The organism is Paraburkholderia sp. GAS33, from assembly GCF_050436645.1.
GTDB lineage: Bacteria > Pseudomonadota > Gammaproteobacteria > Burkholderiales > Burkholderiaceae > Paraburkholderia > Paraburkholderia phenazinium_B.
The window spans coordinates 114,114-166,792 of sequence record NZ_JBNDMP010000016.1; the positions used below are offsets into that span (position 1 = coordinate 114,114).

Below are 52,679 nucleotides of genomic sequence, written 5' to 3' on the forward strand. Positions count from 1 at the left end.
GACTGCCGCCACGCGACTGACCTGAACGATGTCGGTGCCGATGCCGTAGATTGCCATGCGTGGAGAGGTCCTCGTTGCTTAGGGTTGCGGCGGGTTTGCTGAGAGGCGCGCCGGCAGGCGTTAAGCGCGTGCGCCGAGACGCGCGGCGACCATGATCGCCTTCATCTCGCGCACCGCGTTCTCCCAGCCCGCAAAAATCGCGTGCGCGACGATCGCGTGGCCGATATTCAGCTCGACAATGCCATCGATCGCCGCGATCTGCTGAACGTTCGTGTAGTGCAGGCCATGTCCGGCATTCACCTTGATGCCGAGCGACAGACCGAATTCGACGCTGCGTACCACGCGCTCGTATTCGCGCTGTTGCTCTGCCGGGTCATGCGCTTCGGCATAGCGGCCGGTATGCAGTTCGATCACCGGCGCACCGGCTTCATGCGCGGCGCGAATCTGCGTTTCGTCCGGGTCGATGAAGAGCGACACGCGTGAACCCGCTTCTGCCAGTTGCTTGCACGCAGAGCGCACAGCCTCGAACTGGCCGGCGACGTCGAGGCCACCTTCGGTGGTCAGCTCTTCGCGCTTTTCCGGCACGAGGCAAACGTCGTGCGGCTGCACCTCACAGGCGATATCGAGCATCTCCTGCGTCACCGCGCATTCGAGGTTCATGCGCGTCTTCAGTAGCGGACGCAGCTTGCGCACGTCGGCGTCGACGATATGCCGGCGATCTTCGCGCAGGTGCAGCGTGATCGCATCTGCGCCCGCCGCTTCGGCGTCGAGCGCCGCGCGAATCGGGTCGGGGTAGGAGGTACCGCGCGCATTGCGCACCGTAGCGACGTGATCGATATTCACGCCCAGGTCGATCACATTAGGCGACGTAAGAAAGAAGCTCATAAGTTCTGCAAGTCGATCAGGATCTGGCGCGTCGCGAGCGGCGTGCCGCCAAGGTAAGTGTTGAGCAGAAAGCGCATCAGCGTCTTGCTTTGCGCCACGGTCTGCGCACGATGGTAATCGTCCGCTTCCATATCGAGCAAGGTCTGGCCGGCAACTACCGGCCACTGCGCGGGCAGATCGTCGGAGGCTTCGCGCACGCCGCGCTCCGGATCGAACACGTAACGCCCCTCCGCCACCACCGCCTTGCGCGCGACCGTACGGTTGAGCGCCATGGCGTAGCCGGTTTCGCGCAGCAATACGCGTTCGAACGAGCGCAGGACCTGCACGGCCGGCTCATCGTGCGCGAGGCGCGCCAGCGTGACGACATAGTGCTGGAACAGTTGCGGATGCGGATCTTCGCGTCCGCAGAATTTGACCAGCAGTTCGTTGACGTAGAAGCCACAGAGCAGCGCGTCACCGGCAAGCGGCAGCATGCCGCCCACCCATTCGGCACCGGTCAGCGTGCGGACTTCGGATTTGCCGGACCACGCCAGCGCGAGCGGCTGGAATGTCTGCAGCACGCCGCGCAACGCGGAGTGCGGGCGCTTTGCGCCCTTTGCGACGAGAGCGAGACGGCCGTGATCGCGCGTCAGTACATCGATGATCAGACTGGTCTCGCGATGCGGATAGCTATGCAGCACGAACGCCGGTTGCTCAGTGACCTTGTAGTCGGAACCGGAACTGCGCGGCGACCGGCGTGCCGGTGTCTTGCGCGCTTCGCCGCTGGCAGACGCGTCTGCGTCCGATGCTTCGCCGGCTGAGCTACGCGGCGTATTGCGCGGCGAGTTGCGGGTGGAAGAACCAGTGGATGCTGAAGATGACTTCTTCGACACACGAGCCTTCGATGGCTCGCGCGCCGGCGCGCCCGGCTCGGTATCGTCCGGTTCAGCGTCGGATTGCAGCGTCATCCACGCGTCATTCGTACCCATAGGCGCGAAGTCCGGCTTCGTTGTCGGCCCAGCCACTCTTCACCTTGATGAAGGTTTCCAGATACACGGGGCCGTCGAACAGCTTTTCCATGTCGAGGCGCGCTTCGGTGCTGATCTGCTTCAGCTTGGCGCCCTTCTGGCCGATGATCATCGCCTTGTGCGTATCGCGTTCCACCATGATGGTCGCGAAAATGCGGCGCAGACGGCCTTCGGTTTCGAACTTGTCGATCAGGACCGTGCTCGTGTACGGGAGCTCGTCGCCGGTCCAACGGAATACCTTCTCGCGCAGGATTTCGGCGGCGAGAAAACGCTCGCTGCGATCGGTCAGGTCGTCTTCGCCGTAGATCGGCGCACCTTCCGGCAGGAACGGCTTGACGGTTGCCATCAGACGCTTGATGTCGTCGGGATTCTTGGCGGACAGCGGCACAATCTCGTTGAACTCGCGCAGTGCGCTCACCTGCTGCATGAACGGAAACAGCGAGTCCTTATCCGAGACACGGTCGAGCTTGTTGGCGATCAGCAGCGTGGGCACCGAAGGCGGGATCAGATCGAGCACCTTCTGGTCGTCCGGACCGAAACGGCCCGCTTCGATCACGAACAGGATGGCGTCGACCGAGGTCAGCGTCGAGGTGACCGCGCGGTTGAGCGAGCGGTTCAGCGCACCGCTGTGCTTGGTCTGGAACCCGGGTGTGTCGACGAAGATGTACTGCGCGTCTTCGAGCGTGTGAATGCCGGTAATGCGATGGCGCGTCGTCTGCGCCTTGCGCGACGTGATACTGACTTTCTGGCCGACCAGCGCGTTCATCAGCGTGGACTTGCCGACGTTCGGGCGGCCGACGATCGCGACCATGCCGCAGCGGAAACCAGTGGGGGTGGAAGCGTTCATATTCAGGCTACAGCAGGTTCATATGGACGCGCGAAGAAATGCGCATCCAGTCAATCAATGGCCCGCATCGGCGACGCGCGTTTGTACCGCGTCGGCAACACCGGGTTCGAGTTCGGCAGGCGCCGCCAGGTCGGGCGCAAGTTCGCGGCTACGGGCGGCGGCGGGTTTGTCGGCGCTGCGTGAAGAGGCGTCGGGTTTGTCGAGCTTTTCGGCGCGCTCGGCCTTTTCGGCTTTTTCCGCCTTGTCTTTCTCGGCCTTGTCTTTTTCCGCCGAGGTCTGGCTGCTGTATTCCACGTGCGCAGCCCGGATTACCGCAAGCGGTGCGACGACCGGCGCGGCGACGGGTGCTGGCCGCTCGGCCACGGCGGCCTCGGTCCCGGCTGCGGCTGCCTTCTGCTCGCCGCGCGCGCTCCGCTCGTTCTTACGGTCCGGCGCACGCAGATCAAGCGCGGTTTGCACACCGGTCACGCCAGGGACAATCTCCGGCTCGGCATGCTTCGCCGCCCGGGCGCCCTTCGAGCGCTTCGGCTTGGCCACCACGGCAGGCGCGGCGGCCATCACCTCGTCCAGTGCCTTCTTGGCTGCGGCCTGCTCGGCCGCGCGCCGGCTGGCGCCCGAACCGGACACCTTGACTTCCAGCTTCGGCACCGTGCATTCGACTTCAAACTGCTGATTGTGCGCCGCACCATGCGTTGCCACGACAGTGTAGGTGGGCAACGCAATCTTGTGCCCCTGCAGATACTCCTGCAGCAGCGTCTTCGAGTCCTTGCCGAGCGTGCGGGGATCGATATGGTCCAGAATCGGCACGTAGAGGCGTTTGATGACCGTCTGAGCGGCTTCGAAGCCACCGTCCAGGAAGATGGCACCCAGGATAGCTTCGAGCGTGTCAGCGAGGATTGACGGGCGGCGGAAGCCGCCACTGCGCAGCTCGCCTTCACCGAGCCGGAGGCCCTCTGAAATATTCAGGGCCTGAGCAATTTCGTACAGCGACTGCTGTTTGACCAGATTGGCGCGGACGCGCGACAGGTCGCCCTCGTCCAGTTTGCTGAAACGTTGGAACAATAGTGCAGCCACCGCGCAATTCAGAACGGAATCGCCGAGAAACTCGAGCCGTTCGTTATGCGTGGCACTGTGACTACGGTGAGTTAAAGCCTGGCGCAACAATTCCGCATTGCGAAATTCGTAACGCAAACGGCTTTCCAACGGAGATAGGGGCATGTGCAGAGTATAACGCGGGCGCCTGCCCCGGCGAAAACGCGGAGCGGCCAACGGAAAAAGCGTTGTGAAGCGACCTTACCGCACGTTCTTAAAGTAGCGTGAGAACACGCCGCGCCCGATGAGTGGCATCTGCGCGACGTGTTGTCTGGTCAGCGTGCGGTCAGTGTGGTGACGATCAGTGGAACGTCCCGATGCGTTTCAAGTTGCTGAAATTCATCCAGATAAAGAACGCGCGGCCGACGATATTCTTGTCCGGCGCGAAGCCCCAGTAGCGGCTGTCTGCGCTGTTATCGCGGTTGTCGCCCATCATGAAATAATTGCCGGGCGGTACTTTGCAGATCACACCGCGCGCGTTGTACGTGCAGTTATCCCGATACGGATAGTCTTCCGCGCCGACGATGTACGGCGGCACTGCCGGATTATTGAGAATTGCATTCTTGCGGCCGTCGATGTCCTCTTCGAACTGTTTCGCGTACCCGATGCGCTCTTCGTCGAAGTAGTCAGGCAGTGGCGTCTCCGGCACAGGCTTGCCGTTGATGGTCAGCTGTTTGTCCTGATACGCCATCACGTCGCCCGGCAGGCCGATCACGCGCTTGATGTAGTCGACCGATTCGTCTTTCGGGTAGCGGAACACCACCACGTCGCCGCGCTGAAGCGGACTGCCGTCGGTGATCTTGGTGTTGGTGATCGGCAGACGGATGCCATATTCATACTTGTTGACGAGGATGAAGTCGCCCACCAGCAGCGTCGGCACCATCGAGCCCGACGGAATCTTGAACGGCTCGACCACAAACGAGCGGACCACGAACACCACGAGAATGACCGGGAAGAAGCTCGCCGAATATTCGAGCCACCAGGGTTGGCGAAGCTTTTCTTCACGCAGACGCGCCCGCGTTTGCGGGGCGTTTTCGTCGGCGAAGCGCTCACCAACGCGCGCCTGCTGACGGTCGAACTCGGCAACTGCCTCGTCCGCCGCGCGCCGCCGTTGCGGCACGAAAACCAGTTTGTCTGCGACCCATGCGATGCCCGTAATGATGACGAGCACAAAAAGAATCAGCGCAAAATTCATAGAGTTCCGTTCTTCGTCTTATTTGTCTTCGACACGCAGAATCGCGAGGAAAGCTTCTTGCGGAATCTCGACGGACCCGACCTGCTTCATTCGCTTCTTGCCTGCCTTCTGCTTTTCCAACAGCTTCTTCTTACGTGAAATATCGCCGCCGTAGCATTTTGCCAGCACATTCTTACGCAATGCCTTGATGTTTTCGCGGGCGATAATGTTCGCGCCGATGGTCGCCTGAATCGCCACGTCGTACATCTGACGCGGAATCAGTTCGCGCATCTTGGCCGCCACTTCGCGGCCGCGGTGCTGGCTCTGCGAACGGTGGACGATCACCGACAGCGCATCGACCTTGTCGCCGTTGATCAGCATGTCCACCTTCACGACATCCGCTGCACGATATTCCTTGAACTCGTAGTCCATCGACGCGTAACCGCGCGACATGGACTTCAGACGATCGAAGAAGTCGAGCACGACTTCGCCCATCGGAATTTCGTACGTGAGCTGAACCTGGCGGCCGTGGTACTGCATGTTGATCTGGACGCCGCGCTTTTGCGTACACAGCGTGATGACCGAGCCCACGTAGTCCTGCGGCATATACAGGTTCACGGTGACGATCGGCTCGCGCACTTCTTCGATCTTCGACGGATCAGGCATCTTGGCAGGGTTCTCGACCATGATGACCGTGCCGTCGCGTTGCAGGACTTCATACACCACGGTCGGCGCCGTGGTGATCAGGTCCATGTCGAACTCGCGCTCGAGGCGCTCCTGCACGATCTCCATGTGCAGCAGACCGAGGAAGCCGCAACGGAAGCCGAAGCCAAGCGCCTGCGAAACTTCCGGCTCGTAGTGCAGCGAAGCGTCGTTGAGCTTCAGTTTTTCCAGCGAATCGCGCAGGGCGTCGTACTGGTTGGCTTCGACCGGGTAGAGACCGGCGAACACCTGCGGCTTCACTTCCTTGAAGCCCGGCAGCGGCGCGGGCGCCGGACGGTTCACCAGCGTGACGGTGTCGCCCACCTTCGCGGCGGCCAATTCCTTGATGCCGGCGATGATGAAGCCCACCTGCCCGGCGGACAGCGACTCGAGATTCTTCGACTTCGGCGTGAACACGCCAATGTGCTCGACCGGGTACTGCGTGTCGGTCGCCATCAAACGGATCTTGTCTTTGGGACGCAGCGTGCCGTTGACGATACGCACCAGCATCACCACGCCAACGTAGTTGTCGAACCACGAATCGATGATCAACGCCTGCAGCGGCGCTTCGGGATCGCCCTTGGGCGGCGGCACTTTCGCGATCAGCGCTTCCAGCACGTCTTCGACGCCGAGGCCCGTTTTCGCGCTACAACGCGTGGCATCGGTTGCGTCGATGCCGATCACATCTTCGATTTCGGTGATCGCGTTTTCGGGGTTCGCCGCGGGCAAGTCGATCTTGTTGAGCACCGGGATCACATCGACGCCGAGCTCGATTGCCGTATAGCAGTTCGCAACCGTCTGAGCTTCGACGCCCTGACTCGCGTCGACCACCAGCAGCGCGCCTTCGCACGCCGACAGCGAGCGGCTGACTTCGTACGAGAAATCGACGTGCCCCGGCGTGTCGATCATATTGAGGTTGTAGATCCGCCCATCGCGGGCTTTGTACGTCAGTGCAGCAGTCTGTGCCTTGATGGTGATGCCGCGCTCGCGCTCGAGATCCATCGAGTCGAGCACCTGCGATTCCATTTCGCGGTCGGACAGGCCGCCGCAAATCTGGATGATGCGATCGGCGAGCGTCGACTTGCCATGGTCGATGTGCGCAATGATCGAGAAATTACGAATATGATCCATTCAGTACCGATCAAGCGAAAAAGGCGCGCCCGGACGATTGCGGAGCACGCCTTGGAAGTAGGTGAAAAACCTGTCTATTTTAGCCGAAAAAGGCTTCCGCCCGGCATATCTTGCAGGAGAGCACTGAAAGCGGGCTCAGACGTATGTCGGGCCCCGTGACTTTCGATGCGCTAGCGGATCTGCCCGGCACGTGCGCTCAGCGCTGCGCGGACCCGCCCTTCGTCGAGGTGATAGTGGCACAACTCGACACCATCACACACCAAAACCGGCACTAACTCGTTGTAACGCGCTTCGAGTGCGGGATCAGTGTCGACATCGACGATCTCGACCTGTGCACCGAACTCCATCAGCAACGGCTCGAGCCCGGCACGCATGTCGTCACAAAGGTGGCACCACGCGCGCCCGTAGAGCGTGAGCGGCGCCGCCGGTGTTGTCACTTCTGCGCGGACCCGCTACGCGGACGCAGCGGCACGAACTGCGTGTTGTCGCCACGACGCACCAGCAACGCAATCATCTTTTGCGGGTCCAGATGCGCGGTCACTTCGTCGAACTGCTTTGCGCTCGAGATATCCGTATCGCCGACGCGCAGAATGATGTCGCCCTTCTGCAAGCCGACGCGGGCAGCCGGTCCGTCCACCTGATCGACCTGCACGCCACCGTGCACCTTCAGCGTCTTCTGCTGGTCGGCGGGGATGTCGCTCACCGCGATGCCGAGAGAATTCGTCGCGCGTTGCTTCGGCGGCGGGGTCTGCTTCTCGTCGGTCTTGGCGGTTTTGTCCGCCTGCATTTCGGCAATCGTGACCGATAGATCGCGCGTTTGCCCCTTGCGCCACACGGTGATGGTGGCCTTGGTGCCCGGCTTCGTGTCGCCAACCATACGCGGCAAGTCGGTCGCGGTATCGACGGAATGGCCGTTGAACTTCAGGATGATGTCGCCCGGTTGCACGCCGGCTTTGTCGGCTGGGCCTCCAGGTTCGACACTGCTGACGAGCGCACCTTGAGCGGACGGCAAGCCAAGCGAATCGGCCACGTCCTTGGTCACTTCGCCGATGGCCACCGCAATCCGGCCACGCGTGACTTTGCCCGTTGTCTTCAATTGCTCGGCCACGCGCATCGCTTCGTCGATCGGGATCGCGAACGAAATACCCATGAACCCGCCGGTACGGCTGTAGATCTGCGAGTTGATGCCGATCACCTCGCCCTGCATATTGATGAGCGGACCACCCGAGTTGCCAGGATTGACCGGCACGTCGGTCTGGATGAACGGCAGATAATCACCGGTGTCGCGCCCCTTGGCGCTGACAATCCCGGCCGTGACCGTGTTTTCCAGGCCGAACGGCGAGCCGATGGCCACAACCCATTCGCCCACACGCACCTTGGTCGAATCGCCAATCGTGACGGCCGGCAGATTCGACGCGTTGATCTTCACCACCGCAACGTCCGTGCGATCGTCCATGCCAATCAGCTTGGCCTTGAATTCTCGCTTGTCGGTCAGCGTGACATAGATGTTGTCGGCGTCATCGACCACGTGGGCGTTGGTCATCACATAGCCATCCTGCGACAGGATGAAGCCGGACCCCACACCGCTGCTCTGCTCGGAATCGGAGTTGTCGGGTGCGTCCTGGTTACTGCTGCTCCCGCCGCTGCCACTGCCGTTGTCGCCGTTATCGCCGCCACTACCGCCACCGCCGTTGCCATTCCCATTGCCGGGCGAACCGGGCTGCTGCGGCAACGGAATGCCGAAAAAGCGCCGGAAGAACTCTGACATATCACCGTCATCGAGTCCTGGCGCCGTGCCATGGGCACTGCTACCCGTCACCTTGGTCGTGGTGCGGATGTTGACGACTGCCGGTCCGACCTTGTCGACAAGATCGGTAAAGTCGGGAAGATTGGCTGCAGGCGCCGCCGACGCTGCATGCGGTACGAGCGGCAGACAAACTGCCACCACCGCGGCTGCGAGAAATTTGCGCACCGTGAAAATCGTCATATCGTAGCCAGCAGAGGGATTCGAGGAATTACTTGGGAGCCTTATATTCTATGGCAGACGCAAATTGCTGCAATGTGGCTTGGGGCACTTCCCCCAGCAGAGTAATCCAGAAGTCACCTTGACGCTTGACCAGCACGTGCGTCGCCCCGCTGCTACCGGCGCCTTCCTTACGGGTATTTTTTTCGACCGGCTCGACAAATACCGAAATCGCCGCGAGGCCGTCCGAGAACACGGCCTGGTCGACCGGGATGGGTGGCTCGCTTGGATTAGCCGACGCCATCGGACGGCGCAACTCGCGAATCTTGTGGAAACCGGGCACGGTGGGATCGATCTGCCAGCCTTGCGCTTCCATATCCACCGGCTCGACCGGCGGTTTCACGACGGTCCAGCCCGCGGTGTTGTGGATGCCATTGGCGATCGGCGTCGTATCGACCGGCACACCAATGCTGATCTGCGAGAACGACAACTGCTCGAGCACCTGCCCGCTCGGGTCGAGCGTCTGCGCGCGCAGCAGCAAGCCGGTCTTTTTGTCCGCCCAAAGCTTGTAAGCGAACCGGAAGGCGTCTTTCGGGTCGAGTTCGAGCACTTGACTGTCGATGCCCGCGACGCGGTCGTCGCCGAGCAGCTTCGGCTCATAGACAGACATCACCTGGTCGCTGCTGGCCGCGAGCAAAGCGGGGAATGAATCTTTGTTTTGGCGCTTTTCGACGACGCACAAATGCCGTTCGGGGATGAACGTGTACATTTCGTCGTTATGGCGCAACATCTTGCGCGGCTTGCCGTCCAGGCTTTCGAGCTGCTCGAATTCGCCGTCGCTGTGGGTGGCGAAATGGACGATCCGCGAGGTCTGGACGAAATTGCCCCGCTGATAGACGAACGCCCCTTCGTAATTCTGCTGCTGGGCGGCCTGGTGAATGCGGTTGAGCAAGTCCGCCGCAGTACGGCGGGCGACGAGCGGGTCGTCGGACTGCGCAAAGACACGCGGTGTGGCGGACAACAATACGGCTGCACAGAACAGAAATGCCGGCAGCCGCCCCCAGATAGTCGTTTTATTCAACCGCAGTGTCTGCATCAGACTATTGGCCTTGCGTGGTCATGGCGGAGGTGCGAATCAGCGGCATCGAACCGGGCATGACCGGTTGCTGTGCAAACTGTTGATGAGCTTCCAGATACTGGTCGAGGCTCGCGTCGCGGATGATGTTGCCGTCCGAAACCGGCTGGGCGGCGGCAACCGTCGGCACCGGGGCCATGGCCACACGCTGCACGGAATCGCCATGGGACTGCAGCGACGCGACCTGAGACACACCCGCACCGCCCGGCACACCCTGCAATTGCGGCACGACGATCCACGTCAGCGTGGCGGCGGCAGCGGCGACGGCGAACGCCGGCACGAAGCGGCGGCGCAGCGCCAGCAAACGGCCTGCAGCCGGCATGGCGGCGGGCGCCAGCACGTGCGGCTCCTGCTCGAGACGCGCACTGAAGCTGGCGAGGAACGCGCTACTGGTCGCGGGGCTGACCGCCAGATCGTCCGAACGCAGAGCGTCGCCGATCAGGTGGTAATGCGACCAGGACGCGCGATCTTCGCGATCCAGCTCGGAAATAAACTTGTTCAGATGCTCTTCGCCGAACAGCTCACCGTCGACAAAAGCGGACAGACGCTCGCCTCGCGAGCTTGCTTGCGATTGCATCGAGACCGACCCCATGATGCTCCCCATCTTACACACCCCTAGTGACACCACCTAACCCAGATATTGCCCCATTGCCCCGACGGGCGAGCTGGCCGACTACCAGCGTTTGCCTTCGGGTGTGTCAAGCAATGGACGCAATTTTGCCGCAATGGCTTCGCGAGCGCGAAAAATTCGTGATCTGACCGTGCCGATTGGGCACCCCATCATCTCAGCGATTTCCTCATAGCTCAAACCTTCAATTTCACGAAGAGTAATGGCGGTGCGCAACTCTTCCGGTAAAACCGCCATCGCAGCATTGACCGTCTCAGCGATCTGCTTGCTCATCAACATCGACTCAGGCGTGTTGATATCCCTTAGTTGGTCGGCGTCCGAGAAAGTTTCAGCTTCTTCAGCATCTGCTTCGGTCGAAGTGGGTGCACGCCGCCCCTGGGTCGCAAGGTAGTTCTTTGCCGTGTTGACCGCAATCCGGTACAACCACGTATAAAAGGCCGATTCTCCGCGGAATTGGGGCAGCGCCCGGTATGCCTTGATGAAGGCATCCTGGGCTACATCCTCAACCTCAGCGGGGTCCCGCACGAGGCGCGAGATCAGCCGGAGGATCTTCCGGTGGTATTTGGAGACCAGAAGCTCGAACGCGGCCTTGTCGCCCTTCTGGACGCGTTCGACCAGCACCTGATCAATTTCTTTTTCGCTCACCTGATAAATCCGTTAACTATGGGCTGCAACGCGGGGCACCATTGTAGCGTCCCCATCATCGCGTCACGTTACTAAGGTACTCGCGGTTACAGTCGTTACAGTCAGACGCCGGCGGCGCGCCGGCCCAGCACGGCCAGCTCGCGGAACGCCTCGGCAGACAGCGTGTCCGCCGCGATCAGCAACGGCCGGGAACGGCCGCTCGCGCCCACGAGCGCCAGAATGAGGAGCCGGCCGCTCCACTGCGAGCAACCGGCAATACGACCCTGCTCGAGCGTGTGCCCGGCGCGGTTCCAGACGGTGAGGCCATCGGGCCCGATTTTGATGGCGCCGGGCTCGGCGTGCCAATGCCGCCGCGCGGCGAGCGAGAGGAAAGCTAGCACAGTTGCGGCAGCGGGCGCTGCCTGCATGGCGCCGAGCCGGGCTGACAGGCATGCCTGAACGGCAGCCACGGCAATCAGGATAAAAGCCACCGTTGCGCCACGCAGGACAACGGAGCGTCGCAGGGTAATCAGCGGCGCTCCGTTCGGCGATGCCGGTCCAGCGGGAAGCGCGGGACCGGGCTGCGTGGAGGGTGACGTCAAACGGACCGGTCCGCTCAGGCGCGCTTGAAGACCAGCGTGCCGTTCGTGCCGCCGAACCCAAACGAGTTCTTCAGCGCGATGTCGATTTTCATCTCCCGCGCGGTGTTGGCGCAGTAATCAAGATCGCACTGGGGATCCTGGTTGAAGATGTTGATCGTCGGCGGCGAGATCTGATTGTGCACGGCGAGGACCGTGAAGACCGACTCGAGACCGCCCGCGCCACCCAGCAGGTGGCCGGTCATCGATTTCGTCGAATTCACGACGATGTTCTTCGCGTGATCGCCGAAGGCACGCTTGATGCCGGTGGTTTCCGCGAGGTCGCCGAGCTGCGTCGAGGTGCCGTGGGCGTTCAGGTAGTTCACCTGATCCACGTTCACACCTGCGTTCTTCAATGCGGCCAGCATGCATCGACGTGCGCCGTCGCCATCTTCTACCGGGGCAGTCATGTGATAGGCGTCGCCGCTCATCCCATAACCGCTCACTTCGGCGTAAATCTTCGCGCCGCGGGCCTTCGCGTGCTCGTACTCTTCGAGCACCATCACGCCGGCGCCCTCGCCGAGCACGAAGCCGTCGCGATCCTTGTCCCACGGACGGCTTGCCGTAGCCGGATCGTCATTGCGTTGCGACAGGGCACGCGCCGCCGCGAAGCCGCCAATACCGAGTGGCGACACGGTCGATTCCGCACCGCCCGCAATCATCACGTCGGCGTCGCCATATTCGATGAGGCGCGAGGCCTCGCCGATGCAATGCAGGCCGGTGGTGCACGCCGTGACGATAGCGAGGTTCGGGCCCTTGATGCCGAACTTGATCGAGAGATGGCCGGAGATCATGTTGATGATCGAGGCCGGCACGAAGAACGGCGAAATCCGGCGCGGGCCGCGATTGAGCAGCTCCGTCTGCGTGACTTCGATCATCGGCAAGCCGCCGATGCCCGAGCCAACCACAACGCCGATGCGCTCCGAATTCTCATCGGTGACTTCGAGCCCGCTGTCCTGCATCGCCTGGATGCCGGCAGCCACGCCGTAATGGATGAACGTATCCATGTGGCGCGCTTCCTTGCCGGGGATGTAGTCCTCGATATTGAAGCCCTTCACCTCGCCGGCAAAGCGGGTCGTGAAGTTCGCGGCATCGAACTTCGTGATGTTGGCAATGCCCGACTTGCCAGCGACCAGATTGGCCCAGCCGTCGGCAACATTATTGCCAACAGGCGAAATCAGCCCCAGGCCTGTAACGACAACACGACGACGGCTCACGGTAACCTCTTTTTCATAGGTGACAAAAGCAAAAGCCACAGCGGCCACAGGAATCGGACCTGTGAGCCCTGTGGCTGTTAACCTGGAACACGCGCTGAAAAACGCGTTGGAAACTGCGCCGAAACCTGCACTTGCATCTGCGCTGGAAACGGCTGCGCCGGCAACTTCATCGCCAACTCCGTCGGCAATAGCACCAGCCCCGTGGATGCCGGAAACCGGCCCAACAGGGCGTCACACGCCGCCAACCCAGCAACGCGGGCGCGAATGACCTTAGGCCTTGACGTTTGCGCGAGCGTAGTCGATCGCTTGCTGGACGGTCGTGATCTTCTCAGCTTCTTCATCCGGAATTTCCATGCCGAATTCGTCTTCGAGGGCCATCACGAGTTCGACGGTGTCGAGCGAGTCAGCGCCGAGGTCGTTCACGAACGAGGCTTCGTTCTTGATCTCTGCTTCGGCAACGCCCAGTTGTTCTGCGACGATCTTCTTGACGCGCTGTTCGATATTGTCCATTAACCCCTCCAAGGGAAAAGAAGTTCAAAAATACAGGTGCGCGCATTTTATCAGGTTTGCCCCTGCAAAAAAGCGGCGCGCACGGTTCCTGTCAAGGCATCCGCCCGGTCACGACGAGAATCGCGTCACGGCGCGGATGGTAACCGAATTCCGTTAAGACATGTACATGCCGCCGTTTACATGCAACGTCGTGCCGGTGATGTAGCCGGCCTGCGGCGAAGCAAGAAACGCAACAGCATGAGCGATGTCTTCCGGGCTGCCCAGACGGCCAAGCGGAATCTGGGTCTTGAGCGCGGTTTGCTGCTCTTCCGGCAGGGTCTTCGTCATGTCGGTGTCGATAAAGCCCGGCGCGACGCAGTTCACGGTAATGCCGCGGCTGCCGATCTCGCGCGCCAGCGCCCGCGTCATACCCGCTACGCCGGCTTTCGCCGCCGCGTAGTTGGCCTGTCCCGGGTTGCCAGCCGAGCCGACCACCGACGTAATGTTGATAATGCGGCCGCCCCGCGCCTTCATCATCGGGCGGAGCACTGCGCGCGACAGGCGGAACACGGACTTGAGATTGGTGTCGATCACCGCGTCCCAGTCGTCGTCCTTCATGCGCATCGCCAGTTGATCCTGAGTGATGCCCGCGTTGTTCACGAGCACGTGCAACGTTCCAAATTCTTTCACGGTGCCGTCGATCAGCGCTTCTGCTGCAGCCGCGTCGTTCACGTTCAGTACTGCGCCGCGGCCGTTCACGCCTTCGGCCTTGAACGCTTCGGTGATCGAGGCAGCGCCGCTTTCGCTGGTCGCCGTGCCGATGACGGTCGCACCCTGGCGCGCCAGTTCGAGCGCAATGGCGCGGCCAATACCCCGGGAGGCGCCGGTCACGATCGCGATCTGCTTATCGAGAGTCTTTTCCATCTTTCAGTCCGGAGTGCCCGTGAGGGCTGATTGCAGTCTTTAGGCTGTAGTGAGTACTGTGATACTTGCGGCTGTACCTGCGCGCCGCTCAGGCCGTCACGAGCTTAAGCGTTTCTTCGAGCGAGGCCGGATCGAAAACCGAAGCACCGACCAGATTGCCGTCGATGCGCTTGGTCAGACCTGACAGAACCTTGCCGGGACCGCATTCGATTACATGCGTGACACCCTGGCCCGCGATCGCCTGCACGCATTCGACCCAGCGCACCGCGCCGGCGGCCTGACGCACGAGTGCATCCTTGATTGCGGCCGGCTCGTTGACGATAGCCACATCGACGTTATTCACGACGGGGATCTTCGGCACCTGCACCTCGACGCTCGCGAGATACTCGCGCAACTGATCCGATGCGGGCTTGAGAAGCGAGGAATGGAAAGGCGCCGACACCGGCAGCGGCAGCGCACGCTTCGCGCCCTTGGCCTTGGCGATTTCGCAGGCCTTTTCGACCGCGGCCTTGTTGCCGGCAATCACGACCTGCGACGGCGCGTTGAAATTCACCGCTTCCACGACACCCGCCGACGCTGCTTCGGCACACACCGCGCGCACCGCGTCATCGTCGAGACCGAGAATCGCCGCCATGCCGCCCTCGCCCACCGGCACGGCCGTCTGCATGGCCTGCGCGCGAAAACGCACGAGCGGTACCGCGTCACGGAACGCCAGCGCGCCCGCAACGACCAGCGCCGTGTATTCACCGAGGCTGTGGCCCGCGACGATTGCCGGCGCCGGACCGCCCGCAGCCTGCCACGCGCGGTAGATCGCGTACGCGGCCGTCAGCATGACGGGTTGGGTATTGGTGGTGAGGTTCAGATCGTCAGCCGGACCTTCGGCGATCAGCTTGCCCAGATCCTGACCGAGCGCGTCGGAGGCTTCCTGAACTGTCTCGCGCACGATGGCGTGGTCGGCAAATGCGTTGAGCATGCCGACAGACTGCGAGCCCTGGCCAGGAAAAACAAACGCAAATTTCATGGGATCCTCAAAATTCGATGTTTCAGATGCGTACGGCACGCGGCCTTATCGACGCGACTGATCGTTGCGGGCGACGCCGAAGCGCCGCCTCAAACGCAGATCAATAGCGGATAACCGACGCGCCCCACGTGAAGCCGCCGCCGACGCCTTCGATCAGGACGTTCTGGCCGCGCTTGATACGGCCGTCGCGCACGGCGACGTCGAACGCGAGCGGAATGGACGCAGCCGACGTATTGCCGTGCTCGCCCACCGTGACGACCATGCGCTCCTGCGGCAGGCCGAGTTTGCGGCACGTGCTTTGCATGATACGGATATTGGCCTGATGCGGAATCAGCCAATCGACCTGTTCCGCTGTGAGGCCAGCTTTGTTAAGCGCTTCGACGGCGACTTTCTCGAGCACGTTGACGGCGAGCTTGAACACCGCCTGGCCGTCCATATGCAGGAACGCGCTACCGGCGATCACACCGCCGTTCACGTTGCCCGGCGTGCAGAGAATGTTGGAATGACTGCCGTCGGCATGCAGCGCGTTGGCAAGCACGCCAGGCTGTTCCGAGGCCGAGAGGATGACTGCGCCAGCGCCGTCGCCGAAGAGCACGCAGGTCGTGCGGTCATTGAAATCGAGCAGACGCGAGAAGGTCTCCGCACCGATCACCAGCGCAGTGTGATGCTGACCGCTGCGAATGAAACTGTCCGCCGTTGCCACCGCATAAGCGAAGCCCGAACAGACAGCCTGCACGTCGAACGCCGCGCCGTGGTTCTTGATGCCGAGCTTGTTCTGCAGCAGACACGCCGTGCTAGGAAACACATAGTCGGGCGTGGAGGTGGCGACAATGATCAGGTCGATCGATTGCGGGTCGACATCGGCAGCTTCGATCGCGCGCTGGGCGGCGATGAGCGCGAGATCGCTAGTGGTGACATCAGGTTCTGCGAAATGGCGTGCGTGGATGCCGGTGCGGGCTACGATCCACTCGTCGCTGGTTTCGACGCCCTGCCTGGCAAGACGTTCGGCCAGGTCCTGATTGCTGACGCGCCCGGGTGGCAGATAACTGCCGGTTCCCAGCACGCGGGAATAAATTGTCGATTGAGCCATTATGCCTTCGAGGATAGCGCAGCGTAGGGCTCGGCTGGCTGGCCTGCGGCCGGACTTGCATAACCCGCGCCGCTTGCGTCGCGCGCAACCTGTTCCAGAGAACTCGCGTTCTCTTCCATCGCCCGCGCAAGGCGTTCCAGCACGCCGTTTTTGACGGCATCATACCCGCGTTTGATCGCCCACTCAAACGCGTACGCGTCCGCCGAGCCGTGGCTCTTGATCACGAGACTACGCAGGCCGAGCAGTGCTGCACCGTTGTATTGCCGGGTGTCGACCCGCTTCTTGAAGCGTAACAGTACCGGCAACGCGAGAAGCCCCATCACCTTGGTCAGCCACGAGTGGCCGAACTCTTCCTTGATGATGTCGTTCAACATCTGCGCGAGCCCTTCCGATGTCTTCAGCGCGACATTGCCGACAAAACCGTCGCAGACGATCACATCGGTCGTGCCCTTAAAGATATCGTCGCCCTCGACGTTACCGTGGAAATTCAGTGTACTCGCCCGCAGCAACTCACCGGCACGCTTGATGGTCTCGTTGCCCTTGATGACCTCTTCGCCGATGTTAAGCAGACCGATCGTAGGGCGTTCCTTGCCCTCGAGCGCCGACACGAGCGCATGCCCCATCTCCGCAAACTGCAGCAGATGCTGCGGCTCGCAATCGACGTTGGCGCCGAGATCGAGCATCATCGTGTAGCCGGTGGGATTGGGCAATGCGAACGCGATCGCCGGGCGTTCGATACCCGGGAGCGTTTTCAGAACATAGCGGGACACCGCCATCAGCGCACCGGTGTTGCCGGCGGAGATGCAGGCCTGAGCCTCGCCTTCCTTGACGCGGTTGAGCGCCACGCGCATCGACGAGTCTTTCTTCTTGCGCAGCGCGACTTCAACCGAGTCGTCCATGGCGACGATCTCTGAAGCCGGCACGATGACCAGCGCAGACTCGCCCTCGGCCTTCAACTTCTTGAGCTGGGCGCGGATCACGCTTTCGATACCGACGAGCATCAACTGCGCATCGGGATGCGAACGAACGAAACTGACAGCCGCGGGAACGGTCACGGGCGGGCCGTGGTCGCCTCCCATGCAATCTATCGTGAGCTTTACTGTCATGGAGTGCGACGAATTTCAGGAGCTCTGCATGGGAACGCAGCAAGCGCTAGACGGCTAACTGCGTTCGACACAAAAAAGCGGCCATAGATGCCGCCTTTTTGTCGAGCCGGGAAAATGTCAAGCGAGCCGATCGCCACGCGAAACGCCAAGGGGCGCAACGCAACGGGACGATTAGTCGTTCTTCGTCTTGACGACTTTCTTGCCGCGATAGTAGCCGTTCGGGCTAACGTGGTGACGCAGATGCACTTCACCCGTGCTCGGTTCCACAGCCAGCGGCGCTGCGCTGAGGAAATCGTGCGAGCGGTGCATGCCGCGCTTCGACGGCGACTTCTTGTTTTGTTGGACTGCCATGATAACTCCTAAAAATTTTCCGAATTCTAACACAGCCCGATACGGCAATCGTCACTGGCCGAATGGCCAACGCGCCGCATCGCGCTCCTATGCAACTGTTCAGTGCTTCTCGCCGCCCGAACCACCCTTCTTGAGGGCTTCGAGCGCCGCAAACGGATTGGGCCGGGAGGGCTCGCCGCCCTCTTCAGCTTCATCCTCTCCGGCTTCGTCGCCCTCATCACCGGCCACCCCAGACACGAGCGACTCGTGCACTTCAGGGCAAACCTCGTGCTTGGGCACCAGCGGCAAACTCAGCAGCAACTCTTCTTCGATCAAGTCGATAAGATCGAAATGGGCTGAACCCACGATCACATCGACTTCATCCTCGTCGAGCGGAAACTCTTCGGCTTCCGCCTCAGTGTTGACGATCCGGTAAGTCGCATCGACGTTGAACGCCTGCAGATACGGCGTGAGACACCGCTGACATTCGAGCCATGCCGACCCGTGAATCGCGAGCCTCAGATAAGGCTGCGGACCCTCGGTGCCGTCGTCCTGCAATTCCGGCTGCGTTGCCCCTTCGGCCTGCCAGGTGAACGCGCTTTCGCGCTCTGGCGCTTCCGCAGGAACTTCGTTTAACATGCGCGGCAGTTGCGAGACGCGCACGAGACCCGCGGCCTGACAGCCACTCCGCGCGAATTCGAAAAGATGGACATCATGCGGGTCGGCGAGACCTGCAGGTTTGCCAGGATGTTGAGTCATGTGCGCTCCTGCGTCGGCACGGATTTAGCCGGGGTAAATCAGGTCAGTATGCCGCCTGCCGAGGCGCTGCTACTACGAGACAAACCCTGATTGCAGCAAGACCGCATTGGGGGTTTGCGCGGGCTTTTCACGAGGTTTCCCCGAGGCTTCCCTGCAGCGCAACGTTCACATACCGATGAAAAGCCCAAAATCATATCCGTTTTGTCTTTTCGAGTCAAACACTTAAGCCCACACGCGCGAAAGCCCGTGCGGCCTGCTCTCCCTAGCCTTTGGTTCACCATGCCGGATATCTCTTCCCGCCCGCCGCGCCTGATTCTGGCGTCGAGTTCGCGCTACCGCCGCGAGCTTCTGGAACGCCTGCGCGTGCCGTTCGATGTCGTCGTGCCCGCTGTCGACGAAACGCCTCACCCGGGAGAAACGCCCGAAGCGACCGCCCTGCGGCTCTCCGAGGATAAAGCACGGGCGGTCGCAGCCAAACTGGCCGCCGGTGAACACGCACTCGTGATCGGCTCAGATCAGGTCGCCACTTACGACGGTCTGCAGATTGGCAAACCGGGCTCGCACGACAAGGCGCTTGCCCAGCTGCAGGCCATGCGCGGCCGCGAAGTGCTGTTTCATAGCGCGCTGTGCCTGTTCGACAGTCGCGACAGCAGCGCCCAGACGCTTGATGTCGTGACGACGGTACGCTTCCGGAATCTGTCAGACGCTGAACTGGAAGCCTATTTGAGAGCCGAAACGCCTTACGATGTCGCCGGAAGTGCCAAATCCGAAGGGCTCGGCATTGCGCTGCTAGATGCGATCGAGTCGGACGATCCGACCGCGCTGGTCGGACTGCCGCTGATCGCGTTGTCGCGAATGCTGCTGGCGGCCGGTTTTCCACTGTTGGGGGCACGATGAGCGGCACACTGTATCTGATCCCGAACACCCTGGGCGAAGGTGACGCGGACGCGCTCGACGCCGTGCTGCCCGCGCCAGTGCGGGCGCGCGCCGCGGCTCTGCACTATTACATCGGCGAAAACGCGAAAACCACGCGTGCCTTCCTGAAGAAAGTCGGCACCGAACGGCCGATCCAGGAAATCGAGATTCGCGAGTTGAACGTGAATACCCCGGCGGGCGAGATCGAAAAACTGCTGGCGCCGGTCCTGGCAGGCACGGATGCGGGCCTCGTCTCGGAGGCCGGTTGTCCGGCGGTCGCCGATCCGGGTGCGCTGCTGGTGCGGCGGGCGCACGAGCGCGGCGTCAAGGTTGTACCGTTCGTGGGACCGAGCTCGATTCTGCTGGCGTTGATGGCTTCCGGCCTGAACGGCCAGAGTTTCGCCTTTCACGGTTACCTGCCGGTGGACGCAGCCGAACGGGCCAAGCGGCTGCGCGATCTGGAACAACAGTCGCGCAAGGGAAAGCAGACGCAGATCTTTATCGAGACGCCTTATCGCAACAAGGCGCTGCTCGATACTTTGCTGGCGACCTGCGCGCCGTCGACGTTGGTGTGCGTCGCAGTGGATCTGACGCTGGAGACCGAGACGATTGCGAGTCGAACCGTGTCGGACTGGAAAAAGGCGCCGGTGATGGATCTGCACAAGCGCCCGGCAATTTTCCTGCTTCTTGCCGTCTGAAAGGGGGGCCGGCCGCCGGACCTGCAAGGACGAAGGCCGCCCGACGCGGCGGCCGCTACTTGACTGGGCGACTTCCGCTTGACCAGCCGCCAACCGACTGACCGTGCCCGCGGCAAGCGACGCCCTGCGTCACCGCTTACCGCAAGCTCATCTTCCCGCCCAGTACCATCGCGTGAACCGCAGCGCTGCCAACCGCCGCGCCGAACTTGCGCGCCACGCGATCGGTGATGCTTTCCTTCACGGTGTAATCGACGATATCCGGCGCCTTGATAATCTCGCGCGCGACGTAATCAGAGTCGCCAAAGCCATCCGCCAGACCAAGATCAACACTCTGCTGACCGGTCCAGAACAGACCCGAGAAGATATCCGGCGTCTCATGCAGCCGCTTGCCGCGGCCTTCGCGCACCGCGTCGATGAACTGCTGGTGGATCTGGTCGAGCATTTCCTGGGCATGTGCGTCCATCTTCGGTGTCTCCGGAGAGAACGGGTCGAAGAAGCCCTTGTTTTCGCCCGAGGTGTGCAGACGCCGCTCGACGCCGAGCTTGTCCATCAGCCCGGTAAATCCGAAGCCGTCCATCAGCACGCCGATCGAGCCGACGATGCTCGCCTTATCCACGTAAATCTTGTCTGCCGCTGCGGCCGCGTAGTATCCGCCCGAGGCGCACATGTCGCCCACCACCACATACAGCGGGATGGACGGATATTTGGCGCGCAGACGACGGATATCGCGATTGATGATACCCGCCTGCACCGGACTGCCGCCCGGACTGTTGCAGCTCAGGATCACGCCCGCCGTGCCTGCGTCGTCGAAGGCGCTTTCCAATGCGGAGTCGACATCATCGGCGTTCGCATTCGTGTCCGCGGCAATTTCCCCGTCGAGCGTGACCAGTGCGGTGTGGCGTCCGGTGGTGGCGACCTTCTCGCCGGAAAAATCGAACACGCCCCAGACCACCAGCAGCAGCAGGATGACGAAGACAAAGCGAAAGAAGATCTTCCAGCGCCGCGCCGCGCGCTGTTCGCTGATGGCAGCGAGCGCAATGCGTTCGAGCGCGGCGCGCTCCCAGCCCGGTTCATCAGTTGGCGTCGGCCTGCGGCCCGCTGAGGACGGTTGGTTCGGATCGGGAGTGAGATTGTCGGCCATGCGTCGCAGATCAAAGAGTCAGGGGGTGACCGGACGCAGGTCGTCGTCCGGCAGCCAGAATACCGCGCGGCCATCCGGTGTATCCCGTTCGTCTACCTGAACGGGACGCAGCCTGCCGCCACGGCACGGACCGCCGACACACTTACCTGTATCCGGCGCGTAAATTGCGCCGTGCGTGGCGCACATCAAGTATAAACCCGATGATTCGAAGAACTGACCCTCAGCCCAGTCGAGCTCCATCGGCACGTGCGCACAGCGGTTCAGATAACCAAAAACCTCGCCACCATAGCGGACAAAAAAGACAACCGCATCCCCGTCGACATATTTCGCCTGGCGGCGCAGCCCTGTGCCCCCCTCGACCAGTTCGTCGGAAGCGCAGATCCGCACGGGTTCGATGGCAGGCATGCTCATGCGTTCTCGCGCAACCAGCCGGACAGCGCGCTGACGCTCGACGCCACGAACTTCGGCTCGAGCGCAGCCAGCGAGGCTTCCGGATGGGCGCCGTAGGTCACGGCGATACCTGCCACGCCGGCGTTGATCGCCATTTGCAGGTCATGGGTCGTATCGCCGACCATCACCGTGCGTGCCACATCCTGACCCAGTTCACGGGTCAACTCATGCAGCATTGCCGGATGAGGCTTCGAGAAAGTCTCGTCGGCACAGCGGGTACCGTCGAACAGGCTGGTGAGGCGCGACTGGTCGAGCGCCCGGTTCAGGCCCACACGGCTCTTACCGGTGGCGACACCAAGCAGATAACCCTGATCGCGCAACTCCTGCAGCATTTCGCGCACTCCAGCAAAAAGCTCCGTGGTCTGATCTTTGACCAGATAGTGGAAACGGTAGCGCTCGGCCAGACGCGGATACTCGGACGGGTCGAGCGTCGGCGCGGCGATCTGCAGCGCGTCGCGCAGCCCGAGGCCAATCACGTAGCTCGCCGCCTCATCAGCCGGCACCGGCAAGCCGAGATCGCGACACGCCGACTGGATACTGCGCGTGATATGCACGGTCGAATCCATCAAGGTGCCGTCCCAATCGAAGACGATCAGATCAAATTGCTCTCTAGCCATGCGTATTCGTCTCCGGGGTTGCCCCGTTATTGATTTCATTGAGCTGATCGATGAACCGCCGGCATTCTGCCGGCAGCGGCGCCTCGAACTGCAGCACCTCGCCGGTAGCCGGGTGTGCCAGCTTGAGCCGGTACGCGTGCAGAAACATCCGCTTCAGTCCAGGACGCGCATGGGTGCGCGCCAGCTCTTTATTTAGTGCGAAATCGCCATATTTGACGTCGCCGACGATCGGCAACTCCAGGTGCGCGAGGTGAACCCGGATCTGATGCGTGCGACCCGTCTTCAGTTCCGCTTCGAGAAGCGCGTAGTCCGGCCAGCGATTCACCAGATTGAACACGGTGTGCGACGCCAGCCCGTCGGCCTGGACCCGCACGCGGCGTTCGCCATCCGCCGTCAGGTACTTGTGCAGCGGCTCCTTGACCGCCCGGCGGCGGCCCCAGTCGCCCGCCCACTCGCCATGAACGCACGCAAAGTAGCGCTTGTCCATGCGGTTCTCACGAATCTGCTCGTGCAGGTTAACAAGTGCCGCGCGCTTTTTCGCCAGCATCAGGACACCGGAGGTTTCGCGGTCCAGCCGGTGCACCAGTTCCAAAAATTCTGCCTGCGGACGCGCCTCGCGCATCTGCTCGATTACCCCGAACGCCACCCCGCTGCCACCATGGACGGCGACGCCGGCCGGTTTATCGATGACCAGCATGTGGTCATCTTCAAAAAGAATTTCGAAATGGGCGACCGGAACCGGATTGTGAGCGCTCGCTTCGGTCCCTTGAGCGATGCGGATCGGCGGCACGCGCACCAGATCGCCGTGTTCGAGACGGTACTGCGCATCGACCCGGCCCTTATTTACACGCACTTCCCCGCTACGCAGGATGCGATAAATATGGCTTTTAGGCACGCCTTTACAGACGCGTAACAGGAAGTTGTCGATGCGCTGTCCGGCCGCGCCATCGTCGATCTCGATCATCGAGACCTGGTCACTTGCGACCGATTTCTGGGATATTTTGCCTAACTCTTTCATTCTGAATATAATTTGCCCAGCAGTCTGCGGCGGCCGGCGCATTGTCCGGTATTCCGGCAGTCTGCGCAGGTGCAAGCGATAAACAGTCATTTTACTTGCGCCCGGGTCTGGTTGCTCACCCGCATAACGAGATGCAACAAGTTGTACGCACGGAGTCAGCACCCGGCAGGGACGGCGCCCACAGGCGCGTTCGGTCACGGTCGGCTCCGCGGTAACGGAATTTTGGTAAAAAAGAATTTAACTGCGAGCCTCGGGTATCGGCGGTTTGACGCCCTGCAGGACGAGGCTTCCGGTTGCGAAAATACGGCGTGCGCCCAAGGCGTCTTGTAGAAAGTACAAGACATGGCGACGTCAAAATGAGGCGAGACACCCCCGGCGAGAAAAGACGCGCCTATTGCGCGAACTTCCCGCTGCGGCTCGGCCGCAGCCTTCGACCCTCCGGTCACGCGCCCAGTTGGCGCACCGGCGCGAGTGGACGAAGGTGTGTATAGGTCAGCCGGCAGTACCCGCGGCGTGTCAGGCCGTTATTTGAAGCCGTGTTCGCATGTGCCCTGCGGCACCGCGTCCTTCTGTATGGACCGGGCCCTCTCAGGCAATTCTCCCCGCCATTTTTCCCGCTCCAGCGTGCTTGTGAAAACACAATAAAGCGCGGCATGCCGCTGCCTCGAACGTCCTTTGCGTCCAATAAACGCGAGGCGTGGGCGCAGGCTAAGCCGCTCTGGAGTCGTTCAATGAAACGAATGTTGTTTAATGCAACGCAGCAGGAAGAACTGCGCGTAGCCATCGTCGATGGGCAAAAACTCATCGATATCGACATCGAAACCGCCGGTCGCGAACAGCGCAAAGGCAATATTTACAAGGGCATCATCACTCGCATCGAGCCGTCGCTCGAAGCCTGTTTCGTCAACTACGGCGAAGACCGTCACGGTTTTCTGCCGTTCAAGGAAGTCGCCCGCCAGTATTTCCGCGACGGCGTCGACATGCGTTCGGCCCGTATCCAGGACGCCCTGAAGGAAGGTCAGGAACTGATCGTCCAGGTCGAAAAGGAAGAACGCGGCAACAAGGGCGCTGCTCTCACCACCTTTATTTCGCTGGCAGGCCGTTATCTGGTCCTGATGCCGAACAATCCGCGCGGCGGTGGCGTGTCGCGCCGGATCGAAGGTGACGACCGTCAGGAACTGCGCGAAACCATGGCGCAGCTGCAACTGCCGGAAGGCATGAGCATCATCGCGCGTACGGCTGGTATTGGCCGCTCCGCCGAAGAACTGCAGTGGGACCTGAACTACCTGATGCAACTGTGGCGCGCCATCGAAGCCGCGTCGCAAAGCGGTTCGACCGGTCAGCCGATGCTGATTTATCTCGAATCGAGCCTGGTGATCCGCGCGATTCGCGACTATTTCCAGCCGGATATTGGCGAAATCCTCATCGACACCACCGAAATCCATGACCAGGCCCGCGCCTTCATGGATATCGTGATGCCGGATAATGTCAGCAAGGTGAAGCGGTATCACGACGACGTGCCGCTTTTCTCGCGCTTCCAGATCGAACATCAGATCGAAACGGCGTATTCGCGCACGGTGCCGCTGCCTTCGGGCGGTGCGATCGTGATCGACCACACCGAAGCGCTGGTGGCCATCGACGTGAACTCGGCGCGCGCCACCAAGGGCGCCGACATCGAGGAAACGGCTGCACGCACCAACCTCGAAGCCGCCGACGAAGTGGCCCGCCAGTTGCGCCTGCGCGACCTGGGCGGCCTGATCGTGATCGACTTCATCGACATGGAGTCGGCCAAGAGCCAACGCGAAGTCGAACAACGCCTGAAAGACGCGCTCAAGCACGACCGTGCACGTGTCCAGATGGGCAAGATTTCGCGCTTCGGCCTGATGGAACTGTCGCGTCAACGTCTGCGTCCGGCCCTCTCGGAAGGCAGCCACGTGACCTGCCCGCGCTGTAACGGCACGGGCCACATCCGCGATACCGAATCTTCCGCACTGCAAGTGCTGCGGATCATTCAGGAAGAAGCGATGAAGGAAAACACCGCGGCAATCCACTGCCAGGTGCCGGTCGAAGTGACCGCCTTCCTGTTGAACGAGAAGCGCGCCGAAATCAACAAGATCGAGTCGCGTTTCAAGGTCAATGTCGTCCTGATCCCGAACAAGCACCTCGACACGCCGCACTACAAGCTCGAGCGCCTGCGTCACGACGATGCACGCCTTGACGAACCGCGTGCTTCGTGGAAGATGGCCGAAGAAGCGGCCCGCGAGCTGGAATCGGAAACCGGTTACAGCAAGCGTGCCGAGGAAGTGAAGCCGAAGCAGGAAGCCGCGGTCAAGGGCATCACGCCTGAAAAGCCGGCGCCTAGCGCCCCGGTTCGCCCGGTTGCTGCCGCTACGCCTGCCCCTGTGGCAGTGACGCCGGCTGGTGGCGGTTTCATTGGCTGGCTGAAGAAGCTGTTCGGCGCGGCGCCGGCGGCGCCCGCACCGGTCGCACCGGCACCCGTCGAGCAGACGGCGCGTCCGGCACGCGGCGATCGTCCGGAGCGCGGTGAGCGCACGGGCGAGCGCGGCGGCGATCGTCGCAATAATCGCCGTGGCGGCGCGAGCGGCCGTGATGGCGCGGCGCGTGGCGAAGGTGCTGCGGTTGGCGGCCGTCAAGGCCAGCCGTCGCAGCGTCGTGACGAACGCGAAGGTCGCGAAGGACGTGAAGCCCGCGAGGGTCGTGAGCCACGTGAAGCACGCGAGTCGCGCGAACCGCGTGAGGGTCGCGAGCCGCGCGAAACACGGGAGCCGCGTGGCAACCGTGAGCCGCGCGAAAGTCGCGAGCCGCGTGGCGAGCGCGAAGGGCGTGACAACCGCGGCGAGCGCGGTCAGGAACGCGCGGACCGTGGCGAAACCGTGGAAAGCGCACCGCGCGCCGAGCGTGGCGAACGCCAGGAACGCGGCGAACGTCGCGATCGCGGTGATCGTCCGGAACGCGGCGAGCGTCGCAAGCAGCAACCGGAAGGCGCCGAAGCGCTGAGCCAGGACGAAAACCAGACCGATCTGCTGACGCAAAACCAGGCCGGCAACCTTGAAGGCGGCGCTCCCGTCGATCAGGAAGCCGTGGCCCGTGAAGGCGAAGAGCGTCGTCGTCGCCGTCGCGGTCGTCGTGGCGGCCGTCGTGAGCGTGAAGAAGAAGGCGTGAACGGTAACGTCAACGCCGACGGTGCCGAGTCTGTCGAAAGTGCGGAAACGGAAGGCGAAACGGCTAGCGCAACAGTCGAGGCGCCGGCTCAGCAGCCCCGTCACGAAGCGCCGGCAAGCGCGCCGGTCGAAGTGGTCGTTGCTGCGGTCGCAACGGAAACGGCGGTCGTCACCGAACTGCATGCCGCAACCGAAACGCCGGTTCTGGCCGCCGAACAGGCTGCCAAGACCGAAGCTTTCGTGCCGGTCGCAGAAGCAGCCGTGCCCGAAGCGCCGGTAGTCACGCACGCTGAACCGGCGCCGGTTGTATCGGCACCGGCCGCGCCCGTGGCACCTGTTGCGCCGGTCGCAACCGAAGCCGCACATGAAACCGCAAGCGCTGCCGTCGAAACGACGAGCGCAGCACCTGCGGCGCCTGTGTTCCAGGCACCGGTTCACGAAGCGCCGGCGGTCGAAGCGCCAGTACAGGCACCGGCAGCGGTTGAGCCCGCTGCTGCAGAGACGTTCGCTGCCGAGCCGGCCGCCGTTCAGGCTCCGGTCGTGGAAGCGACGCCGGCAACCTCGGTCGCTCCGGCGGTCGTGGTTGCTGCACCGGTGGAAGCACAGCAGCCAGTGGTCGAAGCAGCGCCGCAAGCTGCCGCGCCCGAAGAAGTAGCCGCACCGGCAGCACCGCAACCTGCGGTTGAGCCTGCGCAGGCTGTCGAACCGGCACCGGTCGCTGCTGTAGCGCCAGTTGTGCCGCGCAACAACGGTCTGTCGCCGGAAGCCCTGCAGCCGGTACTGGAAAGCGCCGGCCTGGTGTGGGTCAACACCGACGCCACCAAGCTGCGTGCCGCGCAGGAAGCCGCTGCGCAAGTTGCGAAGCCAGCCCGCGTGCCGCGCGAGCGCAAGCCGCTGCCGCCGGTCGACAATGCGCCGATGCAGCAGGTCGAAACGGCGAAGCACCCGCAGTAAGCCGTTACACCGGGCGCTGTCAACGCCCTGCTGTCCAGAAAGCCCGCCCTCACCGGCGGGCTTTTTGTTTGCCTGAATGCGGGTATTCGTTCCATGTGGGTGGACGGGCGTTCCGCTAAAATGGAAGTCTGCACCCCAATTGAAGCGATCCATGTCCCGACGCATCATCCCTGTTGCCGACGTCAGCGCGGTCCCGGTCATCACCGGTCCCGTGCAGACGCCTAGCGGCGTGCTGCGCGATACCTTGTCGCGCCCGCTGCGGGATCTGCGCATCTCGGTGACGGATCGGTGCAACTTCCGCTGCGTCTACTGCATGCCGCGCGCGGTGTTCGACAAGGACTACAGCTTCCTGCCGCACAGCGCGCTACTGAGCTTCGAGGAAATCGAACGCCTGGCGCGGCTTTTCGTCGCACATGGCGTAGAAAAGATCCGCTTGACGGGCGGTGAGCCGCTGCTGCGCAAAAACCTGGAATACCTGATCGAACGGCTCGCGCAACTCACCACGCCGGAAGGCCGGCCGCTCGATCTCACGCTTACCACTAACGGTTCGCTGCTCGCCCGCAAGGCGCGCAGCCTGAAAGACGCCGGACTGACGCGCGTCACGGTCAGCCTGGACGCGCTCGACGACACGCTGTTTCGTCGCATGAACGATGCGGACTTCGCTGTGGACGACGTGCTGGAAGGCATCGCCACCGCCCAGGCGGTGGGCCTTGCGCCGGTCAAGGTCAACATGGTGGTCAAGCGCGGCACCAACGATGGCGAAATCGTGCCGATGGCACGCCACTTCAAAGGCTCGGGCTGCGTGCTGCGCTTTATCGAGTACATGGACGTGGGCACCTCGAACGGCTGGAACATGGCTGAAGTGCTGCCGTCGGCCGAGGTCGTGGAAAGGATCGGCGAATACTTCCCGCTGGTGCCGCTCGAAGCGCACAGCGCCGCCGAGACTGCGCAGCGCTGGGGCTACACCGACGGCAGCGGCGAGATCGGCGTGATTTCGAGCGTCACCCGGGCGTTCTGCGGCACCTGTACACGCGCCCGGCTCTCCACGGAAGGCAAGCTGTACCTGTGCCTGTTTGCGTCAGGGGGACACGACCTGCGTGCGCTGGTGCGCAATGGCTCGAGCGACGCACAGATCGCCTCCGCGGTCGCACATATCTGGCAGGCCCGCGGCGATCGCTATTCCGAACTGCGCGGCAGCAGCGCTGCGGTATCGCAATCGCTGGACGAGCGCCGCGTCGAAATGTCGTACATCGGCGGCTGAGGCCGTCTTGCCTGCCGCACTCAATCCCCTGCCAGCCAATCTCACCGGCCTCGTTCTCGCCGGCGGTCGCGGCACGCGTATGGGCGGTGTCGACAAAGGGTTGCAACTGCTGCACGGCGAAGCGCTCGCTTTGCACGTCATGAAGCGACTCGCGCCGCAGACTGGATCGTTACTCATCAGCGCCAATCGTCATCCCGAGGTCTATGCCGCGCTCGGCTCGCCATTTGGCGCGAGCGTCGTAGCAGACAGCGTAGCGGACTTCCCCGGCCCGCTGGCGGGTCTGCTAGCCGGCCTACGCGCCGCTCGAACCCCGTTCGTGGTCAGCGCGCCATGCGACTCACCCGGACTGCCGGCCGATCTCGCCGCGCGGCTCGCGGATGCCCTCGATGCACAACAAGCCGATATCGCCACCGTCACCACCGTCGACACGCACGGCGAGACCTCGATTCACCCTGTCTTCGCGCTGTTGCGCACCAGTCTGGCCGATGACCTCTCCGCCTTTCTGCAAGCGGGTGAACGTAAGGTCCGCGCGTGGTACGCGCGCCACAAGACGGTGGAAGTCGCCTTTCCGGATGAGCGCGCGTTTTACAATATCAACTCTTTACAAGAACTGGCCGACCTTGAACGCCATTGAGACGTCGTTCAGACGTCAACGAGGTTGCAGCCGATGTTCTGCTCCGGACGCACGGCGCTCACCCAATCCAGCCGACCGCATCCGGCCGCGACGCCTCTCCATTCATGACCACGCTTAACGAATTTTCCAGCTGCGTCGCGCAGTACGATCCTCAGGCGCTGCCGGTCACGGCCGCGCAGGCGATCGTGCGGCAGTGGGCCACACCCGTCACTGCAGTCGAACACGTGCCGCTGCACGATGCGCTCGACCGCGTGCTGGCCGCAGACATCGTGTCGCCCAGCGACGTACCCGCGCACGACAACTCGGCAATGGACGGCTACGCCTTCCGCAGCGCCGTGCTCGCCGGTCGGGCAAACAGCGAGGCGAACAGCGTTGAACTGACGCTCGCCGGCAAGGCGCTGGCTGGCCACCCGTTTGGCGGCGCGGTTGCGGTAACGGAGTGCGTGCGGGTCATGACGGGCGCCTCGATGCCGGCGGATTGCGATACGGTCGTGCCGCAAGAACTCGTCACACGCAGCGGCGAGACGATCCGCTTTGCCGCCAGCGCTGTGCGCGGCGGCGCCAACCGGCGCCTCGCCGGCGAAGACCTGCCGCGCGGCAGCGTAGCGCTGCGAGCCGGCCGGATCTTGCGCCCGTCGGACCTCGGGCTGATCGCTTCGCTTGGTATCGCCGAAGTGCCGGTGCGCAGGCGTCTGCGGGTCGCATTCTTTTCTACCGGCGACGAACTGCGCTCGCTCGGCGAGCCGCTCGATCCCGGCTGCGTCTACGACAGCAATCGTCACACGCTGTTTGCCATGCTGCGGCGGATGAACATCGACCCGCTCGACCTCGGTGTCGTACGGGATGAGCCCGCCGCGCTCGAGGCCGCGCTACGCAGCGCCGCAGCCAGCGCCGACGTGGTCCTGACCTCGGGTGGCGTCTCCGTCGGCGAGGCGGACTTCACCCAGCAGTTATTGCAGACCTTCGGGGACGTCGCGTTCTGGAGTCTCGCCATGCGTCCAGGGCGCCCGCTTGCGTTCGGCCGCGTCTGGTCAGGCGAACGACCCGGCCTCGGCCTGCCCGCGTTATTCTTCGGCCTGCCGGGCAATCCGGTCGCCGTGATGGTGACGTTCTATCAGATCGTGCGCGAAGCATTGGTGGTCATGTCCGGCGCCACGCCACAACCGGCGGCGCTTCTGCAAGCCACGAGTCGCGAGCTCATCCGCAAGCGTGCAGGCCGCACCGAATTCCAGCGCGGCGTAGCGACGCGCGATGCGCGCGGCCAATGGCAGGTCACGCCGACTCCCTCGCAAAGCTCGGGGGTCCTCAGTTCCATGAGCGAAGCCAATTGCTTTATCGTGCTCGAGCACGAACGCTCTGACATCACGGCTGGCGAAAGCGTCGATATCATGCTGTTCGACGGGCTGATCTGACACGCCCGGCTGCCGCTGACCCTCAACCCTTACCCTCACAACGACCAACGGGTTTGACTTACATGAGAAAACAGATCTCGTTCATCGCGCCGGGACAGACCGCCAAGGCGCTGATCCTGGTGTATCTGACCTTCAGTGTGCCTATCGTGCTGCTTGGGGTACTGGTTGCGTTTATCCGCTACGGTTCGGTCGAGCTGAGCACCGTGTTCAGCGCGCTGCTGCTGAACGCGATTCTTGGTTTCGTGCTGTTGTGGATCGCCTGCCATGCGTATAACTGGGTCGCGTCGCGGTTTGGCGGCATCGAAATCCAGTTGAGCGACGTTCAAGAGGAAGCTTAATGGCCGCCACCATTCGTGCCGCGACGAGCGCCGACGTGGGCGCCATTTTTTCGTTGATGTTCGAACTGGCTGAGTTCGAAAAGCTCACCCATCTGTTCGTCGCCACCGAAGCAGGCGTGCATGACGCGTTGTTCGGCGCGCGGCCCTCGGCCGAAGCCATGGTCGCGCAGGAAGAAGACGGCCGCATCGTCGCATATGCGCTGTTCTTCCATAATTTCTCGACCTTCCTCGGCCGGCGTGGACTCTACCTGGAAGACCTGTATGTGCAGCCGTCGCAGCGGGGCACTGGGCTGGGCACGCGGATGCTGCGCGAACTGGCGGCATTGGCCGTCGAACGGCAATGCGGCCGGTTCGAGTGGACGGTGCTCGACTGGAATCAGCCGGCCATCAGTTTCTACGAGAAGATGGGCGCGACCGTGTTGCCGGATTGGCGCGTCGTGCGCATCACGGGTGATGCCCTTGAGGAATTGGCCGGAGTAAAGGCGGCAAAGGCTGGATAAAGCCGGATCCGCCTTATTCCTCCGCATCTGCCCCAAGCAGCGCATCTCCCAATAAGCCGCTCGCCTGCTCTCCTGGTAACGCTTCGACGTCGCGCAGCTTGCGGTTCATCATGCGTGTACGCGTTTCCGCAGCTTCGATCGAACGCGTCACCGTTTCGAGCTGCGACTTCGTCTTCGCCAGCACGTCGCCGAACTTGCCGAATTCCGTCTTCACCGCGCCGAGCACCTGCCAGACTTCGCTCGAGCGCTTCTCGATGGCCAGCGTGCGGAAGCCCATCTGCAGACTGTTGAGCAACGCGGTGAGCGTGGTCGGTCCGGCTATCGTCACCCGGTAGTCACGCTGCAACGTGTCGGTGAGACCGGGCCGGCGCAGGACTTCCGCGTAGAGCCCTTCGGTCGGCAGGAACAGCAAGGCGAAATCGGTGGTGTGCGGCGGCGCGACATACTTCTCAGAGATCGCGCGGGCCTCGGCACGAATACGCCCTTCCAGCGCCCGCGACGCTTCTTCGACCGCCACCGGGTCGGCTCGCTCCTGAGCTTCGATCAACCGCTCGTAGTCCTCGCGCGGGAATTTCGCATCTATCGGCAGCCATACCGGCACCGCTACACCTTCCGGGTCTTGCCGGCCCGGCAACCTGATCGCGAATTCGACCCGGTCGGCGCTTTTCGGCACCGTTGCGACGTTCTTCGCGTATTGATCCGCGGTCAGCAGTTGTTCGAGCAGCGCCTCGAGCTGCACTTCGCCCCATGTGCCGCGCGTCTTGACGTTGGTCAGCACCTTCTTCAGATCGCCAACGCCCGCGGCGAGCGTCTGCATTTCCCCCAGCCCGCGATGCACCTGCTCGAGCCGGTCCGAGACCTGCTTGAACGATTCGCCCAGACGCTGCTCGAGCGTGGCGTGCAGCTTCTCGTCGACCGTGCGGCGCATCTCTTCGAGCTTGGTCGCGTTGTTTGTCTCGATGTCCTTCAGACGTTGTTCGATCGTCGTGCGGATTTCGGCAAAACGGCGATCGTTCGATTCCGTCAGTTGCCCGAGCTGCAATGTCAGCGTCTCACCGAAACGCTTAAGCGTGGCACCCTGCTCGTCGCGCGCCTGCTGGGCCTGCTGCTGCAAGCTCAGCCGGACCGCTTCGAGTTGCTGCGCGTTGGTTTCGGTGAGTCTGACGAGTTGCTGCGCGAAGCCGTCGATCTTGCCGTTCTGCAGCGTCGTCATGCTGGTGAACTGCGCGGCAAGCGTCTGCTGAAACTGCGAGAAGCCGCCGTTCAGTTCGGTTCGCAAGACGCGGGCGGTCTCCTTGATCTCGCTGCGCAACTCGCGCTCGATCCGCTCGGACGCGCGCGACTGCTCTTGCGCCGCCGAGCCAATATGATCGCCTAACTGGTCGAGCTGCGCCTGCAGATCACTCTGACGGCCACCACGCATCAATACGAGCAAGGCGATCACCAAAGCGACGGCCAATACCACGACCGCCGCGGGCAACAACAACGTCATCATGAACGCGCCTTGCCGATCACATCCGGATTGATCGCGCTCGGCGGATGCCCTGCATTCGGACCTTCGCCCAACCCGGCAATCAGGTTGTCGGCCGCGAGATTGGCCATGGCGCGCCGGGTCGCTTCAGTCGCGCTTGCGATATGCGGCGTCAGCACGACATTCGGCACGGTCAACAGCGCCGGGTTTAGATTCGGCTCGCCTTCGTAGACATCGAGACCGGCCGCTGCGATCTGCTTCGCACGCAGCGCCTCGGCGAGCGCGGCGTCGTCGACGATGCCTCCGCGCGCGATGTTGGTCAGCGTCGCGGTCGGCTTCATCTGCGCGAGCTCCGCTGCGCCGATCGTGTGATGGTTTTCCTTCGTATAGGGCAGCACTAGGACGACGTGATCGGCCCGCCGCAACAGGTCTGCCTTCGACACATACTCCGCATTCAGCTCGGCTTCGATAGCAGGCGCGACCCGCGAACGGTTGTGATAGATCACCTGCATGTTGAAGCCGCGGGCGCGACGCGCCAGTGCCTGGCCAATGCGGCCCATGCCGATCACACCGAGCGTCGAACCGTACAGGTCGGTACCGAGAAAGCCGTCGTACGCCCACTTCTGCCACTTTCCGGCGCGCAGCCAGTGCTCGGACTCGGCGATCCGGCGTGCCGTCGCCATCATCAGCGCCCAGCCGAAATCGGCAGTGGACTCGTTCAGGACGTCCGGCGTATTGGTGCCGAGTACGTTCGCCGCGTTGAACGCGGCCATATCGAAGTTGTTGTAACCGACTGCCATATTCGACACCACTCGCAGCCGCGGTGCTACCGTCAGCACGGCTGCGTCGATCGGGTCGCCGGCCGTCAGCGCGCCGTCCTTATCGGCAAGCCGCTGCGTCAGTTCGTCGGCAGGCAAGACTTCGCCGTTGTTCCAGTCCACCTCGAAATACTGTTTGAGGCGCTCGATCACGTCCGGAAAAATCGGACGGGCAACCAGGATCTTCTGCATTGCAATTCTCCGAATAGCGCAGCGGGACCGTCTGCGGCCGTGCTGCAGTCAACCGTCATCAATGGCTCTAAAAAGCTAAAAGAACAGCCAGCCCGTCACGAGAAACAACGGCACCAGAATAACGACGGACCAGCCCAGGTAAGCAAAAAAGCTCGGCATACGCACGCCGCGCGACTCCGCAATCGCCTTCACCATGAAGTTCGGCGCATTGCCGATATAGCTGTTCGCGCCCATGAATACCGCGCCGGCCGAAATCGCGGCCAGCGTGGTGGCGCCCTTCGTCATCAGCGTTTGCGCGTCGCCGCCGGCCAGGTTGAAGAACACCAGATAGGTAGGCGCGTTGTCAAGAAACGACGACAGCAAACCCGTCGCCCAGAAGTACATCGCGTCGCGCGGCTGGCCCGATGCGTCGTTGACCAGATGCACGATACCCGCGAACGCGCCTGCGTCGCCCGCGCGCAGAATCGTGATGACCGGCGCGATCGTCACGAAGATGCCGGCGAACAGTTTCGCGACCTCTTCGATCGGCGCCCAGTTGAAGGCATTGCCCTCGCGCGCCGCGCGCGGCGTCACCGCCAGCGAGAGCAGCGTGACGCCGATCAGCGCCACATCGCGCAGCGCGTTTTGCAGCGCGACGTGAGTGCCAAAAACGTCGAACTCGATACCCGGCTTCCACAGGCCACTCATCAGCACGAGCGCAATGACCACGCCAAGCAGCACGAAATTGATCTTGCCGTCGATACCGAGCGGTGGCGTATCGGGCGTGGGATCGAGAAACGGCGAACGCTCTTCTTCACGACGATGGTAAAAGTACGAATCGAGCGCGTAGAAGATCACGAGCAGGACGCCACACACGAACAGCATCGGCAAAGCCAGATGCACGGTGGTCCAGAAAAAGCCCACGCCGTTGAGAAAACCGAGAAACAGCGGCGGGTCGCCGAGCGGTGACAGCGAGCCGCCCGCGTTAGCGACGAGGAAGATGAAGAACACCACCACATGCACGACGTGCTTGCGATTATCGTTGGCACGCAGCAGTGGCCGGATCAGCAGCATTGCCGCGCCGGTCGTGCCCATGATGCTGGCGAGTGCCGTACCGAGCGCGATGATCGCCGTATTCATGCGTGGCGAGCCGTGCAGATTCCCGCGCACGCAGATGCCGCCCGCCACCGTATAGAGCGCAGTCAACAGCACGATGAACGGCACGTACTCTTCGAGCATGGCGTGAACGAACGAGCCGAGCGCTACGCCGGCACCGAACATCACACCAAACGGCACCAGAAACAGGATGGCCCAGCCTGCCGCGATCTTGCCGAAATGGTGATGCCAGAAAGTCGGCGCGATGAGCGGGAACACGGCAATCGACAGCAGCACACCGGCAAATGGCGCGCCCCACCATGCCGACAGGGTTGCGCCATCGAGCGTCGCGGCCGACGCGATTTGCGGCCCAAGCGCCATTACGGCGGCGAGCACGATGCTCGTCCACACAGCATGTCGCTTCATGTACGCACGACGATCGCATGCACCCGATACGGCCCGTGTGCCCCGAGCACGATGGTCTGCTCGATATCGCCGGTACGCGACGGCCCCGATACGAAGTTGACGGCGCGCGGCAGTTCGCCCCGTTCGGAGCGAATCAGGTTGAAGGCGTCTTCATGACCGGCGACGATGCGCGAGGCCGGCACGATCGCGATGTGCGTTTCGGGAAGCAGACCGGCGGACGCATAGGTTTCGGGTCCCGACAATAGCACCAGCGTACCGGTCTCCGCTGTTGCGCAGAAGCAGCCGGTGATGCCGACTACATCGCCATCTTCCGGTTTGCGAAATTCGATGCTGAGACCTGCTTCGGTCCAGTTGAAGTCTTGCAGCGTTTGCCAGGCAATGGCCTGCAGCGGCAAGCCGTGCTGCGTGAGATAGCGAAGCACCGCAGCCGGCACATCGCTCAAGGCGTCAACGCTCTCAACGGTGGTGGACAGCTTCTGCGCCTCTTCGATAAAACGCGCGACCAGATCGTTCGGCATAGCTGGCCGCGGACCTTGCGGATGTCGAGCGAGATAGTCGGCAGCGGCTTCGCGCTCGGATTCGGCCGGCGCTGCTTCGCGGCCCTGGGCTGCGCGGATGCGCGCCAGGATGTTGCGGCGGGCAATCGATGTATCCATGTGGGCCAAATCCTCGCGAGTGTCTCGTTTCTTTCGATAGCCGTGCGGCAGGCAGGTATCGCGAGAATTATACCGGCCACCTCACTCGCGGACACTCGTCCAGATGGCCTAAGCGGGCGCGCACCAGGCGCCCGCACAGAAAGTCACCGCCGTTACGGCGAGACCTCCTCGTCCGGCTGTTTGATGCCGAAAACCTGGCGCAGATAAGCGAGGTACGCCTTGTCGTCGCACATATTCTTGCCCGGCGAATCGGACAGTTTGGCAACCGGCTGACCGTTGCAGCGAACCATCTTGATGACGATCTGAAGCGGGTTATAGCCGAGGTCATTGGTCAGGTTGGTGCCGACGCCGAACGCGAGCTTGCAGCGTCCGCGGAAGCGTTCATACAGTTGCAGGACCTTCGGAATATCGAGCGCATCCGAGAACACGAGAATCTTCGTGCGCGAATCGCAGCGATTCGCCTCGTAGTGCTTCAGAAGCCGCTCGCCCCACTCGAACGGATCGCCTGAATCGTGACGCGCGCCGTCGAACAGCTTGCAGAAGTACATGTCGAAATCGCGCAGGAACGCTTCCATGCCGTACACGTCGGACAGCGCGATGCCCAGGTCGCCGCGGTACTCCTTCGCCCACATCTCGAAGCCGTAGATCTGCGAATCGCGCAGCCGCGGGCCGAGCGCCTGGCAGGCCTGAAGGTATTCGTGGGCCATCGTGCCGAGCGGCGTGAGGCCATGCTTCATGGCGTAGAAAACGTTGCTGGTGCCGGTGAACTGCTCGCCCAGATCGTCTTTCAGCGTCAGGATCACCTCTTCGTGCCAGCGCTTCGAGAAGCGGCGGCGCGTGCCGTAGTCGGCGATCTTGCAGTCCGCGAATTCCGGGCGTGCGCCGAGCAGCTTGATCTTTTCGGAGAGACGCTCACGGCCTTCGCCGTAGGCCGGCTCCCGCTGCGTGTTGCGAAAGTAGACCTCATTGACGATCGCCAGCACCGGAATCTCGAACAGGATCGTATGCAGCCATGGACCCTTGATCTCGATGTCGATCTCGCCATTGCCCTTCGGCGAAGGGGTAATCGAAATGTACTTGTCGTTCAGATGGAAGAGCGCGAGGAACTCGATGAAATCGCCCTTGATGAAGCGCATGCGACGCAGGTAGTCGAGCTCGTCGTCGGTAAAACGCAATTCGCACAGTTTGCGCACTTCGCCGCGGATTTCCTCGATATAAGGCACGAGGTCGACGTTCGGCGTCCTGCAGCGGAAGCGGTATTCCACGCTCGCGGCAGGGAAATGATGCAAAACCACCTGCATCATCGTGAACTTGTACAGGTCAGTATCGAGCAGCGAAGTAATAATCATGATGGTGCGTACCGGACTGCAGGAAGAACGGAAGGCCCGACTGGGCCCATGCGCCTGCGGCACGCCCCGGCGCGCCGACCTGACGCATGTTACCCGAATGCGCGCGGGCATATGGCGCAGGCAGCCTTACGCAGTGCCATAAACTAATCACGAAAACGTATAAACCGGGTGAGCCCGTGCTGCATATGCCTCTTGACGTTACGATACAATAGCGCTTTTGGCGTTTCGCCTCCCCGATACCGCATGCAGGAGCTGCCTGAATGACTCACGTTGTGACCGAAAGCTGCATCAAGTGCCGCTATACCGACTGCGTCGATGTGTGCCCGGTGGACTGCTTTCGCGAAGGTCCCAACTTCCTCGCGATCGACCCCGATGAGTGCATCGACTGTGCTGTGTGCGTCGCCGAATGTCCGGTGAACGCCATCTACGCCGAAGAAGACGTCCCGGGCGACCAGCAGGACTTCATCGCGCTGAATGCCGATCTCGCCAAGGGCTGGCCGAGCATCACGAAGACGAAGGCCCCGCTGCCGGAGGCCGACGAATTCAAGGACGTGAAGGAAAAGCTGACTTTGCTCGCTCGCTAAGCAGCCCTACGCGCGGCGGCTCACGGCCTCAAGGTCGCACCCGGCTGCTGCGCCCCGGTCCCTGTATCACCCTCCCCGGCCGCGCCTGTTCGAACGAAATCGAGATGGGCCAAGGGTCTTGACAGGTTCCGGAGCACCTCCTACAATTTCGCTTCTCTGCTTTTGTTGTTCCCCGATAGCTCAGTCGGTAGAGCGCCGGACTGTTAATCCGTAGGTCCCTGGTTCGAGCCCAGGTCGGGGAGCCAAGATTTGCAAAGGCCCGTTAACCAAAACGGGCTTTTTTATGTAAAGGTTGTACTGCTGTTCCTCGATAGCTCAGTCGGTAGAGCGCCGGACTGTTAATCCGTAGGTCCCTGGTTCGAGCCCAGGTCGAGGAGCCAAAAGATTCGAAGGCCCGCATTTGCGGGCCTTTTGTTTTTGGGCGGCGCGCGTCGCGGTAATACTGGCCACCCAATAAACGTTGCGCTCTTCGCGTTCATCCCATTCCGCTCTCCTTCCGCAGTTTCCAGACGCATCCACCCGCGTCACGGTTGCCGTTATACGATGGTGCTTTCGCTTTGCCATCATTCCCGATCACTCCGGTATCCCAATGAAATCACCCTTGTTGCGCGTTACGCTCGCCTTCGCTGTCACGGCTCTGCTCACCCCTCTCGCGCACAGCGAGGAAGTGGGCAGCGTCAACACCAATTTCCACGTGACCGGCTCTGACCGGGTGGTGGTCGAAGCCTACGATGACCCGATCGTGCAAGGCATCACCTGCTATGTGTCGCGAGCCCGTACCGGCGGCATCAAGGGCACGCTCGGCATTGCGGAAGATCCGACCGAAGCATCGATCGCCTGTCGCCAGGTGGGCGCCATCAAGTTCACCGGTCCTGTCAAGCAGCAGTCCGATGTGTTTTCGGTGAGCATGTCGCTGATCTTCAAGACGCTGCACGTGGTGCGGATCGTCGATGCGAAGCGCAACTCGCTGGTGTATCTGACCTACAGCGATCGCGTCGCCAGCGGCAGCGCGAAGAACAGCGTCAGCGCGGTGGCAGTGCCAGCCGGCACTACGATTCCGCTCAAGTGAAAGCTGCTTGTACGGTGACAGCCTGCTCGCGCTAAACTGGCAGGCCGAGCCGGATTTCCATCATGACCGTGACCCGTTTCCGCGATTCCGCCCGCTACTGGCGTACGCCGCTTTTGCCTGGCGCGGATCTGCTCACGGCTGAATACCACGATCACGAGTTTTCGCCGCACTGGCACGACGCGTACACCATCCCGGTGATCGTCGCCGGCGCCGAATGCTACCGGTATCTGGGCGCGGACTACGTCGCCGAGGCGGGCAGCGTGCCGATCATCAACCCCGGTGAACTGCACACGGGCGCGCGGGCGATGGAGGAAGGCTGGCGCTACCGCGTGCTGTACGCGCCGGTGGATTTCATCCAGCAACTCGCGGACGACGTCGCCGGTCAGCCCCAGCCATTGCCATGGTTCGAACCCGGCGTGATCCGCGATGTGGAAGTCGCGCAACGGCTCGCACGCGCTCACCGTCTGCTCGAAGCGCAAGCCGATCCGCTCGCAGCCGAAGCCGCGATGCTCGACGCCCTGTCGATGCTGCTCGTGCGCTACTCCGGCGGGCAGACAAAGCCAGCACGGCTCGCCGTCGATGACACCCGCGTCGCGACCATGAAAGAGCGCCTTACCGGCGATCTCGCCACGCCACTCCAGCTAGGCGAACTGGCAAGCGCCGTCGGCCTGTCGCCGTTCCACGCTGCGCGTCTGTTCGCCCAGAGCACCGGCCTGCCGCCGCACGCGTGGCGCAACCAGGTTCGGCTGCAACGCGCACTGGCGCCGCTGCGCGCGGGAGTCTCTGTCACCGAGGTAGCCGCGGCCAGCGGGTTCACCGATCAGAGCCACTTCACCCGGCATTTCCGGCGCGTGTTTGGGGTGCCGCCCGGGCGCTGGCAGGCTAGCTAAGCGCAAGGCAAGCGGAAGCAGCGGTCACAGCACCGCAGCAAACCACCATAGCAAGAACGTACAAGCCCTCCCCACCCCGCCGCGGCTATCCTCCGCAGACCAAGGAGGCAAGATTGACCCATACCAGACGCACTGAATTCACCGCCGGCGCGCGCGACATCATCCCGATGATGGTCGGCGCCGCGCCGTTCGGCATGATCTTCGGCACCCTCGTCACATCCGGCCCGCTGCACCTGTGGCACGGGCAACTGATGTCGCTCGTCGTTTTCGCCGGCTCGGCGCAATTTATTGCGCTGGGCCTGATCGCAGGCCATACGAGCTTCGCGGTGGTGCTGGCTACCACCCTGGTCGTGAACCTGCGGCACGTCCTATACAGCGCCACGCTCGCGCCCTATGTCTCGAACCTGCCGCTGCGCTGGCGCCTCGCGCTGGGCGGCGTGCTCACCGACGAAGTCTTCGCGGTCGCCTGGGCGCACTACAGGCACCATCCGCCGGGCTCGATCAGCCCGTACTACTTCCTCGGCGCGGGTCTCGCCATGTATCTCAACTGGCAGATCTGGACGCTCGCCGGCCTTCTGTTCGGCGCGGCGTTCCCCGGTCTGCAGTCGCTCGGGCTCGATTTCGCCATGGCCGCCACCTTCATCGCGATCGTCGTGCCCCAACTCGTCGCGCTACGTTATTTCGCCGCGGCCGTCACCGCGGGCGCGCTGGCGTTCTTCTGGCAGGCGTGGCCCTATAAGCTGGGCCTGCTCGGCGCGGTGTTCGCCGGAGTCGTGGTCGGCGTGCTGCTGTCGTTGCCCGGCAGCCAGCGGCGCACGGCAGAGGCGGAGGCGGAGGCGGCACAATGAACTACGCCCTCCTGATTCTCGGCATGGCGCTCATCACGTGGACGATCCGCGCGACCGTTTTCGTGCTCGGCGAGCGGCTGGTGTTCCCGCCGCTCGTGCGGACCGCCCTCGGTTTCGTGCCGGTGACGGTGCTTACCGCCATCATCGTGCCCATGACCGTCTCGCCCCACGGCGGCGACGCCGAACTCACGTGGCGCAATCCGCAACTCGTCGGGGCTCTCGCCGCCGTGGCCGTCAGTGCGCTGACCCGCCGGCCATTGCTCACCATTGCGGTCGGACTCACGGTCTTTTTTGTCTGGCAAGGCGTCGTCCTCAAGTAGAGCGGCCCCCCTGGTTGCATCGCCAGCCTTGTGCAGCGCCGCAACCGGCGCTGCATCCGACGGCCCGCACGCGCCAGCCCCAAGCTCTGCCCCTCAAGTTTTACCCCATTCCGCCGTTATGCAGTCGAGGTCCGCTCGCCGGGAAGTTCTCCCGCTGGTTATGCGGCAACAAGCAAGATCAACCGCGTCGAGCATCGACGTCGCCCTGTCACGGGGGCAGTTCGCAGAAGGCGACACTTTTGCGGTGCAACGCGGGAGGACCAAACGGGATACGACATGGGTCAAATCACCCTTTCACTCAAAGACGAAACCGTCGCAAACCTGCGCAAGGACTTTGACGCGTTTCTGCGCGTCTCGCTCAAGCTCGACCCGCAGTTCGCCACGCCGTCGTTTGAGGATTTTCTGCGCGCCAAACTGCTCGACAACATGGTGCCGCTCACCGAACACGCGGTGAAGCGGATGTTGCAGGGCGGTCAATACGCATGGGCTAAACGCACGCTGGACAAGGAATTCCCGGATGTCGTCGCGATCCTGATGCAGCAGGCATCAGAGTTCGGGTTTGGCTTCGCCTCGCGCTCCGAATGGACCCCGGAGGAACTGGCCAAGCAGTGTCACGACTGGGCGGCGGCGATCGTCAAGGAATCGGATGGCGATGCGTCGCTGGTGGATCCGCTCGCCGCGCAGATCAAGAGCGCGGCGCAGGACATCCAGGCGCTCGAAGAGACCATGCAAACGCCGGCATGGCGGCTGGTCGAGTCGCTGCGGCAGCGGGTCTACGAGGCGAAGGTGGCGTGCGAGACGAGCATTGGCAGCACCGCGCGCGAAAAGCTTGGCGAACTACGCGGCCTGTTGCGGTTGGGCATTTCCCACGGCTCGTTCCAGAAACAGGAAGCGCAGCAGATCATGGAATATCTGCGCCTGCTGAAGCCGGAAATCTTTGTCGAAGAGCCATACGACATTTTCTCGCGGCTCGCGGCGTGGCTACGCGCCTTCTTTACGCCGCCGCCCCGCCCGCAACCACAGCAACAACAGCCGCGGCAGCAGTCACGCTAGACGGCGCCGGGTGCCGGTACACCCCACCCGCGCTCAGTCCCACATCTTTTTCAGCTTCGCCGCAATTTCGAGCTTCGCTTGCGCCGCCGCGGCCAGTCCCGCCGCGCTCGGCGCAACGGGCTCGGGCACGCGCGGCCAGGCATGCGCGTCGAAGAGCGGCAGCAGGTGCGCCGGGATGAAACGCGTGCGCGAGGCCCAAACGTGCCGATCGCCCAGATGCGTCTGGTTATGCACGTAGAAGCGTTGCGGCACGACGATGTGAAGATCCTCCTTCGCACGCGTCATCGCCACGTACAGCAGGCGTCGCTCCTCGTCGATCTCCGCCTCGCTGCCCGTGCCGAGGTCCGACGGAATGCAGCCGTCGACCCCGTTCAGCACGAACACATTGCGCCACTCTTGCCCCTTTGCCGAATGGATGGTCGACAGGATCAGATAGTCTTCGTCGAGCATGGGCACGCCGGATTCGTCGCTAGTGGCATCGGGCGGGTCGAGCGTCAACTCCGTCAGGAAACGCTCGCGCGAGGCATAGGTGGCGGCGATGCTCTCCATTTGCAGCAGATCCGCATGACGGATGGCCGCGTCTTCGTGATTGCGTTCAAGGTGAGGTTCGTACCAGCGCCGCACCCGTTCGAACTCGGCCGGCCACGACGAGCCCTGATTGCAGATGCTCGACATTAAAGCGACGAATGGTTGCCAGTCTTCCAGAGTGCGCGGCGGTGGAGCGAAGGCTGCCAGCGCGTTGGCCGTAGCGCCGGGGGCAATTTCAGTCACCGCATCCAGCACACGCGCCGCCGTCGCCGGCCCGACACCAGGCAAGAGCTGCGTGACGCGAAACCCCGCCACCCGGTCACGCGGATTTTCCGCCCAGCGCAGCACGGCCAGCACGTCTTTCACGTGCACCGAGTCGAGAAACTTGAGGCCGCCGAATTTCACAAACGGAATGTTGCGCCGGGTCAGTTCGATCTCCAGCGCGGCGCTGTGATGAGCGGCGCGAAACAGCACCGCTTGCGCCTTCAGCTTCATGCCGGCTTCGCGCGCCTCGAGCACCTGTTCGACCACGTAACGCGCCTGATCGGCCTCGTCCGCCACGCTGACGAGGTGCGGGCGCTGGGCGGATGCCTTGTCCGTCCACAGGTTTTTGGTGAAGCGCTCGCTGGCGAGCTCGATCACCGCGTTCGACGCCGCCAGAATCGGCTGCGTCGAGCGGTAGTTACGCTCGAGCGTGACCTGTCTCGCGGGCGGATTGAAGTGGCCCGGAAAATCGAGGATGTTGCGCACCGTCGCGCCGCGAAACGAGTAGATCGATTGGGCGTCGTCGCCCACCACGGTCAGGCCGCGGCCGTCGGGCTTCAACGCGAGGAGGATAGACGCCTGCAGGCGATTGGTGTCCTGATACTCGTCTACCAGCACGTGATCGAAGCGGCCCGCAAGGTCAGCAGCGATCGCCGGTTGCTCGGCCATCAGGGACCAGTAGAGCAGCAGATCGTCGTAGTCGAGCACGCTCTGCTTCTGCTTGGCTTCAACATAAGTGGCAAACAGCAGCCGCAGATCCGCCTCCCACTCGCGGCACCACGGAAACGCGTCGTTCAGCACATCCGCCAACGCCGCGCCGGTGTTGACAACGCGCGAGTAGATCGCGAGGCAGGTGCCCTTCGATGGAAAACGCCGTTCCTTCGCCGAGAGCCCGAGCTCGTGCCGCACGAGGTTCATCAGGTCGGCGGAATCCTCGCGATCGTTGATCGTGAAGGTGGGCGCGAGGCCGATCAGTTCGGCATATTCGCGCAGCAGACGGGCGCCGATGCCGTGAAACGTGCCCGACCACGTCAGACCCTGTGCCACCGCGGCCCGCGCGCCCAGCGCCTGTCCGGCGATGCGCGTCACCCGCCGGGTCATTTCGACCGCGGCCCGGCGTGAAAACGTCAGCAGGAGGATTCGACGGGGATCGACACCCTTGACGACCAGATTGGCGACCCGGTGCGCCAATGTATTGGTCTTGCCCGACCCCGCGCCTGCAATGACCAGCAGGGCGCCGGTCGGCTGCGTAACGTTGCCGGTGTCGTATTCGACGGCTTCGCGCTGCGCGTCATTGAGCCTCGCCAGCCAGGAGGCAGTATCGGACGGCGCGGGTTCGGCAACGGAGAGCACGGTGTCTGGGCGGCAGATAGAGGGTTACAGGGCATGGGCCGCAAAACAGCGCGGCGCCGCATACTGTATATCCATACAACCAGCTCCGACAAGCACCCTTTTTTTCCTCAACCACCGAGACGACGCCCCCCACCCCTACTCCTTCTTCGCGTCCTTTTCCTTCGCATCGGCCGCAGCCTTATCAGCGTCAGACTGCGCCTCCGTCTTCGACTTGTCGGCCTTCGCCTGAGCGACATCGGACTTCTTGTCCGCCTTCGCCTGTTCCTTGGCAGCCTTCTTGTCGGCGTGCGTGGGCGTTGCGGTCGAGTCGTTCGTTTGCGCGAACGCAACCGGCGACACGCAGCCGGCAATCAGCGCCGCCATAATCCAGTTCATGGGCTTATTCATGCAATACCTCCCTCAGGGTCACGGACAGGCCACGGACAACCCGCCGATAAAATTGAACGGGCCGGCCGCGGCAAGCCGCGCCGGCCCGTCGGAGCGGCTCACCGCCCCCTTGCTACATGCTTAGTGCTTGACGTCGGAAGCATCATCCTGGTTCGGCGTCTGGCCTTGCATGTTCATCTTCATATCGTTGTTGGCCGTCTGCTTGTCGGCCTTCTTGTTAATCTTGGCGTCACGGACTTGCTGCTTGTACTGCGACTTGGCCGCGGCCTGCTGCTGCTTCAACTCTGCCTTCGACGCCTTCTTCGACGCGCTGTACTGGGCATTGGCATGCGCATCCGCGTCGCGCTTTTGCACCAGCGGATCGGTCGAGCCCGATGCCGTCAGACGCTGCGGCGCCGGGGTCGGCGGCTGGACGCCTTGCGCGGCCGGAGCCGCTGTATCGGCGCCGGGCGCCGCCATTTGCTGGCCCGCGCCGCCGGCATCCGGTTGCGCGTTGGTCTGCGCGAACGCACCGGTAGCGGCAAAAGCAGTCAGGGCGGTACCGATCAGGAGCGAACGAATCTGGGTCATAGCTTTACCTCTCTAAAATTGTTGTCAGGACTCGGACGGCAAGCCACCGAAGATGCTGGCGGTGCGTATCGTCCGGTCTGCTGCGCCCTGCCGTCGAAGTGACGGAAGGTCACGCAGACAGCAGGTTTTTCTACAGACCTGCCCTTTGCGAGTGAAGTTCGCGAGAAACGGTCACTGTTACGCACCGTTTCATTTTCTAACGAAAACATAACCTATGCTTTCAATCAGCATAAGCCGGACTGCCTGAGGCTATCCATGTGGCTTCTGGCTTATGATGCGAACCCCGTTACCCTTGCCGCAATCGCCATGCCCAATCTCGATTTCACCCTGACCGGCGACTATGTCGAATTGCACAATCTCCTGAAGATAACGGGGCTTGCCGACAGCGGCGGCTCCGCCAAACTGATGGTTGCCTCCGGCGCAGTGACCGTGGATGGCCGGGTCGAGCTACGTAAAACCTGCAAAATCCGCGCGGGACAAGTTGTTTTGCTGGGCGACACCCGGATTGCCGTGCACGAGGCATAGCGCCGCCGGGCTCGGCTCAGCGCTGGACTGCGGGCTCGCCAAAAATCCGCACCAAAGATGTGCTTACAGATCGACAACAGCTCGCCTACCCCCTAAGCTGTCGGTTTCGATAGAAACGGCATGGACGCGACCTGCTCCGTGCCTCGCTTTATGACCCGATCCGGCCTCTCCCGGGTGGCCGCGCCGCCGCCTACGTTTTCCCGCCACGCCGCCGACACCGCCCGCCTCGCCGCCCCGCTCGCCATTGCCCAACTGTCGCAAATGGCAATGGGCGTCACCGATACGATCCTGCTAGGTTCGCTCGGGCCCGACGCGCTCGCCGCCGGCGGACTTGGCGCGAACCTGTTCTTCGTGGTCGTCACGCTGCTGCAGGGCGTGCTGACGTCGGTGAGCGTGAGCGTCTCGCACGCTCGCGGCGCCCAGGCCGAAGACCGCGTGCCGCACATCTACTGGACCGGCTTCGTGATGTCGATGCTGCTGGCGGTCCCCGCCTTCACGGTACTGTCGCTCGCCACGCCGATCCTGCTTGCCTTTGGCGAGCCGGCCCTACTCGCGCACAACGTCGGCGAATACGCCGCCATCCTGCGCTGGGGTGCGCCTGCCAGCCTGATCGGGGTCGGCCTGATGCGCTCGTTCCTGCCGGCCATCGGTGCGGCCAAACGTCTGTTATGGGTGTCGCTGGCGGGGGTCTGCGTGAACGGTTTCCTGAACTACAGCCTGATCCACGGGGCGAACGGTTTGCCGCGCCTCGGCTTCCTCGGTTCGGCGACAGCCACCACCATCACCGTGTGGATCACCGCGCTGGTGCTGATGGGGTGGCTGCATCTGCGCCCCCGCTATCGCCACTTCGTCACCGCGACGCGGCCCAGATTGCCGTTGATGGGCGAACTGTTCGGCATCGGCTGGCCGGTGGCGATCACCTATGGCGTCGAGTCCACGCTCTTTCTGGCGACGGGCCTCATGGTCGGCGTGCTCGGCGAATCGCAGCTCGCGGCGCATCAGATCGCGCTGAACGTTGCGTCGGTGGCGTTCATGGTACCGCTCGCGATCGGTCAGGCCGCCAATGTGCGGGTCGGCTTCTGGTCCGGCGCGGGGCAGCCGCTCGCCGCGCGCCACGCGGGCTTCGTGGCGCTCGGGTTGGGCGTCGGATTCATGTCGCTGTCGGGGCTCGTCCTGATCCTCGCGCCGCACTGGATCGTCGGTCTGTATTTACACCTCGACGATCCCGCGAATGCCGCCACCGTGGCGTTGGCCAGCTCGCTGCTTGGCGTCGCCGCGATCTTCCAGATCGTCGACGGTATGCAGACGGTCGGCTCCGGATGTCTGCGCGGTCTCAAGGACACGCGCGTGCCAATGCTGGCCGCCGCGTTCGGCTACTGGGGGATCGGTTTTCCGACCGGCTACACGCTCGCGTTTCATTTCGGGCTTGGCGCACGAGGTCTGTGGTGGGGTCTCGCGGCGGGACTCGCGAGCGTCGCGTTGCTCATGACGCTGCGCTTTCACAAGCTCAGCCTGCGACGCGTGCCGGCCGCTGCGCAACCATCGGTATGACCGCGCCCCGACTGCCCGCTTGCGCGTCCCATAAGGACGGCACCGGACACGCATCCAACGCGTGCCGCCTGGCATGCGCCATCCGCACGGCCAGTAATCCGCTGTCCGATGCTTCGACGCCTTGCACGCCGGCCCGCTCGAATTGCCATCCAGAAACAGAACCAAGGACCTCCTGACATGCTTGCCCGGGTTACCCGTCTCTTTCCGCTGTGGGCCGTGCTGGTCTCACTCGCCGCCTATTTTTCGCCGGCTTCGTTCAGCCCCATCGCGCCGCACGTCACCACCCTGCTGACAATCATCATGCTGGCGATGGGCGTGACCCTTTCCATCGCCGACTTCAGGCGCGTCTTCACCCGGCCCGCGCCGGTCGTCGCCGGCATCGTCCTGCACTATCTCGTCATGCCGCTCGCCGCGTGGGGCATCGCCAAAGTGCTGCACATGCCGCCCGATCTGACGGCGGGCATGGTGCTGGTAGGCAGTGTCGCGAGCGGTACGGCGTCGAACGTGATGATCTATCTGGCGCGCGGCGACGTAGCGTTATCGGTGACGATCAGTGCGCTGTCGACGCTGGTTGGCGTGTTCGCGACGCCGCTGCTCACGCGCCTTTATGTCGACGCCTCGATCGCAGTCGATGTGCGCGGCATGCTGATGAGCATCCTCGAGATCGTCGCACTGCCGATCGTGGTAGGCCTCGTCGTCAACCATCTGTTCGGCAAACTGGTGCGCAAGGTCGAACCGGTTCTGCCGCTGGTGTCGATGATTGCCATCCTGCTGATCATCTCCGCGGTGGTGGGCGGTACGCAGAAAAGTATCGCGTCGGTCGGTCTCGTGGTGATGCTCGGCGTGGTACTGCATAACGGCATCGGTCTGCTCGGCGGGTATTGGGGCGGCCGCTTGCTCGGTTTCGACGAAGCCGTGTGCCGCACGCTGGCGATCGAAGTCGGCATGCAGAATTCCGGCCTCGCCGCGACGCTCGGCAAACTGTATTTTTCACCGCTGGCCGCATTGCCCGGTGCCCTGTTCTCGGTATGGCACAACCTCTCGGGATCGCTGCTCGCGGGATACTGGGCAGGTCGCCCGGCCAAAGGTTCCACGCATCCTGACAGCGGGTCCGCGTTCGAGGCGAAACGCAGCTAAGGGTAACGCTGCGCGCTCGTCATCGAAGAGCGCGCAGCGACACTCGCAACCATGCTGCGCAGGTGTCGCCCACGAGTGCGACTCACTTGCATATCGTTAGCATGACGAATCACACCACAGACCCCTACGTCGCAATACCATCCCTGCCGGGTTGAGACGCCAGCCGCTCTCATGAACATCAGGCGCAAGTGCGATGTCACATACTTGCCCGATCAATTCCCCTTAGAATGCTTTCCTCGACAGAGCACAGATGCATCGGGTGTACGCCCTGAACGTTGCACTTCAGGCCGTGCGCGAACCGAATCCAGCGGAGGAATAACGTGCCGGCGTACGACAGCAACAACAACATCACGTCGCAATATCGTCAACGTCCACCAAGGACGACACCATTCGCGAGCACCGCAGTGCGAATGGCCACGCGCATCGGCAAGCATTGCCTGCTGGTGTGCGCCGCGGCGGCACTTTTGACCGCCTGCGCAAGCCGGCCGCCCGCGGCCGCATTCGATCGTCCCGTCACACACGCACTGCCGACCACCACCACGACACCACTGAGCGCCGCTCTCTCGCCCATCGAAAGCGCGCATCCCGACGAATCCGGCTTTCGCGTGCTGTCGAATGGAACCGAGGCGCTGCAGATGCGTATCGCCCTCGCCCGCGCGGCGACGAAGACGCTCGATATGCAGTACTACATCGCCAACGAAGACACTACCGGCAAGCTCCTCCTCGGCGCCGCGCTCTACGCCGCCGACCACGGCGTGCGCGTGCGCATGCTCGTCGACGACCTGAATTTCAAGGACATCGACGACACAATGGCCGGACTGAATTCGCATCCCAACATCGAGGTGCGGGTCTTCAATCCGTTTGGCAGCAGTCATCGCAGCGTGTTCGAGCGCACCACCAACCTGCTCACGAAGATCGACCAGTTCACGCGCCGCATGCACAACAAGGCGATGATCGCGGACAACCAGTTGGCGATCGTCGGCGGCCGCAATCTCGGCGACGAGTATTTCAGCGCGAGCACCACGCTGCAGTTCCGCGACCTCGACGTGCTCGCGGCAGGTCCGATTACCGCCGACGTGTCGGCCAGCTTCGACGAGTACTGGAACAGCTCCGGCGCCTATCCGCTGAAGGCGCTGAATCACCAGAACTTCTCGCCGCAGGAACTCGACGCGACGCGCGATGCATTGCGCGCGCACTGGCGCACCAACGCCGATCCCTACAACGCGAAACCGCTGAATGCGACACCGCTCGCAACGCAGATCGCCGCCAACCAACTCGACCTCACGTGGGCTCCAGCGGAATTCAAGGCCGATACGCCGGGCAAGATCGATCAGCCGTCGCCTGACTACGTCAGCCCACCCATGCAACGTCTCGCCGATCTGATGAAGGAGGCCCAGAAAGAGTTTCTGGTGGTATCGCCGTACTTCGTACCGCACGATGCCGGGGTGGATGCACTCGCGCAACTCACGCAGCGCGGCATACGGGTCGCGGTCCTGACCAACTCGCTCGCCGCCACCGACGCGGTGGCCGTGCAAGCCGGCTACAGCCCCTACCGTGTGACGCTACTGCAGCACGGCGTCGAGCTGTACGAATTCAAGCCTGACCAGCAAAGCACGGGGACGTCGGTGACAGGCTCGCGTTCACGCGCCAGCCTGCACGCGAAAACCTACGTGCTTGACCGCCAGATTCTGGTGATCGGCTCGATGAACCTCGATCCGCGCTCGGCGAATCTGAACACCGAACTGGCGCTCTTCATCCACAGTCCGGTGCTGGCGGGCCAGGTCGCCGCGCTGTTCGACCGTGCGACCGCGCCGGCGGTCAGCTATCGGGTCACGCTCGCCTCGAAGGCAGAACTTGCCGGAGTGAGCTACATTGGTTCGCCGCAGTCGCAACTCGAATGGACTGACGAGGAGAACGGCCAGCGGCACACCTACACCTCGGACCCGCAAGCAGGTTTGTACCGGAATGTGATGACGGGTCTATTCTTGTTATTGCCAGTCCAGGGTCAGCTTTGATGCACGCCTTGCAGCGCGGGCGCGCAGGGCATCCGAACCATGCAGTTATCCAGCTAATTGAGCTTTTCAGTTAAAGCGGAGTTGAACCATGACCGAAGACGTACGAATGGAGCGCGACACGTTCGGCGAGATTGCCGTGCCAAACGCGCAGCTATGGGGCGCGCAAACCCAGCGTTCGCTGCAGAATTTCCGCATCTCCACGGAGAAGCAATCGCCCGAGCTGATCACGGCGCTGGCCGTCATCAAGCGTGCGGCGGCCGAGGTCAATCTGGGCCTCGGCGTGCTCGACGAGAGCAAAGCGAAGGCCATTATGCAGGCCGCCGACGAAATCATCGAAGGCAAGCATCCGCACGAATTTCCGCTGGCGGTCTGGCAGACCGGCTCCGGCACGCAGACCAACATGAACCTCAACGAGGTGATCGCCAACCGCGCGAGCGAGCTGTTGGGCGGCGAGCGCGGCGAGGCGCGCAAGGTGCACCCGAACGACGACGTAAATCGCGGCCAGTCGTCCAACGACGTGTTTCCGACGGCCATGCATGTGGCGGCGGCGGTCGGCATCGTCAAGCATCTGGTGCCCGCGCTAAAGACGCTGCGTGCGACGCTCGACAGCAAGGCGAAAGCATTTGCCGGGATCGTCAAGATCGGCCGCACCCACTTGCAGGATGCGACGCCGCTCACGCTAGGTCAGGAATTCTCCGGTTATGTGGCGCAACTCGATCACGGCATTCGCCACGTCGAATCGGCGCTGCCGCATCTCTACGAACTCGCGCAGGGCGGCACTGCGGTCGGTACCGGCCTTAACGCGCATCCGCAGTTCGCCGACAAGGTTGCCGCGGCAATCGGCAAGCTAACCGGTGTGCCGTTCGTGTCGGCGCCCAACAAGTTCGAGGTGATGGCCGCCGCCGATGCGCTGGTATTCGCGCACGGTGCGCTCAAGACCGTGGCGGCCAGCCTGATGAAGATCGCCAACGACGTGCGCTGGCTCGCGAGCGGCCCGCGTTGCGGTCTCGGCGAACTATCGATTCCGGAAAACGAGCCCGGTAGCTCGATCATGCCGGGCAAGGTTAATCCGACCCAGTCCGAAGCGATGACCATGCTGTGCTGCCAGGTGTTCGGCAACGACGTCGCGGTGAATATGGGCGGCGCGAGCGGCAACTTCGAGCTGAACGTGTTCCGTCCGATGATTGCGCACAACGTGCTGCAGTCGATCCGCCTGCTCGCCGACGGCGCGCACAGCTTCAACGACAACTGCGCGGTCGGCATCGAGCCGAATCGCGAGCGCATCGACACGCTGCTCAACGAATCACTGATGCTGGTGACGGCGCTCAATCCGCACATCGGCTACGACAAGGCGGCCAAGATCGCGAAGAAGGCGCACAAGGAAGGCACGACGCTCAAGGCGTCGGCGCTGGCGCTTGGATTTGTCACCGAACAGCAGTTCGACGAGTGGGTAAAGCCGAACGATATGGTCGGCAATACGCCGGGTTGAGGTCGTGAGGTCAGGCCGCGTTCAGGCCTGACTGGAACCGGGTTTCGTGCTGAACGAAGCCCGTTTCAGGCCACCGCGAGACAGATGCAAAAAGCGCCGTGGCGGGTGTCGGGACCCGCCCCGCGCGTTTGTTGGGTTGCGCGTAAAAATTTGCCGGCGCCCCAGCGGGCGGGGTGAGTGAGGCGCAAGCGGGGCGCGCCGCGATCACATACAGCGCGGACGTGGCCC

52 protein-coding genes and 2 tRNA genes (1 of these 54 only partly in view) are annotated in these 52,679 nt (G+C 62.9%); 21 read left to right on the forward strand and 33 right to left on the reverse strand.

The features are described 5' to 3' along the window. The 21 genes from acpS to P3T24_RS34145 all read right to left on the reverse strand — a co-directional run. Positions 1 to 57 carry the 5' portion of a holo-ACP synthase gene (gene acpS, locus P3T24_RS34045; RefSeq protein WP_074263850.1) on the reverse strand. It extends 390 nt beyond the left edge of the window, so only the first 57 of its 447 coding nucleotides appear in the window; the start codon lies at positions 55 to 57; the stop codon falls past the left edge of the window. Between the two features lie 63 nt (positions 58 to 120). Continuing rightward, the gene (pdxJ, locus tag P3T24_RS34050) at positions 121 to 885 is read right to left on the reverse strand and encodes a pyridoxine 5'-phosphate synthase (protein WP_429404037.1); all 765 of its coding nucleotides are present in this window, start codon (positions 883 to 885) and stop codon (positions 121 to 123) included. Next, positions 882 to 1,853 carry a DNA repair protein RecO gene (recO, locus tag P3T24_RS34055; RefSeq protein ID WP_429404035.1) on the reverse strand — a complete coding sequence of 324 codons (972 nt, stop codon included), beginning with the start codon at positions 1,851 to 1,853 and terminating at the stop codon, positions 882 to 884. The genes pdxJ and recO overlap by 4 nt, the downstream gene beginning before the upstream one ends. Beyond that, entirely contained in the window at positions 1,840 to 2,739 is a 900-nt protein-coding gene (gene era / locus P3T24_RS34060; protein WP_074263847.1) for a GTPase Era, read from the reverse strand. The genes recO and era overlap by 14 nt, the downstream gene beginning before the upstream one ends. Before the next feature lie 54 nt (positions 2,740 to 2,793). Next, on the reverse strand, positions 2,794 to 3,957 hold the full coding sequence (rnc, locus tag P3T24_RS34065) for a ribonuclease III (protein WP_429441225.1): 1,164 nt from the start codon (positions 3,955 to 3,957) through the stop codon (positions 2,794 to 2,796). Between the two features lie 175 nt (positions 3,958 to 4,132). Then, on the reverse strand, positions 4,133 to 5,026 hold the full coding sequence (gene lepB / locus P3T24_RS34070) for a signal peptidase I (RefSeq protein WP_429441161.1): 894 nt from the start codon (positions 5,024 to 5,026) through the stop codon (positions 4,133 to 4,135). 18 nt (positions 5,027 to 5,044) lie between these two features. Continuing rightward, positions 5,045 to 6,838: a translation elongation factor 4 gene (gene lepA / locus P3T24_RS34075; RefSeq protein WP_074263844.1), complete on the reverse strand. Its 1,794-nt coding sequence runs from the start codon at positions 6,836 to 6,838 to the stop codon at positions 5,045 to 5,047. Positions 6,839 to 7,008: 170 nt separating this feature from the next. Beyond that, on the reverse strand, positions 7,009 to 7,275 hold the full coding sequence (locus P3T24_RS34080; RefSeq protein ID WP_429441164.1) for a glutaredoxin family protein: 267 nt from the start codon (positions 7,273 to 7,275) through the stop codon (positions 7,009 to 7,011). Then, complete coding sequence (locus tag P3T24_RS34085; protein ID WP_074263842.1) at positions 7,272 to 8,825, reverse strand: DegQ family serine endoprotease; 1,554 nt, start codon at positions 8,823 to 8,825, stop codon at positions 7,272 to 7,274. The genes P3T24_RS34080 and P3T24_RS34085 overlap by 4 nt, the downstream gene beginning before the upstream one ends. 28 nt (positions 8,826 to 8,853) lie before the next feature. After that, positions 8,854 to 9,897, reverse strand: a complete 1,044-nt coding sequence (locus P3T24_RS34090) for a MucB/RseB C-terminal domain-containing protein (RefSeq protein ID WP_429441167.1) — start codon at positions 9,895 to 9,897, stop codon at positions 8,854 to 8,856. Positions 9,898 to 9,901: 4 nt separating this feature from the next. Then, complete coding sequence (locus tag P3T24_RS34095) at positions 9,902 to 10,528, reverse strand: sigma-E factor negative regulatory protein (RefSeq protein WP_074263840.1); 627 nt, start codon at positions 10,526 to 10,528, stop codon at positions 9,902 to 9,904. Positions 10,529 to 10,609: 81 nt separating this feature from the next. Next, the gene (gene rpoE / locus P3T24_RS34100; RefSeq protein WP_006051939.1) at positions 10,610 to 11,209 is read right to left on the reverse strand and encodes an RNA polymerase sigma factor RpoE; all 600 of its coding nucleotides are present in this window, start codon (positions 11,207 to 11,209) and stop codon (positions 10,610 to 10,612) included. 101 nt (positions 11,210 to 11,310) lie between these two features. Further along, entirely contained in the window at positions 11,311 to 11,790 is a 480-nt protein-coding gene (locus P3T24_RS34105; RefSeq protein ID WP_429441170.1) for a protein YgfX, read from the reverse strand. A gap of 14 nt (positions 11,791 to 11,804) precedes the next feature. Continuing rightward, positions 11,805 to 13,043, reverse strand: coding sequence for a beta-ketoacyl-ACP synthase II (gene fabF / locus P3T24_RS34110; protein WP_074265970.1), 1,239 nt, complete (start codon positions 13,041 to 13,043; stop codon positions 11,805 to 11,807). 270 nt (positions 13,044 to 13,313) lie between these two features. Next, a complete protein-coding gene (acpP, locus tag P3T24_RS34115) occupies positions 13,314 to 13,553 on the reverse strand; it encodes an acyl carrier protein (protein WP_004197638.1) in 240 nt (79 codons plus the stop codon). 153 nt (positions 13,554 to 13,706) lie between these two features. Beyond that, a complete protein-coding gene (gene fabG, locus P3T24_RS34120) occupies positions 13,707 to 14,456 on the reverse strand; it encodes a 3-oxoacyl-ACP reductase FabG (RefSeq protein WP_074263839.1) in 750 nt (249 codons plus the stop codon). Between the two features lie 88 nt (positions 14,457 to 14,544). Continuing rightward, a complete protein-coding gene (gene fabD, locus P3T24_RS34125) occupies positions 14,545 to 15,477 on the reverse strand; it encodes an ACP S-malonyltransferase (RefSeq protein WP_429404029.1) in 933 nt (310 codons plus the stop codon). Between the two features lie 100 nt (positions 15,478 to 15,577). Then, positions 15,578 to 16,567: a beta-ketoacyl-ACP synthase III gene (locus tag P3T24_RS34130; RefSeq protein WP_429288159.1), complete on the reverse strand. Its 990-nt coding sequence runs from the start codon at positions 16,565 to 16,567 to the stop codon at positions 15,578 to 15,580. Then, the gene (gene plsX, locus P3T24_RS34135; RefSeq protein WP_429441172.1) at positions 16,567 to 17,673 is read right to left on the reverse strand and encodes a phosphate acyltransferase PlsX; all 1,107 of its coding nucleotides are present in this window, start codon (positions 17,671 to 17,673) and stop codon (positions 16,567 to 16,569) included. The genes P3T24_RS34130 and plsX overlap by 1 nt, the downstream gene beginning before the upstream one ends. 171 nt (positions 17,674 to 17,844) lie before the next feature. Next, on the reverse strand, positions 17,845 to 18,024 hold the full coding sequence (gene rpmF, locus P3T24_RS34140) for a 50S ribosomal protein L32 (RefSeq protein ID WP_074263835.1): 180 nt from the start codon (positions 18,022 to 18,024) through the stop codon (positions 17,845 to 17,847). 99 nt (positions 18,025 to 18,123) lie between these two features. Then, positions 18,124 to 18,762, reverse strand: coding sequence for a DUF177 domain-containing protein (locus P3T24_RS34145; RefSeq protein WP_429441174.1), 639 nt, complete (start codon positions 18,760 to 18,762; stop codon positions 18,124 to 18,126). Positions 18,763 to 19,041: 279 nt separating this feature from the next. Here P3T24_RS34145 and P3T24_RS34150 point away from each other — a divergent pair, with 279 nt between their 5' ends. Together P3T24_RS34150 and P3T24_RS34155 are read left to right on the forward strand one after the other, a co-directional pair. Continuing rightward, positions 19,042 to 19,659 carry a Maf-like protein gene (locus P3T24_RS34150; protein ID WP_074263833.1) on the forward strand — a complete coding sequence of 206 codons (618 nt, stop codon included), beginning with the start codon at positions 19,042 to 19,044 and terminating at the stop codon, positions 19,657 to 19,659. Further along, complete coding sequence (locus P3T24_RS34155) at positions 19,656 to 20,375, forward strand: SAM-dependent methyltransferase (protein WP_429441176.1); 720 nt, start codon at positions 19,656 to 19,658, stop codon at positions 20,373 to 20,375. The genes P3T24_RS34150 and P3T24_RS34155 overlap by 4 nt, the downstream gene beginning before the upstream one ends. A 136-nt stretch (positions 20,376 to 20,511) precedes the next feature. Here P3T24_RS34155 and P3T24_RS34160 read toward each other — a convergent pair whose 3' ends face one another. From P3T24_RS34160 to P3T24_RS34175, 4 genes are read right to left on the reverse strand one after another with little or no spacing between them, the layout of a single operon-like run. Then, complete coding sequence (locus P3T24_RS34160; RefSeq protein WP_074263831.1) at positions 20,512 to 21,516, reverse strand: S49 family peptidase; 1,005 nt, start codon at positions 21,514 to 21,516, stop codon at positions 20,512 to 20,514. A gap of 18 nt (positions 21,517 to 21,534) precedes the next feature. Continuing rightward, the gene (locus P3T24_RS34165; RefSeq protein WP_429441178.1) at positions 21,535 to 21,927 is read right to left on the reverse strand and encodes a Rieske (2Fe-2S) protein; all 393 of its coding nucleotides are present in this window, start codon (positions 21,925 to 21,927) and stop codon (positions 21,535 to 21,537) included. Then, positions 21,924 to 22,583 (reverse strand): HAD-IIIA family hydrolase, encoded by a 660-nt coding sequence (locus P3T24_RS34170; RefSeq protein ID WP_429288155.1) that lies wholly within the window; start codon positions 22,581 to 22,583, stop codon positions 21,924 to 21,926. The genes P3T24_RS34165 and P3T24_RS34170 overlap by 4 nt, the downstream gene beginning before the upstream one ends. Further along, positions 22,576 to 23,601 (reverse strand): RluA family pseudouridine synthase, encoded by a 1,026-nt coding sequence (locus tag P3T24_RS34175; protein ID WP_429441228.1) that lies wholly within the window; start codon positions 23,599 to 23,601, stop codon positions 22,576 to 22,578. The genes P3T24_RS34170 and P3T24_RS34175 overlap by 8 nt, the downstream gene beginning before the upstream one ends. Positions 23,602 to 24,332: 731 nt before the next feature. On the opposite strand from P3T24_RS34175, the gene P3T24_RS34180 reads away from it, so the two are divergent. The 6 genes from P3T24_RS34180 (at position 24,333) to P3T24_RS34205 (ending at position 31,882) form a co-directional block, all read left to right on the forward strand. Further along, a complete protein-coding gene (locus P3T24_RS34180; protein WP_429441180.1) occupies positions 24,333 to 27,737 on the forward strand; it encodes an Rne/Rng family ribonuclease in 3,405 nt (1,134 codons plus the stop codon). 151 nt (positions 27,738 to 27,888) lie between these two features. Continuing rightward, entirely contained in the window at positions 27,889 to 28,998 is a 1,110-nt protein-coding gene (gene moaA, locus P3T24_RS34185; protein WP_429441183.1) for a GTP 3',8-cyclase MoaA, read from the forward strand. 79 nt (positions 28,999 to 29,077) lie between these two features. Continuing rightward, entirely contained in the window at positions 29,078 to 29,632 is a 555-nt protein-coding gene (mobA, locus tag P3T24_RS34190; RefSeq protein WP_429441231.1) for a molybdenum cofactor guanylyltransferase MobA, read from the forward strand. Positions 29,633 to 29,736: 104 nt separating this feature from the next. Next, on the forward strand, positions 29,737 to 31,044 hold the full coding sequence (gene moeA, locus P3T24_RS34195; RefSeq protein WP_429441185.1) for a molybdopterin molybdotransferase MoeA: 1,308 nt from the start codon (positions 29,737 to 29,739) through the stop codon (positions 31,042 to 31,044). A gap of 62 nt (positions 31,045 to 31,106) precedes the next feature. After that, a complete protein-coding gene (locus P3T24_RS34200) occupies positions 31,107 to 31,382 on the forward strand; it encodes a hypothetical protein (RefSeq protein WP_074263824.1) in 276 nt (91 codons plus the stop codon). Then, positions 31,382 to 31,882, forward strand: coding sequence for an N-acetyltransferase family protein (locus tag P3T24_RS34205; RefSeq protein ID WP_429441186.1), 501 nt, complete (start codon positions 31,382 to 31,384; stop codon positions 31,880 to 31,882). The genes P3T24_RS34200 and P3T24_RS34205 overlap by 1 nt, the downstream gene beginning before the upstream one ends. A 13-nt stretch (positions 31,883 to 31,895) precedes the next feature. Here P3T24_RS34205 and P3T24_RS34210 read toward each other — a convergent pair whose 3' ends face one another. The 5 genes from P3T24_RS34210 to pncB all read right to left on the reverse strand — a co-directional run bounded on the left by P3T24_RS34210 (position 31,896) and on the right by pncB (position 37,868). After that, complete coding sequence (locus P3T24_RS34210; RefSeq protein ID WP_429441234.1) at positions 31,896 to 33,374, reverse strand: DNA recombination protein RmuC; 1,479 nt, start codon at positions 33,372 to 33,374, stop codon at positions 31,896 to 31,898. Next, positions 33,374 to 34,363 (reverse strand): 2-hydroxyacid dehydrogenase, encoded by a 990-nt coding sequence (locus tag P3T24_RS34215; protein WP_429441188.1) that lies wholly within the window; start codon positions 34,361 to 34,363, stop codon positions 33,374 to 33,376. The genes P3T24_RS34210 and P3T24_RS34215 overlap by 1 nt, the downstream gene beginning before the upstream one ends. 75 nt (positions 34,364 to 34,438) lie before the next feature. After that, on the reverse strand, positions 34,439 to 35,863 hold the full coding sequence (locus tag P3T24_RS34220; RefSeq protein WP_429441189.1) for a sodium:proton antiporter: 1,425 nt from the start codon (positions 35,861 to 35,863) through the stop codon (positions 34,439 to 34,441). Next, complete coding sequence (locus tag P3T24_RS34225; protein WP_429441191.1) at positions 35,860 to 36,519, reverse strand: LutC/YkgG family protein; 660 nt, start codon at positions 36,517 to 36,519, stop codon at positions 35,860 to 35,862. Before P3T24_RS34225 ends, P3T24_RS34220 begins: the two co-directional genes overlap by 4 nt. 152 nt (positions 36,520 to 36,671) lie before the next feature. Next, positions 36,672 to 37,868 carry a nicotinate phosphoribosyltransferase gene (gene pncB / locus P3T24_RS34230; protein ID WP_074263819.1) on the reverse strand — a complete coding sequence of 399 codons (1,197 nt, stop codon included), beginning with the start codon at positions 37,866 to 37,868 and terminating at the stop codon, positions 36,672 to 36,674. 260 nt (positions 37,869 to 38,128) lie between these two features. On the opposite strand from pncB, the gene fdxA reads away from it, so the two are divergent. From fdxA to P3T24_RS34270, 8 genes are all read left to right on the forward strand, one after another. After that, positions 38,129 to 38,452: a ferredoxin FdxA gene (gene fdxA / locus P3T24_RS34235; RefSeq protein ID WP_074263818.1), complete on the forward strand. Its 324-nt coding sequence runs from the start codon at positions 38,129 to 38,131 to the stop codon at positions 38,450 to 38,452. 169 nt (positions 38,453 to 38,621) lie between these two features. Further along, positions 38,622 to 38,697 (forward strand) — tRNA-Asn (locus tag P3T24_RS34240). 59 nt (positions 38,698 to 38,756) lie between these two features. Next, positions 38,757 to 38,832: transfer RNA gene (locus tag P3T24_RS34245), tRNA-Asn, on the forward strand. A gap of 209 nt (positions 38,833 to 39,041) precedes the next feature. After that, positions 39,042 to 39,521 carry a CreA family protein gene (locus P3T24_RS34250; RefSeq protein ID WP_429441193.1) on the forward strand — a complete coding sequence of 160 codons (480 nt, stop codon included), beginning with the start codon at positions 39,042 to 39,044 and terminating at the stop codon, positions 39,519 to 39,521. Positions 39,522 to 39,583: 62 nt separating this feature from the next. Then, positions 39,584 to 40,411 carry a helix-turn-helix transcriptional regulator gene (locus tag P3T24_RS34255; protein ID WP_074263816.1) on the forward strand — a complete coding sequence of 276 codons (828 nt, stop codon included), beginning with the start codon at positions 39,584 to 39,586 and terminating at the stop codon, positions 40,409 to 40,411. Between the two features lie 167 nt (positions 40,412 to 40,578). Further along, positions 40,579 to 41,259, forward strand: a complete 681-nt coding sequence (locus P3T24_RS34260; protein ID WP_083611500.1) for an AzlC family ABC transporter permease — start codon at positions 40,579 to 40,581, stop codon at positions 41,257 to 41,259. After that, positions 41,256 to 41,579, forward strand: coding sequence for an AzlD domain-containing protein (locus P3T24_RS34265; RefSeq protein WP_074263814.1), 324 nt, complete (start codon positions 41,256 to 41,258; stop codon positions 41,577 to 41,579). Before P3T24_RS34260 ends, P3T24_RS34265 begins: the two co-directional genes overlap by 4 nt. A gap of 276 nt (positions 41,580 to 41,855) precedes the next feature. After that, a complete protein-coding gene (locus tag P3T24_RS34270; protein WP_074263813.1) occupies positions 41,856 to 42,632 on the forward strand; it encodes a DUF4088 family protein in 777 nt (258 codons plus the stop codon). A gap of 33 nt (positions 42,633 to 42,665) precedes the next feature. Here P3T24_RS34270 and P3T24_RS34275 read toward each other — a convergent pair whose 3' ends face one another. The 3 genes from P3T24_RS34275 to P3T24_RS34285 all read right to left on the reverse strand — a co-directional run bounded on the left by P3T24_RS34275 (position 42,666) and on the right by P3T24_RS34285 (position 45,734). Next, positions 42,666 to 44,777 (reverse strand): ATP-dependent helicase, encoded by a 2,112-nt coding sequence (locus P3T24_RS34275; protein ID WP_429441196.1) that lies wholly within the window; start codon positions 44,775 to 44,777, stop codon positions 42,666 to 42,668. A 135-nt stretch (positions 44,778 to 44,912) separates the two neighbouring features. Continuing rightward, positions 44,913 to 45,164, reverse strand: a complete 252-nt coding sequence (locus P3T24_RS34280; protein WP_429403998.1) for a hypothetical protein — start codon at positions 45,162 to 45,164, stop codon at positions 44,913 to 44,915. Between the two features lie 120 nt (positions 45,165 to 45,284). Continuing rightward, positions 45,285 to 45,734, reverse strand: coding sequence for a hypothetical protein (locus tag P3T24_RS34285; protein WP_429441198.1), 450 nt, complete (start codon positions 45,732 to 45,734; stop codon positions 45,285 to 45,287). 306 nt (positions 45,735 to 46,040) lie between these two features. Here P3T24_RS34285 and P3T24_RS34290 point away from each other — a divergent pair, with 306 nt between their 5' ends. From P3T24_RS34290 to fumC, 5 genes are all read left to right on the forward strand, one after another. Further along, complete coding sequence (locus P3T24_RS34290) at positions 46,041 to 46,259, forward strand: RNA-binding S4 domain-containing protein (RefSeq protein WP_429441236.1); 219 nt, start codon at positions 46,041 to 46,043, stop codon at positions 46,257 to 46,259. A gap of 150 nt (positions 46,260 to 46,409) precedes the next feature. Then, the gene (locus tag P3T24_RS34295) at positions 46,410 to 47,810 is read left to right on the forward strand and encodes an MATE family efflux transporter (RefSeq protein ID WP_429441201.1); all 1,401 of its coding nucleotides are present in this window, start codon (positions 46,410 to 46,412) and stop codon (positions 47,808 to 47,810) included. Positions 47,811 to 47,987: 177 nt separating this feature from the next. Further along, positions 47,988 to 48,947: a ketopantoate/pantoate/pantothenate transporter PanS gene (panS, locus tag P3T24_RS34300; protein ID WP_429288144.1), complete on the forward strand. Its 960-nt coding sequence runs from the start codon at positions 47,988 to 47,990 to the stop codon at positions 48,945 to 48,947. Between the two features lie 410 nt (positions 48,948 to 49,357). Further along, positions 49,358 to 50,962: a phospholipase D family protein gene (locus tag P3T24_RS34305; protein ID WP_429441203.1), complete on the forward strand. Its 1,605-nt coding sequence runs from the start codon at positions 49,358 to 49,360 to the stop codon at positions 50,960 to 50,962. Positions 50,963 to 51,050: 88 nt separating this feature from the next. After that, entirely contained in the window at positions 51,051 to 52,451 is a 1,401-nt protein-coding gene (gene fumC, locus P3T24_RS34310) for a class II fumarate hydratase (protein ID WP_429441206.1), read from the forward strand. Positions 52,452 to 52,679 lie beyond the last annotated feature (228 nt).

Excerpts from the sequence above, each read along its gene's own strand:
- pdxJ (WP_429404037.1), bottom strand. The coding sequence starts at position 885 with ATGAGCTTCTTTCTTACGTCGCCTAATGTGATCGACCTGGGCGTGAAT.
- recO (WP_429404035.1), bottom strand. The coding sequence starts at position 1,853 with ATGGGTACGAATGACGCGTGGATGACGCTGCAATCCGACGCTGAACCG.
- era (WP_074263847.1), bottom strand. The coding sequence starts at position 2,739 with ATGAACGCTTCCACCCCCACTGGTTTCCGCTGCGGCATGGTCGCGATC.
- rnc (WP_429441225.1), bottom strand. The coding sequence starts at position 3,957 with ATGCCCCTATCTCCGTTGGAAAGCCGTTTGCGTTACGAATTTCGCAAT.
- lepB (WP_429441161.1), bottom strand. The coding sequence starts at position 5,026 with ATGAATTTTGCGCTGATTCTTTTTGTGCTCGTCATCATTACGGGCATC.
- lepA (WP_074263844.1), bottom strand. The coding sequence starts at position 6,838 with ATGGATCATATTCGTAATTTCTCGATCATTGCGCACATCGACCATGGC.
- P3T24_RS34085 (WP_074263842.1), bottom strand. The coding sequence starts at position 8,825 with ATGACGATTTTCACGGTGCGCAAATTTCTCGCAGCCGCGGTGGTGGCA.
- P3T24_RS34090 (WP_429441167.1), bottom strand. The coding sequence starts at position 9,897 with ATGCAGACACTGCGGTTGAATAAAACGACTATCTGGGGGCGGCTGCCG.
- P3T24_RS34095 (WP_074263840.1), bottom strand. The coding sequence starts at position 10,528 with ATGGGGTCGGTCTCGATGCAATCGCAAGCAAGCTCGCGAGGCGAGCGT.
- acpP (WP_004197638.1), bottom strand. The coding sequence starts at position 13,553 with ATGGACAATATCGAACAGCGCGTCAAGAAGATCGTCGCAGAACAACTG.
- fabG (WP_074263839.1), bottom strand. The coding sequence starts at position 14,456 with ATGGAAAAGACTCTCGATAAGCAGATCGCGATCGTGACCGGCGCCTCC.
- fabD (WP_429404029.1), bottom strand. The coding sequence starts at position 15,477 with ATGAAATTTGCGTTTGTTTTTCCTGGCCAGGGCTCGCAGTCTGTCGGC.
- P3T24_RS34130 (WP_429288159.1), bottom strand. The coding sequence starts at position 16,567 with ATGGCTCAATCGACAATTTATTCCCGCGTGCTGGGAACCGGCAGTTAT.
- plsX (WP_429441172.1), bottom strand. The coding sequence starts at position 17,673 with ATGACAGTAAAGCTCACGATAGATTGCATGGGAGGCGACCACGGCCCG.
- rpmF (WP_074263835.1), bottom strand. The coding sequence starts at position 18,024 with ATGGCAGTCCAACAAAACAAGAAGTCGCCGTCGAAGCGCGGCATGCAC.
- P3T24_RS34145 (WP_429441174.1), bottom strand. The coding sequence starts at position 18,762 with ATGACTCAACATCCTGGCAAACCTGCAGGTCTCGCCGACCCGCATGAT.
- P3T24_RS34150 (WP_074263833.1), top strand. The coding sequence starts at position 19,042 with ATGCCGGATATCTCTTCCCGCCCGCCGCGCCTGATTCTGGCGTCGAGT.
- P3T24_RS34155 (WP_429441176.1), top strand. The coding sequence starts at position 19,656 with ATGAGCGGCACACTGTATCTGATCCCGAACACCCTGGGCGAAGGTGAC.
- P3T24_RS34160 (WP_074263831.1), bottom strand. The coding sequence starts at position 21,516 with ATGGCCGACAATCTCACTCCCGATCCGAACCAACCGTCCTCAGCGGGC.
- P3T24_RS34165 (WP_429441178.1), bottom strand. The coding sequence starts at position 21,927 with ATGAGCATGCCTGCCATCGAACCCGTGCGGATCTGCGCTTCCGACGAA.
- P3T24_RS34170 (WP_429288155.1), bottom strand. The coding sequence starts at position 22,583 with ATGGCTAGAGAGCAATTTGATCTGATCGTCTTCGATTGGGACGGCACC.
- P3T24_RS34175 (WP_429441228.1), bottom strand. The coding sequence starts at position 23,601 with ATGAAAGAGTTAGGCAAAATATCCCAGAAATCGGTCGCAAGTGACCAG.
- P3T24_RS34180 (WP_429441180.1), top strand. The coding sequence starts at position 24,333 with ATGAAACGAATGTTGTTTAATGCAACGCAGCAGGAAGAACTGCGCGTA.
- moaA (WP_429441183.1), top strand. The coding sequence starts at position 27,889 with ATGTCCCGACGCATCATCCCTGTTGCCGACGTCAGCGCGGTCCCGGTC.
- mobA (WP_429441231.1), top strand. The coding sequence starts at position 29,078 with ATGGGCGGTGTCGACAAAGGGTTGCAACTGCTGCACGGCGAAGCGCTC.
- moeA (WP_429441185.1), top strand. The coding sequence starts at position 29,737 with ATGACCACGCTTAACGAATTTTCCAGCTGCGTCGCGCAGTACGATCCT.
- P3T24_RS34200 (WP_074263824.1), top strand. The coding sequence starts at position 31,107 with ATGAGAAAACAGATCTCGTTCATCGCGCCGGGACAGACCGCCAAGGCG.
- P3T24_RS34205 (WP_429441186.1), top strand. The coding sequence starts at position 31,382 with ATGGCCGCCACCATTCGTGCCGCGACGAGCGCCGACGTGGGCGCCATT.
- P3T24_RS34210 (WP_429441234.1), bottom strand. The coding sequence starts at position 33,374 with ATGACGTTGTTGTTGCCCGCGGCGGTCGTGGTATTGGCCGTCGCTTTG.
- P3T24_RS34215 (WP_429441188.1), bottom strand. The coding sequence starts at position 34,363 with ATGCAGAAGATCCTGGTTGCCCGTCCGATTTTTCCGGACGTGATCGAG.
- P3T24_RS34220 (WP_429441189.1), bottom strand. The coding sequence starts at position 35,863 with ATGAAGCGACATGCTGTGTGGACGAGCATCGTGCTCGCCGCCGTAATG.
- P3T24_RS34225 (WP_429441191.1), bottom strand. The coding sequence starts at position 36,519 with ATGGATACATCGATTGCCCGCCGCAACATCCTGGCGCGCATCCGCGCA.
- pncB (WP_074263819.1), bottom strand. The coding sequence starts at position 37,868 with ATGATTATTACTTCGCTGCTCGATACTGACCTGTACAAGTTCACGATG.
- fdxA (WP_074263818.1), top strand. The coding sequence starts at position 38,129 with ATGACTCACGTTGTGACCGAAAGCTGCATCAAGTGCCGCTATACCGAC.
- P3T24_RS34250 (WP_429441193.1), top strand. The coding sequence starts at position 39,042 with ATGAAATCACCCTTGTTGCGCGTTACGCTCGCCTTCGCTGTCACGGCT.
- P3T24_RS34255 (WP_074263816.1), top strand. The coding sequence starts at position 39,584 with ATGACCGTGACCCGTTTCCGCGATTCCGCCCGCTACTGGCGTACGCCG.
- P3T24_RS34260 (WP_083611500.1), top strand. The coding sequence starts at position 40,579 with ATGATGGTCGGCGCCGCGCCGTTCGGCATGATCTTCGGCACCCTCGTC.
- P3T24_RS34265 (WP_074263814.1), top strand. The coding sequence starts at position 41,256 with ATGAACTACGCCCTCCTGATTCTCGGCATGGCGCTCATCACGTGGACG.
- P3T24_RS34270 (WP_074263813.1), top strand. The coding sequence starts at position 41,856 with ATGGGTCAAATCACCCTTTCACTCAAAGACGAAACCGTCGCAAACCTG.
- P3T24_RS34280 (WP_429403998.1), bottom strand. The coding sequence starts at position 45,164 with ATGAATAAGCCCATGAACTGGATTATGGCGGCGCTGATTGCCGGCTGC.
- P3T24_RS34285 (WP_429441198.1), bottom strand. The coding sequence starts at position 45,734 with ATGACCCAGATTCGTTCGCTCCTGATCGGTACCGCCCTGACTGCTTTT.
- P3T24_RS34290 (WP_429441236.1), top strand. The coding sequence starts at position 46,041 with ATGCCCAATCTCGATTTCACCCTGACCGGCGACTATGTCGAATTGCAC.
- P3T24_RS34295 (WP_429441201.1), top strand. The coding sequence starts at position 46,410 with ATGACCCGATCCGGCCTCTCCCGGGTGGCCGCGCCGCCGCCTACGTTT.
- panS (WP_429288144.1), top strand. The coding sequence starts at position 47,988 with ATGCTTGCCCGGGTTACCCGTCTCTTTCCGCTGTGGGCCGTGCTGGTC.
- P3T24_RS34305 (WP_429441203.1), top strand. The coding sequence starts at position 49,358 with ATGGCCACGCGCATCGGCAAGCATTGCCTGCTGGTGTGCGCCGCGGCG.
- fumC (WP_429441206.1), top strand. The coding sequence starts at position 51,051 with ATGACCGAAGACGTACGAATGGAGCGCGACACGTTCGGCGAGATTGCC.